This is a genomic window from Flavobacterium sp. N2038 (assembly GCF_025947185.1).
In the GTDB taxonomy this organism is placed as follows: domain Bacteria; phylum Bacteroidota; class Bacteroidia; order Flavobacteriales; family Flavobacteriaceae; genus Flavobacterium.
On the sequence record NZ_CP110001.1, the window covers coordinates 288,357 to 346,027 of the forward strand.

The 57,671-nt window shown below is 33.7% G+C and carries 51 protein-coding genes; 30 read left to right on the plus strand and 21 right to left on the minus strand.

All coding sequences use genetic code 11. The annotated features are described in order from the left end of the window. Window positions 1–27 precede the first annotated feature (27 nt). Together OLM51_RS01185 and OLM51_RS01190 are read left to right on the plus strand one after the other, a co-directional pair. Window positions 28–666, plus strand: coding sequence for a LysE family transporter (locus OLM51_RS01185; protein ID WP_264552604.1), 639 nt, complete (start codon window positions 28–30; stop codon window positions 664–666). 168 nt (window positions 667–834) lie between these two features. After that, window positions 835–1,161, plus strand: a complete 327-nt coding sequence (locus OLM51_RS01190) for an MGMT family protein (protein ID WP_264552605.1) — start codon at window positions 835–837, stop codon at window positions 1,159–1,161. A 181-nt stretch (window positions 1,162–1,342) separates the two neighbouring features. On the opposite strand, the gene OLM51_RS01195 is transcribed toward OLM51_RS01190, so the two are convergent. Together OLM51_RS01195 and OLM51_RS01200 are read right to left on the minus strand one after the other, a co-directional pair. After that, a complete protein-coding gene (locus tag OLM51_RS01195; protein ID WP_264552606.1) occupies window positions 1,343–2,668 on the minus strand; it encodes a sensor histidine kinase in 1,326 nt (441 codons plus the stop codon). 132 nt (window positions 2,669–2,800) lie between these two features. Then, window positions 2,801–4,144: a sigma-54-dependent transcriptional regulator gene (locus tag OLM51_RS01200; RefSeq protein WP_264552607.1), complete on the minus strand. Its 1,344-nt coding sequence runs from the start codon at window positions 4,142–4,144 to the stop codon at window positions 2,801–2,803. 156 nt (window positions 4,145–4,300) lie between these two features. Here OLM51_RS01200 and OLM51_RS01205 point away from each other — a divergent pair, with 156 nt between their 5' ends. From OLM51_RS01205 to OLM51_RS01235, 7 genes are all read left to right on the plus strand, one after another. Beyond that, the gene (locus tag OLM51_RS01205; RefSeq protein ID WP_264552608.1) at window positions 4,301–5,545 is read left to right on the plus strand and encodes an efflux RND transporter periplasmic adaptor subunit; all 1,245 of its coding nucleotides are present in this window, start codon (window positions 4,301–4,303) and stop codon (window positions 5,543–5,545) included. A gap of 144 nt (window positions 5,546–5,689) precedes the next feature. After that, the gene (locus OLM51_RS01210) at window positions 5,690–6,397 is read left to right on the plus strand and encodes an ABC transporter ATP-binding protein (RefSeq protein WP_264552609.1); all 708 of its coding nucleotides are present in this window, start codon (window positions 5,690–5,692) and stop codon (window positions 6,395–6,397) included. 125 nt (window positions 6,398–6,522) lie between these two features. Next, complete coding sequence (locus OLM51_RS01215) at window positions 6,523–8,955, plus strand: ABC transporter permease (RefSeq protein ID WP_264552610.1); 2,433 nt, start codon at window positions 6,523–6,525, stop codon at window positions 8,953–8,955. A 301-nt stretch (window positions 8,956–9,256) separates the two neighbouring features. Further along, the gene (locus tag OLM51_RS01220; RefSeq protein ID WP_264552611.1) at window positions 9,257–10,387 is read left to right on the plus strand and encodes an Mrp/NBP35 family ATP-binding protein; all 1,131 of its coding nucleotides are present in this window, start codon (window positions 9,257–9,259) and stop codon (window positions 10,385–10,387) included. A gap of 79 nt (window positions 10,388–10,466) precedes the next feature. Further along, complete coding sequence (locus tag OLM51_RS01225; protein ID WP_026727037.1) at window positions 10,467–10,706, plus strand: NifU family protein; 240 nt, start codon at window positions 10,467–10,469, stop codon at window positions 10,704–10,706. A 214-nt stretch (window positions 10,707–10,920) separates the two neighbouring features. Next, complete coding sequence (locus OLM51_RS01230; RefSeq protein WP_264552612.1) at window positions 10,921–11,403, plus strand: hypothetical protein; 483 nt, start codon at window positions 10,921–10,923, stop codon at window positions 11,401–11,403. Window positions 11,404–11,465: 62 nt separating this feature from the next. Beyond that, a complete protein-coding gene (locus OLM51_RS01235; protein ID WP_047777672.1) occupies window positions 11,466–11,783 on the plus strand; it encodes a 2Fe-2S iron-sulfur cluster-binding protein in 318 nt (105 codons plus the stop codon). A 109-nt stretch (window positions 11,784–11,892) separates the two neighbouring features. On the opposite strand, the gene OLM51_RS01240 is transcribed toward OLM51_RS01235, so the two are convergent. The 5 genes from OLM51_RS01240 to OLM51_RS01260 form a co-directional block, all read right to left on the minus strand. Continuing rightward, window positions 11,893–12,402, minus strand: coding sequence for an SMI1/KNR4 family protein (locus OLM51_RS01240; protein ID WP_264552613.1), 510 nt, complete (start codon window positions 12,400–12,402; stop codon window positions 11,893–11,895). Window positions 12,403–12,510: 108 nt separating this feature from the next. Further along, entirely contained in the window at window positions 12,511–13,500 is a 990-nt protein-coding gene (locus OLM51_RS01245) for an aspartate-semialdehyde dehydrogenase (RefSeq protein ID WP_264552614.1), read from the minus strand. A gap of 212 nt (window positions 13,501–13,712) precedes the next feature. After that, a complete protein-coding gene (locus tag OLM51_RS01250; RefSeq protein ID WP_264552615.1) occupies window positions 13,713–14,192 on the minus strand; it encodes a hypothetical protein in 480 nt (159 codons plus the stop codon). Window positions 14,193–14,287: 95 nt separating this feature from the next. After that, window positions 14,288–14,665 (minus strand): large conductance mechanosensitive channel protein MscL, encoded by a 378-nt coding sequence (gene mscL, locus OLM51_RS01255; protein WP_264552616.1) that lies wholly within the window; start codon window positions 14,663–14,665, stop codon window positions 14,288–14,290. A gap of 66 nt (window positions 14,666–14,731) precedes the next feature. Continuing rightward, on the minus strand, window positions 14,732–17,203 hold the full coding sequence (locus tag OLM51_RS01260) for a bifunctional UDP-N-acetylmuramoyl-tripeptide:D-alanyl-D-alanine ligase/alanine racemase (RefSeq protein ID WP_264552617.1): 2,472 nt from the start codon (window positions 17,201–17,203) through the stop codon (window positions 14,732–14,734). A gap of 219 nt (window positions 17,204–17,422) precedes the next feature. Here OLM51_RS01260 and OLM51_RS01265 point away from each other — a divergent pair, with 219 nt between their 5' ends. Continuing rightward, a complete protein-coding gene (locus OLM51_RS01265) occupies window positions 17,423–18,028 on the plus strand; it encodes a hypothetical protein (RefSeq protein ID WP_264552618.1) in 606 nt (201 codons plus the stop codon). Here the strand turns inward: OLM51_RS01265 and OLM51_RS01270 are convergent. Beyond that, window positions 18,023–18,757, minus strand: a complete 735-nt coding sequence (locus tag OLM51_RS01270; RefSeq protein ID WP_319799965.1) for a porin family protein — start codon at window positions 18,755–18,757, stop codon at window positions 18,023–18,025. The two genes, OLM51_RS01265 and OLM51_RS01270, sit on opposite strands and share 6 nt — an antisense overlap. 224 nt (window positions 18,758–18,981) lie before the next feature. Between OLM51_RS01270 and OLM51_RS01275 the strand changes: the two genes are divergently transcribed. The 4 genes from OLM51_RS01275 to OLM51_RS01290 all read left to right on the plus strand — a co-directional run bounded on the left by OLM51_RS01275 (window position 18,982) and on the right by OLM51_RS01290 (window position 25,311). Next, on the plus strand, window positions 18,982–19,302 hold the full coding sequence (locus tag OLM51_RS01275; RefSeq protein ID WP_264552619.1) for a hypothetical protein: 321 nt from the start codon (window positions 18,982–18,984) through the stop codon (window positions 19,300–19,302). 158 nt (window positions 19,303–19,460) lie between these two features. Next, on the plus strand, window positions 19,461–21,668 hold the full coding sequence (locus OLM51_RS01280; RefSeq protein WP_264552620.1) for a TonB-dependent receptor: 2,208 nt from the start codon (window positions 19,461–19,463) through the stop codon (window positions 21,666–21,668). A 258-nt stretch (window positions 21,669–21,926) separates the two neighbouring features. Continuing rightward, window positions 21,927–24,035: a prolyl oligopeptidase family serine peptidase gene (locus OLM51_RS01285; RefSeq protein ID WP_264552621.1), complete on the plus strand. Its 2,109-nt coding sequence runs from the start codon at window positions 21,927–21,929 to the stop codon at window positions 24,033–24,035. A gap of 283 nt (window positions 24,036–24,318) precedes the next feature. After that, window positions 24,319–25,311 (plus strand): Gfo/Idh/MocA family protein, encoded by a 993-nt coding sequence (locus OLM51_RS01290; protein ID WP_264552622.1) that lies wholly within the window; start codon window positions 24,319–24,321, stop codon window positions 25,309–25,311. A gap of 198 nt (window positions 25,312–25,509) precedes the next feature. Here the strand turns inward: OLM51_RS01290 and OLM51_RS01295 are convergent, their stop codons facing one another. Next, window positions 25,510–26,439 carry a porin family protein gene (locus OLM51_RS01295; RefSeq protein WP_264552623.1) on the minus strand — a complete coding sequence of 310 codons (930 nt, stop codon included), beginning with the start codon at window positions 26,437–26,439 and terminating at the stop codon, window positions 25,510–25,512. 177 nt (window positions 26,440–26,616) lie between these two features. Continuing rightward, window positions 26,617–31,146, minus strand: coding sequence for a DNA polymerase III subunit alpha (dnaE, locus tag OLM51_RS01300; protein WP_264552624.1), 4,530 nt, complete (start codon window positions 31,144–31,146; stop codon window positions 26,617–26,619). A 666-nt stretch (window positions 31,147–31,812) separates the two neighbouring features. On the opposite strand from dnaE, the gene leuC reads away from it, so the two are divergent. From leuC to leuB, 5 genes are all read left to right on the plus strand, one after another. Beyond that, window positions 31,813–33,207: a 3-isopropylmalate dehydratase large subunit gene (leuC, locus tag OLM51_RS01305; protein ID WP_264552625.1), complete on the plus strand. Its 1,395-nt coding sequence runs from the start codon at window positions 31,813–31,815 to the stop codon at window positions 33,205–33,207. A gap of 110 nt (window positions 33,208–33,317) precedes the next feature. Next, entirely contained in the window at window positions 33,318–33,914 is a 597-nt protein-coding gene (leuD, locus tag OLM51_RS01310) for a 3-isopropylmalate dehydratase small subunit (RefSeq protein WP_264552626.1), read from the plus strand. 125 nt (window positions 33,915–34,039) lie between these two features. Then, the gene (locus tag OLM51_RS01315; RefSeq protein WP_264552627.1) at window positions 34,040–34,612 is read left to right on the plus strand and encodes an O-methyltransferase; all 573 of its coding nucleotides are present in this window, start codon (window positions 34,040–34,042) and stop codon (window positions 34,610–34,612) included. A 42-nt stretch (window positions 34,613–34,654) separates the two neighbouring features. Beyond that, window positions 34,655–36,178: an alpha-isopropylmalate synthase regulatory domain-containing protein gene (locus tag OLM51_RS01320; protein WP_264552628.1), complete on the plus strand. Its 1,524-nt coding sequence runs from the start codon at window positions 34,655–34,657 to the stop codon at window positions 36,176–36,178. Window positions 36,179–36,282: 104 nt separating this feature from the next. Further along, a complete protein-coding gene (leuB, locus tag OLM51_RS01325) occupies window positions 36,283–37,344 on the plus strand; it encodes a 3-isopropylmalate dehydrogenase (RefSeq protein WP_264552629.1) in 1,062 nt (353 codons plus the stop codon). 124 nt (window positions 37,345–37,468) lie between these two features. Here leuB and OLM51_RS01330 read toward each other — a convergent pair whose 3' ends face one another. Together OLM51_RS01330 and OLM51_RS01335 are read right to left on the minus strand one after the other, a co-directional pair. Then, on the minus strand, window positions 37,469–37,819 hold the full coding sequence (locus OLM51_RS01330) for an RNA recognition motif domain-containing protein (RefSeq protein WP_035646091.1): 351 nt from the start codon (window positions 37,817–37,819) through the stop codon (window positions 37,469–37,471). Between the two features lie 128 nt (window positions 37,820–37,947). Beyond that, window positions 37,948–38,430, minus strand: a complete 483-nt coding sequence (locus OLM51_RS01335) for a DUF6252 family protein (protein WP_264552630.1) — start codon at window positions 38,428–38,430, stop codon at window positions 37,948–37,950. Between the two features lie 197 nt (window positions 38,431–38,627). Here OLM51_RS01335 and OLM51_RS01340 point away from each other — a divergent pair, with 197 nt between their 5' ends. From OLM51_RS01340 to OLM51_RS01355, 4 genes are all read left to right on the plus strand, one after another. Beyond that, the gene (locus tag OLM51_RS01340) at window positions 38,628–39,188 is read left to right on the plus strand and encodes a 30S ribosomal protein S16 (RefSeq protein WP_264552631.1); all 561 of its coding nucleotides are present in this window, start codon (window positions 38,628–38,630) and stop codon (window positions 39,186–39,188) included. Between the two features lie 15 nt (window positions 39,189–39,203). After that, window positions 39,204–39,728 (plus strand): ribosome maturation factor RimM, encoded by a 525-nt coding sequence (gene rimM / locus OLM51_RS01345; protein ID WP_264552632.1) that lies wholly within the window; start codon window positions 39,204–39,206, stop codon window positions 39,726–39,728. Window positions 39,729–40,054: 326 nt separating this feature from the next. After that, window positions 40,055–40,405: a four helix bundle protein gene (locus OLM51_RS01350; protein WP_264552633.1), complete on the plus strand. Its 351-nt coding sequence runs from the start codon at window positions 40,055–40,057 to the stop codon at window positions 40,403–40,405. Window positions 40,406–40,546: 141 nt separating this feature from the next. Continuing rightward, window positions 40,547–41,254, plus strand: coding sequence for a tRNA1(Val) (adenine(37)-N6)-methyltransferase (locus tag OLM51_RS01355; RefSeq protein ID WP_264552634.1), 708 nt, complete (start codon window positions 40,547–40,549; stop codon window positions 41,252–41,254). A 48-nt stretch (window positions 41,255–41,302) separates the two neighbouring features. Here OLM51_RS01355 and OLM51_RS01360 read toward each other — a convergent pair whose 3' ends face one another. The 8 genes from OLM51_RS01360 to OLM51_RS01395 all read right to left on the minus strand — a co-directional run bounded on the left by OLM51_RS01360 (window position 41,303) and on the right by OLM51_RS01395 (window position 49,742). Beyond that, on the minus strand, window positions 41,303–42,955 hold the full coding sequence (locus OLM51_RS01360) for a S41 family peptidase (RefSeq protein WP_264552635.1): 1,653 nt from the start codon (window positions 42,953–42,955) through the stop codon (window positions 41,303–41,305). A gap of 46 nt (window positions 42,956–43,001) precedes the next feature. Next, on the minus strand, window positions 43,002–44,297 hold the full coding sequence (locus tag OLM51_RS01365; protein WP_264552636.1) for an HlyD family secretion protein: 1,296 nt from the start codon (window positions 44,295–44,297) through the stop codon (window positions 43,002–43,004). A gap of 3 nt (window positions 44,298–44,300) precedes the next feature. Next, window positions 44,301–46,493: a peptidase domain-containing ABC transporter gene (locus OLM51_RS01370; RefSeq protein ID WP_264552637.1), complete on the minus strand. Its 2,193-nt coding sequence runs from the start codon at window positions 46,491–46,493 to the stop codon at window positions 44,301–44,303. Between the two features lie 185 nt (window positions 46,494–46,678). Further along, on the minus strand, window positions 46,679–46,867 hold the full coding sequence (locus OLM51_RS01375) for a hypothetical protein (protein WP_264552638.1): 189 nt from the start codon (window positions 46,865–46,867) through the stop codon (window positions 46,679–46,681). Between the two features lie 205 nt (window positions 46,868–47,072). Then, on the minus strand, window positions 47,073–47,255 hold the full coding sequence (locus tag OLM51_RS01380; RefSeq protein WP_264552639.1) for a hypothetical protein: 183 nt from the start codon (window positions 47,253–47,255) through the stop codon (window positions 47,073–47,075). A 371-nt stretch (window positions 47,256–47,626) separates the two neighbouring features. Next, window positions 47,627–47,818 carry a hypothetical protein gene (locus OLM51_RS01385; RefSeq protein ID WP_264552640.1) on the minus strand — a complete coding sequence of 64 codons (192 nt, stop codon included), beginning with the start codon at window positions 47,816–47,818 and terminating at the stop codon, window positions 47,627–47,629. 117 nt (window positions 47,819–47,935) lie between these two features. Next, complete coding sequence (locus OLM51_RS01390; RefSeq protein ID WP_264552641.1) at window positions 47,936–48,106, minus strand: hypothetical protein; 171 nt, start codon at window positions 48,104–48,106, stop codon at window positions 47,936–47,938. 76 nt (window positions 48,107–48,182) lie between these two features. After that, window positions 48,183–49,742, minus strand: coding sequence for a vitamin K epoxide reductase family protein (locus tag OLM51_RS01395; RefSeq protein WP_264552642.1), 1,560 nt, complete (start codon window positions 49,740–49,742; stop codon window positions 48,183–48,185). Window positions 49,743–50,348: 606 nt separating this feature from the next. Between OLM51_RS01395 and OLM51_RS01400 the strand changes: the two genes are divergently transcribed. Further along, entirely contained in the window at window positions 50,349–50,501 is a 153-nt protein-coding gene (locus tag OLM51_RS01400; RefSeq protein ID WP_264552643.1) for an rSAM-modified peptide, read from the plus strand. 91 nt (window positions 50,502–50,592) lie between these two features. Here OLM51_RS01400 and OLM51_RS01405 read toward each other — a convergent pair whose 3' ends face one another. Further along, a complete protein-coding gene (locus tag OLM51_RS01405; RefSeq protein ID WP_264552644.1) occupies window positions 50,593–52,341 on the minus strand; it encodes a helix-turn-helix domain-containing protein in 1,749 nt (582 codons plus the stop codon). Between the two features lie 165 nt (window positions 52,342–52,506). Here OLM51_RS01405 and OLM51_RS01410 point away from each other — a divergent pair, with 165 nt between their 5' ends. The 6 genes from OLM51_RS01410 to OLM51_RS01435 all read left to right on the plus strand — a co-directional run bounded on the left by OLM51_RS01410 (window position 52,507) and on the right by OLM51_RS01435 (window position 57,607). After that, window positions 52,507–53,688 carry an acyl-CoA dehydrogenase family protein gene (locus tag OLM51_RS01410; protein ID WP_264552645.1) on the plus strand — a complete coding sequence of 394 codons (1,182 nt, stop codon included), beginning with the start codon at window positions 52,507–52,509 and terminating at the stop codon, window positions 53,686–53,688. A gap of 86 nt (window positions 53,689–53,774) precedes the next feature. Next, the gene (locus tag OLM51_RS01415) at window positions 53,775–54,557 is read left to right on the plus strand and encodes a DUF3050 domain-containing protein (protein WP_264552646.1); all 783 of its coding nucleotides are present in this window, start codon (window positions 53,775–53,777) and stop codon (window positions 54,555–54,557) included. 101 nt (window positions 54,558–54,658) lie between these two features. Next, window positions 54,659–55,432, plus strand: a complete 774-nt coding sequence (locus OLM51_RS01420) for a helix-turn-helix transcriptional regulator (protein ID WP_264552647.1) — start codon at window positions 54,659–54,661, stop codon at window positions 55,430–55,432. Window positions 55,433–55,500: 68 nt separating this feature from the next. Next, window positions 55,501–55,929, plus strand: a complete 429-nt coding sequence (locus OLM51_RS01425; protein ID WP_264552648.1) for a hypothetical protein — start codon at window positions 55,501–55,503, stop codon at window positions 55,927–55,929. Between the two features lie 58 nt (window positions 55,930–55,987). Beyond that, a complete protein-coding gene (locus OLM51_RS01430) occupies window positions 55,988–56,734 on the plus strand; it encodes an SGNH/GDSL hydrolase family protein (RefSeq protein ID WP_264552649.1) in 747 nt (248 codons plus the stop codon). 48 nt (window positions 56,735–56,782) lie between these two features. Beyond that, window positions 56,783–57,607, plus strand: a complete 825-nt coding sequence (locus OLM51_RS01435; protein WP_264552650.1) for a helix-turn-helix domain-containing protein — start codon at window positions 56,783–56,785, stop codon at window positions 57,605–57,607. The last annotated feature ends 64 nt before the right edge of the window (window positions 57,608–57,671 follow it).

A 57,671-nucleotide genomic window follows, 5' to 3' on the forward strand; every position in this document is an offset into this window, starting at 1 on the left:
TTTTTCATAATTCATTATACAACTTTAATGGCATTACTTACTCCATTACTTTCTGGTTTTATTGCTGCTGCGATTGGGATTATTCCTCCGGGTTTAATCAACATGACGGCAGCCAAAATAAACCTTAAAGAGGGAAAAAAGAATGCGCTGTGGTTTGTAATTGGAGCCGTTTTGGTTATTTTCTTTCAGGTATCGGTAGCGGTTTTATTTGCACGTGTGATCGATAATCGTCCGGATGTGGTAACCTTACTTCGTGAAGTTGGTTTTGTTATTTTCTCTATTCTTACCATTTACTTTTTGTTTATTGCTAAAGAACCGCAAACCAAAAAGAAATCTAAAATCAAAAAAAGCAGTAAAAAAAGCCGTTTCTTTCTGGGAATGCTTCTTTCTGGTTTAAACTTCTTTCCTATTCCATATTATGTTGTTGTAAGTGTTACATTGGCTTCATACCACCTTTTTGTATTTGAAAACAATATTATTTTTACTTTTGTTATTGGTTCGGTTTTAGGCTCATTTGCTGCTTTATACAGCTACATTGCTTTCTTTGGAAGAATCGAAAAGAAAACAGATTATTTAATGCGCAACATGAATACTATTATTGGTAGTATTACCGGTTTAGTTGCTCTTGCGACACTTTTTAATATTTTGAATTACTATTTCAGGTAATTTTATAGCCACTGATTTCACAGGTTAAAATGATTTTTTTTTTACTTTGTGATAAATATTTTTCTCGCAGTCCCGATTGCTATCGGGAGCAGATTAATTATTCTTATTTTTATCTGTGTGATCTGCAAAATCCTTTAATCTCTTAATCTGTGGCAAAAAAACAAAACTATGGCTGAAGAAAATTTTTTCGAGAGAGTGTATACAGTTGCCCGACAAATTCCTTACGGAAAAGTGACTTCTTACGGCGCAATTGCAAAAGCCTTAGGCGCCGCACGTTCTGCCAGAATGGTTGGCTGGGCCATGAATGCGTGTCATAATATGGATGATGTTCCGGCACACAGAGTTGTAAACCAAAAAGGACTTTTGACAGGGAAACATCATTTTGACGGAACCAATTTAATGCAGCAGCTTTTAGAAAGTGAAGGTATTAAAGTAGTCAATAATCAAATTGTAGACTTAGAAAAACACTTTTGGAAACCTGAAGTGCAGTATTAAATGTTTTTCACCATATAAGTTATATAAGATCATATTAAGCATTGCGCAAAAATCTCTCGCAAAGTCGCGAAGTCGCAAAGAAAATTGAAAAAAGCGTTGCGACTTCGCGACTTTGCGAGATTAAATCATTAAGTAAAAAAACTTTAAATGAACTTATATAACTTATATGGTTCAGAAAAAACTAAATCAAACAAATCACAAAACTCGTTTTATCTTCATCGGTCTGATAGCTTAAATAGCCGCCGTGTGCCTCGATAATATTCTTAGAAAGCGTTAATCCAATTCCGGCACCATCTTTTCTGGTGGTAAAAAACGGAAGAAATACTTTATCCTGAATTTCTTTATCAATTCCTTTTCCATTGTCTGAAATGGTAATAAAAAAGCGGTTATTTTCAGTATAACTGGAGACAAACATTTTCTTCTCGCTTTTCTCTTTTAATGCATAAATACTGTTTGTAATCAAATTTATAATCACCTGCTCCATTTGGTTTTTATCAATCAAAATAGAACGAGAACTGTGCAGATCATTTACCAACTCAATGTTTTCCGATTTTAAAATCGGGCTCATAACTCTAAAACAATCATCAAACAAATCGTTTATAGGTGTCATTACTTTTGTTGGTGTTGGCAGCATGGCCAGTTTTCGGTAATTATCAACAAAAACCTGCAAATGATCACTTCTGTTTATAATGGTCGAAATACTGCTTTTAATATCCTCAAAATCATCATCTTCCAGTTTATCCTGATCTACAATATGAAGTAAATTCTGCGAAAGCGCACGAATTGGCGTTAAGGAATTCATTAATTCATGCGATATAATCTTCATTAAATTAATCCAGGCTTCTTTTTCTTTCTTCTCAATAACCCGCTGAATACTATCCAGTAAAACAATAAAATATTCTTTATTATACGTTCGGGTTCTTGAAGTCTGCAACATAAAAGTCTGCAAATCCTGTTCTTCAATTTTTATAGAAATTGCCGATTTTAATTCACTGAAATCCGTCTTTTCAATTTCAAAACAAAGAGAGGGCAAATAATTTTTAAGATATTTCCAATGATTTACTTTGGGCACTTTAAACAAGTCTGAAAAACAATCATTCATTAAAAAAATATTCCAGTCTTCATTGTCTTTTTCCAGAATTAAAGCTGCAGTATCAATATTATTTAAAAGAGAACGATAAATTAGCTCTTTAGAAATTTGTTCCTGCTGCCGATCTTTTAAAGTTTCATACAGAAGATATAAACTTTTAAAATTATCTTTTTTGTTCTCTTCGGGGAAATTGGTCGAAAAGTCATTTTGCAAAATCGAAAGCATCGTTCTGTCATAAAACTGCAATCGGTTTTTTACATAAAAATACATTTCGGCCATCATTATAAAAACAAATGAGCCCACCAAAAGCGCATTATAGTAAAACATTTTATAAAGTAGAAAAACGCAAAGGAAAAAGAGCAGCATCACAAACAAAACTCTCACGAACAAAGCATTATAAAATTTCCAGTTTTTCATTTAGTTTTAATTTTAGCCACAGATTACACAGATTAAAAGATTTTTCCTTTGTCTTAAGTTTTAGTTATACACAGATTCCTCAGATAAAACTAAATCTCTATTCTTTTCTCTTTATTCTTTTCTCTTTATCTTCTAATTCTTCAAATCATATTTCTCAATTCTTCTATACAGCGCCGCTCTTGACAATCCTAATTCTTCGGCAGTTTTTGATATATTTCCGTGATGTTTAAAAAGTGCTTTTTCGATGGCGGTTTTTTCCAGTTCAGATAACGGATTATCATCGTTTTCCTGAATATCTTCAAAATCCAGAATATCTAAATCGTTTATAGAAATAGTATTATTATCGGCCAAAATCAAAGCGCGCTCGATCTTGTTTTCCATTTCTCTTACGTTTCCTTTCCACGGGTATCGCTCTAGATAGGGCGCAACATTCTCCTCAAAACGCCAATTCTCCTGATTGTACTTTTCGGCTACCTGATCCAGAACAAAATGTGCCATCGGAACAATATCTTCTTTTCGCTCACGCAAAGGCGGCAAATTAATTTCCATTGTATTGATTCGGTAAAGCAAATCTTCTCTGAATACTTTATTTTTTACCTCGGCCTTAATATCATTATTGGTTGCCGAGATGATGCGGACATTTAAAGGTCTTGCTTTGCTTTCACCCAAACGTGTTACCGTTTTAGTCTGCAAAACGTGCAATAATTTAGATTGTAAATGAAGCGGAATATTTCCTATTTCATCCAGAAAAATAGTTCCGTTTTGAGCCGATTCAAATCTTCCCGGAGTATCTGCTTTTGCATCGGTAAAAGCGCCTTTTGCATAACCAAAAAGTTCGCTTTCGAACAAATTATCGCTCAAAGAACCTAAATCGACATGTACAAAAGGTTCTTTTTTTCTTTCTGAATTCTGATGTATAAATTCGGCAAAAACAAACTTCCCGGTTCCGTTTTCTCCCAAAACCAAAACATTGGCATCTGTTTTAGCTACTTTTTCGGCAATAGAATAGGCTTGCTTTATTTTTTGAGAAGTTCCGGTAAAATATCTTTTTTCTACTTTTTCAACAATTGTTTTTTTACTGTGCTTTCGGCTTTCGGCAACAGCTTTATCAATTATTTCGAGCAGTTTTTCATTATTCCAGGGTTTTAAAACATAATCAAAAGCTCCCATTTTAATTCCTTCAACTGCAGTATCGATTTTACCAAAAGCGGTCATCAAAATCACAATTGTATTTGGAGAAAGTGTTTTGATTTCTTTTAGCCAATGAATTCCTTCGCGTCCATCTTCAAAACCAATACGGTAATTCATATCTAATAAAACCACATTTATGTCATTTTCGCTTAAAGTCGAAATGATTTTTTTGGGACTATTTTCAGTAAAAATGGTTTCAAAATGTTTTTTAAGAATCATTTTTGCCGAAAACAAAATTTCTTCCTGATCGTCAACAATTAATATTTGAGCTTGCTTCTTTCTCATGTTGTGTTTTTTTGTCCGATTTTGAACGGTCAACTGTTCATTATCGAACACTCTTTTTTTGGGTCGTTTTTAGAGTCTCTTTAAAATCAAGGCCTTACAAAAAATAAATTTTATGGCACAATATTTACCTATTGGTAATCAGTAAATTATTATAAAATGGACAAGGTAATTCCTCGTAAAAATAGAAAATTTAGATATCTCACAATAGCAATTGGAGTTTTTTTAGCTTTGGCAACAATCGTCTTTTTGTCGTTTAACACCAAAAGAAGTCTAAATGTAAAAACCGAAGAACTTTCAATCCAGAAAGTCGAAAAAGCTTTTTTTGAAGATTTTGTTGTTTTTCAGGCAAAAGTTGAGCCGCTTAACGTAATGCTTGTAAACGTTACAGAAGGAGGATCTGTAAAAGAAATTTTTGTAGAAAACGGTGCAATGGTTACCAAAGGACAGTCGCTGGCTCGTTTATACAACCCAAACACAGAGTTAAACTATCTGACTCAGGAAACAGCCATTATTGAGCAGATCAACAACCTGAATACCGGAAAACTAAATATCAGAAATCAGGAATTAAATTTAAACAAAGATTTGGTTTTGATCGAGCACGATTATAATGATGCCAAACGTCTTTATGATATGAACTCAAAATTGTATGACAAAGATGTGATTTCAAAAAATGACTGGAATACTTTTAAGGAAAGTCTTCGTTTTCAGGAAGAGCGCAAAAGAACGATTCAGCAAAGTATTCAGAAAGAAAAACAATCCAATCAACTGCAGATTTCTCAAATCAACCGTTCGATTCAGACTATGGAGAAAAGTTTGGATATTTTGAGAAACAACAAAAAGAACTTCCTGATTACGGCACCGGAAACCGGACGATTGACTTCTTTTGAACCTGTTTTAGGAAAAACATTTCAGGCTGGAGCAAGCATTGGAAAAATCGATTCAAAACGCGGTTACAAACTTACTGCAGAAGTAGATGAATTTTACCTGGAAAAAGTTCGCGAAGGCTTAAAAGGTCAGGTAGAATTTAAAGGTAAAGCTCTTGAAGTTTTGGTTACCAAAGTAATTCCGGAAGTAAAAAGTGGTCATTTTACTGTAGAACTGGCTTTTACATCTAAAGAAAATATCGCTTTACAAGACGGATTAAGTTTTGGTGTAAAACTGATTTTATCTGAAAGAAATAAAATATTAGTATTACCAAAAGGAAGTTTTAATCAGGAAACAGCAGGAAAATGGATCTTTGTTGTAAAAGGAAATAAAGCCGAAAGAAGAACTATAAAATTAGGAAGAGAAAATCCGTCTTACTATGAAGTTCTGGAAGGATTAAAAGAAGGCGAATCGGTAGTTACCTCATCTTACTCAGATTATAAAGATGTTGAGGAACTGTCACTTAATAAAGAATAGTTTATTTTGTTTCAAGTTTCAGGTTTCAGGTTAATGCACCGAAACTTGAAACCTGAAACTTGAAACGTCAAAGAATAAGAACAAAATCATCATTTCAATCATCAATCAAAAAACGTAATTAACAACATTTAACACCTTTACAAAATGATAACAATTCAAAATTTAACCAAAGTTTTTAGAACAGAAGAAGTAGAAACATCAGCATTGAGCGGTATTTCTTTACACATTAAAAAAGGTGATTTTTTAACTATCATGGGACCTTCAGGTTGTGGAAAATCTACTTTATTAAATATCATTGGTCTTCTGGACAGTGCAACTGACGGAAGTTATAAATTATTAGATCAGGAAATGATTGGTCTAAAAGAAAAAGGAAGATCTCAGGTTCGTAAAGAAAATATCGGTTTCATTTTTCAGAATTTCAACTTAATCGATGAACTTTCTGTTTATGATAATATCGAATTGCCTTTGCTTTATAATAATGTTAAAGCATCAGAAAGAAAACAAAAAATTGAAGCTATTGCAGAGAAATTAAATATCTCACATCGTTTAAAACATTTTCCGCAACAGCTTTCGGGAGGTCAGCAACAAAGAGTTGCCGTTGCAAGAGCTTTGGTAAATGACCCAAAAATTATTCTTGCCGATGAGCCAACAGGAAACTTAGACAGTAAAAACGGTAATGAAGTAATGGAACTTTTGACCGACTTACATGCAAAAGGTGCTACAATTTTGATGGTAACCCACTCTGATTATGATGCTTCGTTCTCGCAAAGGACCATTCATATGAAAGACGGTGTAATATTCTCTGAGAAATTAAATCAACGAAATGTTGATGTTTTTATGGACGCTAAATAACGAAAAAATGATAAAATTTATCGTAACTGCAATTGTAATTCTGGTAGAATTTGTTTGCAGAATATTCGCAATTATTTAAAACAATCAGTTAATAATAACTGAATTAACTATAAAAAACATACACCATGATTTCTAATTGGTTTAAAATATTTATTTATCATTTAAAGCAAAACAAACTGTTTTCGTTTTTAAATGTCTTAGGATTAAGCATCGGGATTGCCAGCGTAATCTTTGCTATTTTGTATTGGAACAATGAACAGGCATATGATCAATGGAATCCGGAAAAAGAAAACATTTATGTTGTTCTAAATAAAATTGGCACAACGGGCGATATATGGGCAACCAGTTCAATTCCTTTTGGAGAAACCTGCAAAGCCACAATTCCTGAAATCGACAAAATTTGTTTTCTATATAACTGGTACGATGACGGAGTCGTAAAATTTAAGAATCAAATCATACTGGATAAAAAGATCACGCTTACTGATGAAAACTTTTTTGATTTCTTTCCTTTTGAAATTATAAAAGGTAACAAAAATGACGTTTTGAAAGATAAGAATAGCGCTGCCGTATCTGAAGATCAGGTAAAAATTCTTTTCAAAAATGAAGACCCAATTGGAAAATCAATCTCATACGACAATAAAACTTACACCGTAAAAGCCGTTTATCGAATTACCAAATCATCTTCGGTTGAGCCAAATTATATCTTTAATGGTGTAAAGCGAGATGGTGACAAAGATCAATGGGGAAATTTTAATTATGCCTTAATGATTAAAACCAAAAATGGTACTGATGCTTCAGCTCTTTTAAAGAAAATGCAAAATGTAACCTTTGTAAACAGGACAGTAAAGGATGCAAAAGCAAGCGGTATGACCGTAGAACAATATTTAAAAGAGAATGGCGAGATAAAGGTTATGCTGGATCAATTGAAAACATCTCGTTTGCATGGAACAAAAAGTTCCGGAGGACAAGATCTGCCTGAAGGAGCCGGTAATTTGAAACTACTCTATATCATGGGTGGTTTATCTGTCCTTATTTTGGTTTTATCACTGGTAAACTATATCAATTTAGCCACTGCATCGGCCATTAAACGTGCAAAAGAAGTTGGCGTGCGTAAAATTGTAGGGGCATCAAAAAACCAAATCATAACGCAATTTATCTTTGAAACTGCCATAATTGTAACGATGTCTATTTTGTTTGCTCTTGCTATTGTAGAGCTTTCATTACCTTATTACAATATCTTTTTGAGAAAAACTTTGACAATGAATGGCAGTGAATTTTATCTGCAGCTCATATTTATTTTTGGATTAGTAATTCTTCTTGCGGGTATCTTTCCAGCCATTTATATTTCAAATTTTGAAACCCTAAAAGTTTTAAAAGGCAATTTTTCAAGAAGTAAAAGCGGAATCTGGATTCGTAATTCTATGCTTATTTTTCAGTTTGGTATTGCAGCATTCTTTATCATTGGCGCCCTGATTGTTAATTCGCAGGTTGATTATATGATGAATAAAGATTTGGGCTTTAGCGGTGACCAGGTAATTTCAGTTACTTATAACACAAAAGACCGCTTAAAGAGAACAGAGGAATACCTAACCGACAAGCAAGAAATCAAAAAAATCCCCGGCGTTGTAGGCGTTTCAACATTTGCGGGTACATTTGGAGGTAACGCAGGCTCAAGTTCCGGATTTAAACACAATGGTATTTTTGTACAACCCAAAAATATAGAAATGGATTTTGGCTTTCTTGAAATGATGAAAATTAAAGTAATTCAGGGACGCGATTTATCTCCGCAATTTGCTTCAGATACAGTGAGCAGTATGCTTATAAACGAAACACTGGCAAAGACCTTAAATCTTAAAAACCCAATCAATACGATGATTACATCTGGCTGGAGCATAGGCGATGGTGACAATTTGAAGTTTAAAATTGTTGGGGTTGTAAAAGATTTTAACTTAGTTAATTTACAGAATAAGGTTTCGCCAATGATTTTTATCAATCTTAAAACACTGAAATGGAATAATTTTAATAAGATCCTTGTAAAAGTATCAACAGATAATTTACCTGAGACTCTGGCGGGATTAAAAAACTACATGGAGAAAAATGTAAATCCGGATTATCCTTTTGATTATGATTTTGTAAACAAAGAATTTGCAAAAACTTACGAGGAACAGGTCAAACAAAAAAATCTGTTCTTTATACTAAACCTTGTCGTAATTATTATTGCTGTTTTTGGATTGTTTGCTTTAGCATCTTTTTCTATGGAAAGAAGACTCAAAGAAATCGCAATTAGAAAAACACTTGGAGCAGAAACAGATATTTTACTAAAAGAATTATCGAAACAGTATATCATCTTTTGTTTAATGGGATTTGCCGTTGGAATTGTCCCTGCCTATATATTATTGCAAAAATGGCTGGAGGATTTTGCTTTCAGAATAAACATTTCTCCGGTTCCATTTAGCGTTGCACTTGTTTCACTGTTAGTTCTTACTTTGCTAATTGTTTTAACAAAAGCATATCAGGTTACTAAAATTGATATTTTGAAATACTTAAAATACGAATAAACTTGTAGACCATTTTTTTAAAGAAACCCGTCAAATAATAGATTTGGCGGGTTTCTTTTTTTAGTATTTATGATTACAATTTCTGTCTGTAATTTTAAAATTAGGGACTAACTATTTTCCTTTTTGAATCTAACTTTGCAAAAAAATGCAACAGTATCATTTTGAATAATTTCAATATCGATAAATACGATTTAAAAACAGTACGAATCCGAACATAAACTGTTATCTTTGCAGTCTGAAATGAGTTTAAATTAATATAGTTCTTAAGCAAATTTCATCAATAGAAAACCCTACATTAAAAATGAAATTAGACAGAAAAGAAATTCTTAAAGCTCTGGAAACTATCACTGTAGCTGGAGAAGGAAAAAATATGGTTGAAAGCGGCGCTGTTGCCAACGTGATTACATTTGGCGATGAAGTTGTTGTAGATTTAGTTTTACATACACCAGCAATGCACATAAAAAAAAGAGCCGAAGATGATATTAAAAAAACAATTCACGAATTAATATCGGCAGACGCAAAAATTAAAGTAAACATAAAAGTAGAAACTCCGGAGAAAAACGAAATCAAAGGTCGTGCAATTCCTGGAATCAAAAATATCATTGCCGTTGCTTCTGGTAAAGGTGGTGTAGGAAAATCTACTGTTACGGCTAATCTTGCTGTAACACTTGCTAAAATGGGATTCAAGGTTGGTGTTTTAGATGCTGATATCTACGGACCTTCTATGCCAATTATGTTTGACGTTGAAAACGAAAAACCAGTTTCGACTACAGTAGACGGAAAATCAAAAATGAAACCAATTGAAAGTTATGAAATTAAAATACTTTCTATTGGCTTTTTTACAGCTCCAAGCCAGGCAGTAATCTGGAGAGGACCAATGGCTGCAAAGGCATTAAACCAAATGATTTTTGATGCTGATTGGGGAGAATTAGACTTCATGTTAATCGATTTACCTCCGGGAACAGGAGATATTCACCTTTCTATTATGCAATCATTGCCAATTACCGGCGCAGTTGTAGTAAGTACTCCACAGGCTGTTGCACTTGCCGATGCTAAAAAAGGAGTGGCTATGTTTATGCAGGATAATATAAATGTCCCTGTTTTGGGAATTATAGAAAACATGGCCTATTTTACACCAGAAGAATTACCTGACAATAAATACTATATCTTTGGACAAGAGGGTGCTAAAAACCTTGCAGAAGATTTAGGCGTTCCTTTCTTAGGAGAAGTTCCAATTGTACAGTCTATTCGTGAAGCAGGAGATTACGGTCGCCCGGCAGCTTTACAAACTGCGTCTGCAATTGAAACGGTTTTTGAAGAAATCACCAGAAACGTTGTACAGGAAACAGTAAACAGAAACGAAAGCTTACCAGTAACAGAAGCCATAAAAATTACCACAATGGCAGGCTGTTCAGCAGTGAAAAAGAATTAGATAATTGAGATAATGAGATAATTAGATCATTTTTTTTAGTTTTCTAATTGACACATTTTCTAATTGACACATTAATATTATGACAACAGAAGAATTAACAAATAACGTATTATTGGCTTTAGATGAAATAAGGCCATTTTTGAAATCCGATGGCGGAGATATTACGCTAATCTCTATAGATGAGGACAAACATGTAAAAGTACGTCTGGAAGGTGCTTGCATTAGCTGCAGCGTAAACCAAATGACTTTAAAAGCAGGAGTTGAAACAACAATAAAAAAGTACGCTCCACAGATCGAAACTGTCGTTAATATAATGTAGAAAAAAAATGCTTTTTGTGCTTTTGCAAGACCAAAGTATTAACAAGAATAATAGTTCTTTTGATTGTTTAATATCAATGTTTTCATAAAAACAATCAAAATAATACGCGTTTTTGCGAATTTAACAAAAAACAATATAAAGTTTTAAGAGTTTTGGTTAATGAATTAATACAGATTTAACTTAAATTTGTAACATAACCCTAAATCTTATAACTATGAAGAATTTTTACGCTCTATTTTTATTTTTGTTTTTCGCTTCTGCAAATTATGCACAGCAAACGCAATCTCTTATTGTTGACAAAGCCTGGGTAAATGAATCTGAAGAATGGTCGGATTTTCAATATGCAGGTCAAATTATTTTTTCTACCAATACACTTGCCGGAGAAGGCAGTCTAAGAATTGGAAATTATGATTTCTTATATGATATTGCCGAAGGCAAAGCAAAGTTTGCAAACAAAGCAACCTATAGCACTGCTGAATTTTCACGTCCGAGAAAAATTTCTGTTACAACAGATAAACAAGGAGTAGTTAATTCAACTTATGAAGGAACATTGGTGTTTCAGGCAGACAAAGATTATTATGCTATCCTGGTTTCGGTAACATTACTTGAAAAAGGAGGTAATATGATTGGTGTAAAAATGCATCTTAAAGATAACGCAAGAAAAGAGTACGCGTTCAGCTTAAAACCAGCAAGTTAATATTAAACCCGGGATTTTTTCACGTTTATTAAATCCTCACAATAAAATTCCAAAATTTAAAAATGGATGTATTAATAAAGATTAAAGATCGAGAAGGAGTTATACACGAATTACAGGCTCCGACTGATATGGCAATGAATATAATGGAATTATGCAAAGCATACGAACTTCCTGTCGAAGGAACCTGCGGAGGAATGGCAATGTGTGCTTCCTGCCAGTGTTATGTTCTTAATGATGTTGCATTACCAGAAATGGGAGATGAAGAAGAAGCTATGCTTTCGGAAGCGTTTTATGTTAAATCTAATAGTCGTTTAGGCTGTCAGATCCCAATTACTACAGATTTAGAAGGGCTGGAATTAGAACTTGCCCCGGAATATTAAAAACAAAAAAGCGAGAATTTATTGATTCTCGCTTTTTTATAATTCAAACCCGACAGGTTTTTAAAACCTGTCGGGTTTCTTTTAACTATATAATTCTCTTCTATATATTTTAATTCTCTTTTAGAAAATCTGCAGGATCAAAAGGTTCAAACTCTCTTTCAGAAAACGCTTCTGTTAAAATTCCTGCTGAACACAACCAGGCAATTGTTTCTTCCAACGTATTTCCAGCTTTATAAATCATTTCACTATATCTTGGCAGAATATAATATTGATTGTTTAGAAGAATGATTTCATCTCCATCAAAAGTATCTCCAATTCTAATAGACTTTAACACCTCATCTTTGGTTAAAACTTCTTTTCCTTCATCCCAAAACCAATATTCGGTTATACGGTTTTTCCATTCTTCAAGAGTCAGCACAATTGTTTCCGGAAGATAAATCCTTACATATGTTCCGCCCAAAATTCCGCTTCCGTATTCCTGAACATACTCTTTATAATCTTCATCAAACGAAATGTTCAACGTTTTTTCACACGCCAGAACATCTTCTTCATCGGCGGTAAATAAGTCCGTTTTATGCGTATTATAGTTTGGAATAATTTTGTAGTTCTCAAAATTCATAACGCTTCAATTTTAACCGCTAAGTTAAAACTATTTCTCACAAAAAAACCGTAATTACATTACTGCAATTACGGTTTTCTCTTTATAACAATTTAATCTAATCTCTAATTATACTAAACCAGCCTGAATTAAGTATTCAGCAATTTGAATGGTGTTTGTTGCTGCTCCTTTTCTTAAGTTATCGGCAACAATCCACATGTTTAATGTATTTGGCTGGCTCTCGTCACGACGGATTCTTCCAACAAATACATCATTTTTACCTTCAGCATATAACGGCATTGGGTACGTAAATGTATCTAAATTATCCTGTACAGTTACTCCGTCTGTATGATGTAAGATTTCACGAACTTCATTTACATCAAAATCATTTGTAAACTCAACGTTCACTGCTTCGCTATGTCCGCCTACAACTGGTACACGAACTGCAGTAGCTGTAACTCTAATGGTATTATCACCAATAATTTTTTGAGTTTCACGAACTAGTTTCATTTCTTCTTTAGTGTATCCGTTTTCTTCAAAACTATCACAGTGAGGAATTGCATTTCGGTGAATTGGATATTTGTAAGCCATATCTCCCTGAATTCCTGCGTATTCGTTTTCTAATTGTTTAACCGCTTTTACACCAGTTCCGGTAATAGATTGGTAAGTAGAAACAATAATTCTTTTAATGTTGTATTTTCTATGCAAAGGAGCCAAAGCCAACACCATCTGAATTGTAGAACAGTTTGGGTTTGCAATAATTTTATCCTCTTTGGTTAAAACTGAAGCATTGATTTCAGGAACAACCAATTTTTTAGTTGGATCCATTCTCCATGCTGATGAGTTGTCAATAACAGTTGTTCCTGCAGCAGCAAATTTAGGAGCCCATTCTAATGAAGTATCTCCACCTGCAGAGAAAACCGCAATATCTGCTTTCATGTCTACAGCTGTTTGTAAGCCAACAACTTTATATTTGGTTCCTTTATATTCAATCTCTTTACCTACTGATCTTTCAGATGCAACAGGGATTAATTCTGTAACAGGAAAATTTCTTTCTGCTAAAACTTTAAGCATTACTTCGCCAACCATTCCGGTAGCACCTACAACTGCTATTCTCATTTTTATATCTTTAAATAATTCTATAATCAAATTTGTACCGCAAAAATAAGTATAATAAAAGTCTCCGCAAGGCGATTCACAAAAAATAACAAAATGTTATAAATTAAACAAACATTAAAAATATTAAAACTCATACACTTTAAAATTTTCTCTACAGATTTATTTTCTTTCAATATCTGCAATCAAATATGACTTTAAATAATCTTAATCTATTATTCTAAAATCACGGGATATTTAAAATTTTCAAGTTCAAAAATTTCCTCTTCTTGTAGATCGGATTCTAAAGTTCCCCATCTGCTTCTATTTCCAAAACCAAAAAACCATTCTTCTACTTCTATAAGTTTTTCATTCTCTTTGAAATCATTTCGTCCATATTTTTTTGATTTCCAAAAGAAATTATAAGTTCCCATTATTTCTGTTTCCAATTGAATTTTAGCAGTGTCGAAATCAAATTGTCGCAATAAATTTTCAAACTTTAGAATAAATTCAGCCCAATGATATTCAATCTGTTTATAAGTTGCACCAAATGAAATTACAGGGTCTTCATAATAAGTAACCCTAGAAACGCCCTGTCCAAACATTTCAGTTCTCAATATCCATTCGTCATTTCCTAAAGACTCTATTATTCTTCTTGCATCAATAAGGTCATTGTTAATTACAATTCTTCCGTGAACTATTGACTGAAATCCCATGCTTGTAAGTTTTTGTTGTTAAAATTTTTCTTTAAAAAAAAACCGCCCCAATTAAGAAGCGGTTAAGTTAGACTTAGTGTAGCGGTATTATATTTTTATTTATTTTTTAATAAATCTCTAATTTGTGTAAGCAATTCTTCCTGAGTTGGTCCCGCTGGTGGTGGTGGCGCAACATCTTTCTTTTTAGCATGATTTATCCCTTTAATTATTAGAAACAAAACAAAAGCAACGATTACAAAGTTAATTACGGCCGAAAGAAACAATCCGTACTTAACACCTCCAAAAGCAGTTAATTCTTCTATAGTTGATAAATGAGCAGCATCTAGCGCAGGCTTCAACAACAAAGGAGTAATTACATCCTCTATAAATGAGCTTACAATTTTACCAAAAGCAGCACCAATGATCACACCGACAGCTAAATCAACTACGTTGCCTTTCATTGCAAATTCTTTAAATTCTGAAAAAAATCCCATAATTGTTAGGTTTAAGTTTATAAATATTGATATCGAAAATACGCAATTTTATTCAATTTTCTAAAATTATCTAAAAAACACGCGCTTCACGCGTTGCGAAATACTCGTCATGATCTCATAAGGAATCGTTTTTAATGCCTCAGCCATTTCCACCACAGTTGGGCTTTCGCCAAAAATTATCACCGAATCACCTTCCTTACAATCGATATGACTTACATCAACCATAAGCATATCCATGCAGACACTTCCTACGATTTTAGCTTTTTGATTTTTGATGGTAACAAAACCAACTTCATTTCCCCATAATCTCGAAATACCGTCTGCATAACCAATTGGTATTGTAGCAATTTTTGTTTCTTTTTGGGCCATAAAACGACGTCCGTAACCTACGCTGTCCCCGCACGGAATAACACGAACCTGCGAAATAATCGATTTTAAGGTTCCTACATTCTCCAGATATTTCTGCTCTGCGGGATCATTTGAAACACCATACAAACCAATTCCTAAACGAACCATATTGAATTGCGCATTCGGGAAATTGCTAATTCCGGATGTATTCAAAATATGACGAATTGGGTTTATGTTTAATTCTAATATTAATTTTGAAGATAACTGTTCGAATAAACTTATTTGCTTTTCTACAAATTCAAAATGTCTTGGTTCATCGCTTGTCGCTAAATGTGATAAAACACTTTGAACACGTACGCTCGAATTGTTTTTCAAGGTTTCTATTAATTCTTCAATTGTATTTTCTTCAAAACCTAAACGATGCATTCCTGTATCAAGTTTAATGTGAATTGGAAAATCTTTCAAATTCTTTTCTCGTGCAATTTTCAAAAAAGCATTCAGTCCTTTTAAACTATAGATCTCCGGCTCTAACTGATATTGAATAATTGAAGGAAAACTAGTCGATTCAGGATTTAAAACCATAATAGGTAATTTTACTCCGCCATTTTTCAATGAAATTCCTTCATCGGCAAAAGCCACACCCAGATAATCTACTTTATGATGTTCGAGTAATTTGGCAATTTCCAAACCTCCATTTCCGTAACCAAAGGCTTTGACCATGACCATGATTTTTACATCATTGGCCAGCTTTGATTTATAGTAATTTAAATTATGACTTATAGAATCCAGATTGATTTCGAGTACCGTTTCATGTGTTTTTTCTTCGAGAAGCGAAACAATTTCTTCAAATCGAAATGATCTTGCTCCTTTTATCAAAATCGTCTCATTATTGAAGTTTAGATTTTCAATTTCCGCTATAAACTCCGTTGTATTCTCAAACATTATGCTGTTTGGGAATTTATTTTTAAAGGAAGAAATTGTTGGTCCAATCCCAATCATGCGACTTATTTTATTATTTGAAACCAGTTGCGCCAGTTTAGAATACAATTCTTCATTTGAAAATCCGCTCTGGAAAATATCTGATAAAATAATGGTTTTGGTGGCGTTCTTTTTTTGCTGACTTTCTAAGAAATCCAAAGCAATTTTGAGCGATTGAAAATCAGAGCTATAACTATCATCAATTATACTGCAATTATTAATTCCGTTTTTAACCTCCAGACGCATATGCACCGGATACAGCATTTCTACTCTGCTCTGTATAGTATTAAAATCGTACTTAAAATAAAGCAAAACCAGTAAACAAGAAATGGTATTTTCTACCGAAGCTGAATCATTAAATGGAATTTCTAAATCGAAAATTTCATTCTGATACTGATACTGAATGAATACATTGTCATTTTTAGTTTCTTTTTTCAGAATAAAAACATCAGCAGCATTATCTGTAAAACTCCAGGAAAACAGCGCTCTTTCTTTTACTTCATATTGATTACAAAAAGTTTTCAGACTTTGGTCAACCAACGGATCCTTTTGATAAATAATCACATTCGATTCTTTAAAAAGCAATAATTTCTCGTTGATTTTTTGCTCAAGGTCATCAAAACCTTCATCATGTGCAGAACCAATGCTGGTTAATACTCCAATAGTTGGTTTAATAATTTTTTCGAGATTGTCCATTTCCTTAACCGTCGAAATTCCGGCCTCAAAAATTCCTAAATTATGTTTTTCATTGATGGCAAGAACAGACAACGGGACTCCGACCTGAGAGTTATAACTTTTAGGACTTCTTATAATATTATAATCCGGGCTCAATAAAAAATTAAGCCATTCTTTTACTATTGTTTTTCCATTGCTTCCCGTTAAACCAATAACAGGGAAATGATATAAATTACGGTAAAAACCAGCCAACTGCTGAAATGCTTTTAAAGTATTTTTTACCACCAAAAAATGGGCTTTATCTTTTACATTTTCAGGAATATATTGCACTACAAAATTCTGAACCCCTTTTTCAATAAGTTCAGCAATGTATAAATGAGCATCATTATTGGCACCAGACAACGCAATGAACAAGGTTTGTGATCCGTTTTGCAACGAACGACTGTCGATTGAAATGTGATCTACAAAAATATCAGTATCATTACCTAACCATTTGGCATCAAGCACCGGGACAAGGTTTTTAAGATTTATGCTCATTTAGAATTTCTTTTTGTCAAATTTAAAAAAAGGTTTGCCACCAATTACACCAATTTCCACTAATTTTTTTGTTTAAATTGAACGTCTCTCTCAAAATTTTCAGGCTGGCATAAATGAATCATACGTTAATTAACAGAATGAAATTCGGGAAAATTGGTGTAATTCGTAGCAAAAACCATTATTTGATTATATTTGTTGAACACCATTAATCAGATTGTTTTGAAAAGAATCCTGCCATTATTCTCCTATATCTTACATCCTATTTTTATTTCGATGTATGCTACCTTATTTTACCTTTTTTGTAAAGATGATGCTTTTACCAATCAGGAAAAATACTTTGTTTTATTTCAAATTCTGATTATTACGATTTTGGTTCCTGTTTTATTTTTCCTGTTGTTAAAGTCAACCGGACATGTAAGTTCAGTTATGGTACATGAAACTTCGCAACGTAAAATTCCGCTAATATTACAATGCTTTTTGTATATTTTATTGGTTAAAAGAAGTATTATAATATCTCGTTATCCGGAATTACATTTCTTTTTTCTGGGTGCTTTATTCAGTACTATTCTGGCCTTAGTCTGTGCTTTATTCAAAATTAAAGCGAGTTTGCATACCGTTGCCATTAGTGGCTTTGCGATCTTTGTAATTGGTTTAAATATGCATTTACAAATGCAAAATCCGTATTGGCCTGCATTATTGGTTCTTCTAACAGGAGTTGTAGCTTCATCCAGATTAGAAATGAATGCCCATACACCCAAAGAAATCATTATTGGCCTTGCAATTGGGGTTTTTCCGCAGCTTTTATTTTTGTTTTTGTGGCTATAGAATATAGAATATCAATCCGGCATTCAGCGTTTTTAAATTAATCTTTTCACCACTTAAGGTGGTCGCTGATTTATATAAAGGATTTAACCCATAATAAACATAAATATTCCAGGTATTAAACCCTGCCGAAAGATAGGGGCCATATTGAAATTTATTGATATCTGTATTGTTCTTTATTTTGTATTTCACTTCACCATCATCCAAAAGAGAAGAACTTGAGAACACATAACTTAATTTTACGCCCAAATATACCCTCCAAAATTTAGTGCTTTCAAAAGTTGAAGTACGCCATCTAAATTCTATAGGAACATCTACACTATATTGTTTGTATCGATTAGAAACAAACTCTCCATAATTTGAAACACTATAAACTATCGCATCCGACCCGTCTCTGGACACGGTAAGATTTTGGTAATAATTTTGATAACTCAAACCTATACCTGCAGCAATTGCATATGTACGGGCTTTATTGATAGGCATATCACGCAAAAAACCACCCGAAAGTCCGGCAGAGAATTTGTTTTGCTTAAAATTATCCGGTAAATCTGTAAACATATTGTAGGTTACAGTAAAATAAAACTGATCTTCACGATACAAAGAATCGATTTTAACGACTGGTTTTACTTCGGTTTTTACTTCTTCCTGAGAAAAAGCATTGAAAAACGAAACTAAAAACAAACAACTAAAAAGAATTCGCATATCGTATTTTGGTTTAATGGAAGTTTTCAAGTAAACGTTTTTTGGGGTTGATTTATTTTACATACAAATATAATATAATGCCAGTTCAAGATGAGATTTGAAAGCAATAATTCTCTTTTTCACGACGAAGAAAATCTTTTGTTGCGTTTTTTTCAATAAATCGGCAACAGAATCAAAAAAATGACCCACTTTTTCATTGCTCTTTTATACCTTTGTCCTGTATGAAGAAAAAGCAGCTCATAATAAGTCTTTCTATGGCGCTGACAATATTGTTCTCAATATTGTTTCAGTCTTTACATAGTTATGAGCATATTATAAAGCAGCTATCAGAAAAACAGTGTCATCACGATTACAATGATCCAAGCGGAGAAATAACGCATCAGCACCATAATTATGATCTTTGTTACATTTGTAATTTTGCTTTTGGAAGTTATATAGTTCCGGAAAATTTTTCATTTCAGTTCCATACTTTTCATAAAGAAATCCCTTATTTCTTTGCTTTTTCAGAAAATATAAATTCATTTTCAGAAAGTGCTTATTTCTTACGTGGTCCTCCTACTGCTATAATTTCTTAAATTTTCGGTACATCCGAATAAAACAACCTCTTTAAATCTGAATTTAAAATCACGTTAAGTTTCCTCATCCTATTTACTAATTAGGATCAGAATGCTTTGCCGTCTGTTTTATATTCTTTTTGAAAGAAGAAATCAATTAACTATAGCATCATTTTCAAATGAAAAAAATAATATTAGCCCTTATTCTGGGGTTTTCGAGCCTTTTATCTGCTCAAAATTCTGTAACAGGAATTGTTACCGACGCTCAAAATAAACCTGTACCGGGTGTTTCTGTTTATGCTCCGGAATTACATAAAGGAACTACAACAGACGAAAACGGAAAATACGAAATGAAAAATCTGCCAAACGGAAGTTTGCGTCTTGCTTTTTCTTTCGTTGGATTTGCCCCTCAAAACAAAACTATTGCAAAATTACTAAAGCAAAACACCTTAGATATAACACTTTTAGAGTCTATTCTGGAAATGGACGAAGTTGTGGTCTCGACTCCTTTTAACAAATTACAATCGCAAAACGTAATGAAAATTGAGCACGAAAGTATCAAAACACTACAGCAAAAAGGAACTTCAACTTTAATAGAAGGTTTAGCTACAATTCCGGGAGTTTCTCAGATTTCGACAGGAACTTCTATAGGAAAACCAGTTATTCGAGGACTTAGCGGAAATCGTGTTTTAGTTTATTCTCAGGGTGTTCGTATCGAAAACCAACAGTTTGGAGACGAACATGGTTTAGGTTTAAACGATGCCGGAATAGAAAGTGTTGAAGTAATAAAAGGCCCTGCATCTTTATTGTATGGTTCTGATGCCTTGGGTGGTGTTTTATATTTCAATCCTGAAAAATTTGCTGATGCCGGAACTTTTAAAGCTAATTTCAGTCAAAAATATTTTACCAATACACAGGGAAGTAATTCTTCTATCGGATTAAAAACATCTACAGATAACTGGAAATTTTTAGCACGTGGAAGTTACAACACGCATTCTGATTATAAAATTGCAGATGGAGACCGTGTAACGAATTCACGTTACAATGAAACCGATTTTAAAACAGGAATCGGTTACAGTAATTCAAGTTTTTCAAGTGTTTTACGCTACAATTACAACAAACTGGATATTGGAATTCCGGAAGATGGAATTGCAGAACAATCTTCAAGTAAAGATACGCAGTTTCCAAGACAAGGAATTTTCAATCATTTATTGAGTTTGAATAATGTTATCTTTTTTGAAAACTCAAAACTGGATGTCGATTTAGGTTATATTGCAAACGACAGAAGTGAATTTGAAGACAGCAACGACGCTTCACTTCACATGAAACTGAACACTTTCAATTACAATGCAAAATACCATTTCCCTAAATTTGGAAAAATTGAAACTATTTTAGGAGTTCAGGGAATGCATCAAACCAATAAAAACTCGGGTGAAGAATATTTAATTCCCGATGCCACTACAAATGATTTTGGTGTTTTTGGAACAGCAAATTACGAATGGAACAGCAGCGTTATCCAGGCAGGATTACGTTTTGACAACCGAAATGTTAATTCTATTGCACATGGAACAGCCGGTGAAGAAGGATATTTTGAAGCTCTGGACCGATCTTTTGACAGTTTTAATGCTTCTTTGGGATACAAAACTAAACTGGCTGAACCTTTAACGCTTCGTCTAAATGTAGCAACAGGCTTTAGAGCACCAAACTTGGCTGAATTAACTTCGAATGGTGTTCATGAAGGAACAAATCGATATGAAATTGGAAACGCTGATTTAAAAACAGAACAAAACGTTCAAACCGATCTAAACTTAGAATATAAAAACTCTCACTTCGAGTTCTTCGTTAACGGGTTTTACAACCATGTAAACAATTATATTTACACTTCGCCAACCGGGGAAACTTTAGATAATAATGATGTTTTTGCTTATGTTCAGGATAACGCAAAATTATTTGGAGGAGAAGTTGGTTTACACTTTCACCCTCATCCGTTAGATTGGTTACATTTTGAAACTAGTTTTGAAACTGTTACGGGTAAAAAAGACAATGATGATTATTTGCCTTTAATTCCTGCTAATAACTGGAATAATACACTTAGAACTGAATTCAACATCAAAAACTGGTTAAGCGAAGGTTTTGCTTCATTAAACGTTTCTTCAACTTTCAATCAAGATAATGTAAGTGGTTTCGAAACCGCTTCAAAAGGCTATACTTTAGTTAATTTAGGTTTTGGAGGAACAGTAAAACTAGGTAAAACAGCTTTTGATGTAAACTTAAACGGAAACAATTTATTCGACAAAAAATATATTGCACACCTTTCGAGATTAAAAACAGACGGTATCCCAAATATTGGAAGAAATATCGTTTTGGGAGTTAATTTTAATTTATAATTTTTACTTAACCGCAAAGAGCGCAATCCCGATAGCTATCGGGATACGCAAGGTTCGCTAAGTTTTATTTTATAAAATAACGATTAAAAGAATCTCGCAAAGACACCAAGTCGCAAAGAAATTTTAAAACTTTGCGCCTCCGCGTCTTTGCGAGATTAATTTTGCGTGCTTTGCGTAAACTCTTTGCGTTCTTTGCGGCTAATAACACAACAATCTCACAGAAAGTGCTATTTTTGTTACAACAGATAAAAACTAACTATGAAAAAAACATTTTTATTAATGGCCATTACAACTGCAGGAATTTCATTTGGACAAAATAAAATTCAATATCCGGAAACCAAAAAAGGGGAAACTGTCGATGTGTATTTTGATACTAAAGTAAGCGATCCTTACCGCTGGCTGGAAGATGATAAATCTGATGAAACAGGAGCCTGGGTTAAAGCCGAAAACAAAGTAACATATGGTTATTTAGATCAAATTCCGTTTCGCGAAGAACTTAAAAAGCGAATGGAAAAGCTTTGGAATTATGAAAAAATTGGGGCTCCACATACAGAAGGAAAGTTCACTTATTATTCTAAAAATAACGGACTTCAGAATCAATCTGTTGTTTACCGAAAAGATAAAAGCGGCAAAGAGGAAGTTTTTCTTGACCCAAATACATTTTCTAAAGACGGAACAACCTCTCTTGGTGGTTTAGATTTCTGCAAAGATGGCAGCAAAGCAGCTTACTCTATTTCTGAAGGAGGAAGTGACTGGAGAAAAGTGATTCTTATTGATGTTGTCTCTAAGAAAGTTTTAGAAGACACTTTGGTTGATATCAAATTCAGTGGCGTTTCATGGCACGGAAATGAAGGTTTTTACTATTCTAGTTACGATAAACCAAAAGGAAGCGAATTATCTGCAAAGACAGATCAGCACAAATTATATTTTCATAAGTTAGGAACTTCTCAAAAAGAAGATAAAGTTATTTTTGGTGCCGATCAGAAGAGAAGATATGTTGGCGGCTATGTTACCGAAGACAGTCATTATTTAGTAATTACAGCAGCCAATTCTACTTACGGAAACGAATTGTACATTAAAGATCTAACTAAACCAAATAGTCCAATTGTTACCATCGTAGACAACTTTAACAGTTCAAATTCAATTATTGAAACCGAAGGAACAAAATTATTTATCGAAACTGATTTTAATGCCCCAAACGGACGTGTTGTTTCTGTTGACGCAAACAATCCTAAACCTGAAAACTGGAAAGATTTTATTGCTGAAACACAAAATATTTTATCTCCTTCTACCGGTGCCGGCTATTTCTTTGCCAATTATACCAAAGATGCTGTTTCGTTTGTTCAGCAATATGATTACAACGGAAAATTAGTTCGAGAAATCAAACTTCCTGCTGTTGGTACTGCAGGTGGGTTTGCCGGGAAAAAAGCCGAAAAGATTCTATACTACAGCTTTGCAAATTATACAACTCCGGGAAGCATTTACTCTCTTGAGCCAAAATCAGGTAAATCTGAAGTGTACCAAAAACCAAAAGTTGATTTCAAAAGTGAGGATTATGAGTCTAAACAAGTATTCTACACCTCAAAAGATGGTACTAAAATCCCGATGATTATTACCTATAAAAAAGGAACAAAATTAGACGGTAAAAATCCAACTATACTTTATGGTTATGGCGGATTCAATATTAGTTTAACACCAACTTTCAGTATTGCAAATGCGGTTTGGATGGAAAACGGAGGTGTTTATGCGGTTGCCAATTTGAGAGGTGGCGGTGAATACGGAAAAAAATGGCATGATGCAGGAACTAAACTTCAAAAACAAAATGTATTTGATGATTTTATCGCTGCAGCGGAATATTTAATTGCACAAAAATATACGTCTTCTGATTACCTGGCTATTCGTGGAGGATCTAACGGAGGATTATTAGTTGGTGCAACAATGACACAACGCCCTGATTTAATGAAAGTAGCTTTGCCTGCTGTTGGTGTTATGGACATGCTTCGTTACCACACTTTTACTGCTGGTGCAGGATGGGCATACGATTACGGAACAGCTCAGGACAACAAAGAAATGTTTGAATATTTAAAAGGATATTCTCCAGTTCAAAATGTGAAAAAAGGAGCTCATTATCCTGCAACTATGGTTACAACCGGAGATCATGATGATCGTGTTGTTCCGGCTCACAGTTTTAAATTTGCTGCCGAATTGCAAGATAAACAAACGGGAGAAAACCCTGTTTTAATTAGAATTGATGTTAAAGCCGGTCATGGCGCAGGAAAATCTGTTGCTGCTACAATTCAGGAAAATGTAGACATTCAGGCATTCACACTTTATAATATGGGTTATAAAGCTTTGCCTAGTAAGTAAGACTTTAAACTGATTTTTTTTTTAGCCACGAATTCACGAATTATTTTCTGAATATCGTGGCTTTTATTTTGCCACGAATTACACGAATTTCCACTAATTAAAATTTTGAAAAATATGCAATAGCAATTGTTGCTGTTTTTACAGATTACAAAGTAAAAGCACAGGGGCTAAAATCATTTTTTATCCTTTTAATCTGTGGCAAACCCTCAAAAAAATAATTCGTGAAAATTCGTGTAATTCGTGGCCAACCTTTTTTAAATTTGAAAAACTTAAAACTTAAACCATGAAAATTATAAAATGGGGAATTATAGGCTGTGGCAACGTAACCGAAGTTAAAAGCGGACCAGCATTTCAGAAAGCTCCCAATTCTGCTTTGGTTGCCGTAATGCGACGTGATGCAGCACTTGCCGAAGATTACGCCAAACGCCATAATGTTCCCAAATGGTATTCGGACGCACAGGATTTGATAAATGATCCTGAGGTTGATGCCGTATATATTGCGACTCCGCCTTCTTCCCATAAAGAATACACTATTTTATGCGCCAAAGCAGGAAAACCTGTGTACGTAGAAAAACCTATGGCCTTGACTTTTGAAGAATGCAACGAAATGATTAGCGCATGTAAAGAGCACAATGTGCCGCTATTTGTAGCATATTACAGAAGAAGTTTGCCAAGATTTTTAAAGATTAAAGAAATAATTGATCAGGGAAAATTAGGAAACATCAGACATGTAAATTGTGTTTTATACCATCCTTTTGAAGAACGTTACGATGACGAAATCAATCTTCCGTGGACTGTTTTGCCACATATTTCAGGAGGAGGAATATTTGTTGATCTGGCCTGCCATACTTTAGATTTTCTGGATTTTGTTTTAGGACCGATTAAATCTGTTCGAGGACATGCAAGTTCTCAGCTTCTGGCCTATCCGGCGGAAGATTCGGTTTCAATGTCCTTTTTATTTGAAAATGGAATTCACGGTTCAGGCCTATGGAATTTTGCCAGTTTTGAGCGTTATGATAATACCGAAATTGTGGGCGATAAAGGAAAAATTTCTTTTTCAACATTTGGAAATGACCCGATACATATTCAGTATACCAATGGAGAAAAGGAAAGCATTACGATAGAAAATCCGCTTCATATCCAACAACCATGTATTGAAGCTATTGTTACTGAACTTTTGAGCAATGGAATTTCTCCATCAAAAGGAACTTCCGGAGCCAGAACAACCTGGGTTATTGATCAGGTTTTGAAGGAATTTAGAGAAGCTTCAAAATAATATTTAATTGAATTGCCTCCCACTTTAGCTGGAGGGATACATAAAAAATCTTTGACAAAGTTTAAAACTTTGACAAAGATAAGACCAAACAGTTTGTCATAGAAATCGAAATGACAAAAAATGGCCTAAAAAAAAAGAGGATATCCCTTCGAATATCCTCTTTTGTATAAACTATAAACTATAAAAAAAATCGGAAAATTATAGGCTGTACTTAAGACCTAAAGTTAATCCTAAACCAGAAATTCCAACATAAGAACTTAATTCGTCCATTGGTTTATCTTTATTTACACCATTAGGATTTGTAGCAGCGTTATTTGAATTAACATCTATACCATCTCTATAATTTGTGTGAATTTGAGCAGTTGATCTGGTAGCTAAAGCATCATTACCATTAACTGTAAAGTCAGTAGTTTCTTTAGTTTTTCCGTGTACTGTGAAGTTACGGTATTCTAATTCAGCAAAAGCAGAAATGTGTTTTCCTAATTTATAAGATGTACCTAAAGCAGCAGAAAATCCTAAAGTTGGATTAGGCTTTACTTTATCAACACTATGAACATTTCCAAAAACCGGAGCTCCTGTACCTGGATTAACTCCTACTGGTGCAACTGCATCTGTAGTGATTTCTAAATCTCCGTGAATTGGAACTAAAACACCAACTTTAGTATAAGGTTCAAAACCATGAGATTCTCCTAAAAACATAACAAGCGATGGAGCGATATCAAAAGCAGTGATTTCACCAACTGATTTAAAGTTATAAGTTCCTGATGCTGGAATGTAAGGTACATCTGTTGTTGTTTGCGCCATAGTTTTAGTATTACTAGAGTAGTAATTTGCTCCTAATTCAACTCCTAAACGAGTAGAAAAACGGTAACCAGCTGTAATTCCAGTTCTAAATCCTTGTCCAAAAGAACCTGTTATACTTTTTTCAGAAACTAGTTTACCTCCAACATAAGTTCTGTTCATTGCATCATGTCCTCCAACAGTTGGAAACTCAGTTGAAGCAGTTTGGTTGAAATAAGATCCACCTAATTTAAAATACCAGCTTTCTGGTTTATCTGCTTTTTCTGTTTGCGCCATTGTGGCCATAGAGCAAACTAATAATCCTAATAAAAATAGGTTCTTTTTCATAATTCTGATTTAATTAATTTATGCAAACATAAAATATTTTAACATATTCTTAAGGTCTGCAAAGTTAGACTTGGTACGAAAACGTTGTAATTTCGGGCAATATTACTAAAAAACTATTATGCATGCATAATTTTAACATAAAAATTTTCAATAATTCTAAAATTTAACTGTTAAAATTTAATTCAGCTTAAAGTTAATCTGCATTTTCTCCAATTCCTGTAATAGCTCAGCCGAAATCCTGACTTTTAATCTACGACTTGGCATTGTTAATTTGGTCACCACTTTTATTTCTTCAACTTCATTTACCTCCTGAATCTTAGTGTCTTCCATTGCACTATCTTCATTTTCACCATCAAAAACAGCATCTTCAGCTTCAAAATCTGTTGGAGTCTCTACCTCAACCAAACGTTTTATTTTTTCCAATTCCATGATTTCAAACGTCACAGAATTCTCTCCTTTGTTTTCAGCAAATAAATGACTCAATTTATGAATGAACTCCGGATGCAAATCTTTTATATTCAATAAAACGATTAGCTTTTTAGCGAAAGCTTCCAGAATATCCTGCAATTGGCGAATCTCGACAAACTGCATCCTTGGATCGGTTTTTTTACCTGTATCATGATTTACCCAGCCATCTTTTATCATTATTTTTAAGAAGGCAAAATTGTTCTGAATTAAGAAGTGACGGAATTTTAAATATTCTTCACCAAAAATCTTAAACTCATAACTTTCATCATAGCCCTCTAAATTGAATGCCGCCCAGCCTTTTCCGTTTTTAGCAACACGGTGCTGAACGTTATTAATAATTCCAGCAAAGTGTAAATTCTTTCCAACATATTCATTCATACTTTTCAAGGCTTCCAAACGGGCGTTGCAGAAGTATTTCATCTCAAACCTAAAATCATCAAGCGGATGCCCAGAAATGTAGATTCCGACAACTTCTTTTTCTTTTGCCAGTTTTTCCATTGTACTCCAATCTTCACATGCAGGAATAATTGGCTCTGCAATCTGCACTTCGCTTGCCTCTCCAAACAAACTTACTTGAGATGAATTTTCATTTTCCTGAAACTTTGATCCATACCGAATTGCTTTTTCATAAAATGTAATTCCGTCGCCATCATCATGAAAATATTGTGCTCTGGTTGTTCCTTCAAAAGAGTCGAAACCACCAGCAAGTACTAAGTTTTCAATCGCTTTTTTATTGGCTGCACGCAAATCAATTCGCTGTGCCAAATCAAAAATCGATTTATATCTTCCGTCTTTTCTATTTTCCACAATAGTTTCTACTGCTCCCGAACCAACTCCTTTAATTGCCCCCATTCCAAAACGAACGGCATAATCATCGTTTACGGTAAATTTATAATAAGATTCATTTACGTCTGGTCCAAGAACCTGCAATCCCATACGTTTACATTCTTCCATAAAGAACGAAACCTGTTTGATATCGTTCATGTTATTTGAAAGTACCGCCGCCATATATTCAGCAGGATAATGCGCTTTCAAATAAGCAGTCTGATACGCAATCCAAGCATAACAAGTCGAGTGCGATTTATTGAAGGCGTAACTCGCAAAAGCTTCCCAGTCTTTCCAGATTTTCTCCAGAACCTTGGCATCATGACCTTTTGCAGCCGCTTGTTCAACAAACTTCGGCTTCATTTTATCCAGTACATCTTTTTGTTTCTTACCCATCGCTTTACGCAAAACGTCGGCCTCACCCTTTGTAAATCCTGCCAAAGACTGAGACAAAAGCATTACCTGCTCTTGGTAAACGGTAATTCCGTACGTTTCAGACAAATATTCGGCACAGGCATCTAAGTCGTATTTGATTTCCTCGTCACCGTTTTTTCTTCGAACGAAAGACGGAATATACTCCAAAGGTCCCGGACGATAAAGTGCATTCATGGCAATTAAATCTCCAAAAACCGTTGGTTTCAGGTCTTTCATGTATTTCTGCATCCCGGGTGACTCATATTGGAAGATTCCAACGGTTTCACCTCTTTGGAAAAGTGCATACGTTTCTTCATCATCGATTGGGAAAGTATCAGGATCCAGATCAATATTTGTTCTGTATTTTACCAGTTTTACGGTGTCTTTTATCAGTGTAAGGGTCTTCAGACCCAAGAAATCCATTTTTAGCAATCCCGCACTTTCAGCAACCGAGTTATCAAACTGTGTTACATATAAATCAGAATCTTTTGCAGTCGTTACAGGAACATAATTCGTAATGTCTGATGGCGTAATAATTACACCACAGGCATGAATCCCTGTATTTCGCATTGATCCTTCAAGAATTTTTGCCTGCTGAATGGTTTCTCCTGCCAAATCATCTTCATTGGCAATCGCGATTAGTTCTTTTACATTATCAAATTCGTCAGAACGAAGTGCTTTTTTAACCTCCTCTTCGCTTTCAGAAATAAAACGCGCCAAATTCCATTTTGACGGCATCATTCCCGGAATCAATTTTGCAATTCTATCGGCTTCAAATAGAGGTAAATCCAGTACACGAGCTGTATCACGAATTGCTGATTTGGTTGCCATTTTACCATACGTGATAATCTGAGCCACCTGTTTTTGACCGTATTTATTGATTACATAATCCATTACTCGTCCACGACCCTCGTCATCAAAGTCAATATCAATATCGGGCATCGATACACGGTCAGGATTTAGGAAACGCTCAAAAAGTAAGTCGTATTTAATCGGGTCAATATTGGTAATTCCGAGACAATATGCAACGGCAGAACCAGCTGCAGATCCACGTCCTGGCCCTACCGATACATCCATTTTTCTAGCCTCGGCAATGAAATCCTGTACAATCAAGAAATAACCCGGATATCCTGAATTCGAAATCGTTAATAATTCAAAATCCAAACGTTCCTGAATCGATTCGGTTATTACGCCATATCTTCTTTCAGCTCCTCGCATTGTAAGGTCTCGTAAATAAGCATTTTCACCGCGAACACCATTATCCTTTTCATCTTCCGGATCAACAAATTCTTCTGGAATATCAAACTTCGGAAGTAATACATCACGGTAAAGCGAATATCCTTCAACTTTATCTATAATTTCCTGAATGTTAATAATCGCTTCGGGCAAATCGGCAAAGAGTTTTTTCATCTCTGCTTCCGACTTGAAATAGTATTCCTGATTCGGAAGTCCGTAGCGGTAACCACGTCCACGTCCGATAGGTGTTGCCTGTTTTTCACCGTCTTTTACACAAAGTAAAATATCGTGCGCATTGGCATCTTCTTTATTTAAATAATAAGTATTATTAGTCGCAATTAATTTGACATTGTGTTTTTGAGCAAATTCAATCAGAGTTTTATTCACACGATTTTCATCTTCCTGATTGTGGCGCATTACTTCCAGATAGAAATCTTCGCCAAATTGTTCCTTCCACCAAACCAGAGCTTCTTCGGCTTGGTTTTCACCAATATTCAGGATTTTACTCGGAATCTCTCCGTATAAATTCCCAGACAGAACCATGATATCGCCTTTGTATTTTTCGACGATATTTTTGTCAATTCTCGGCACATAATAAAATCCTTCGGTATACGCAATCGAAGCCATTTTAGCCAAATTATGATACCCTGCTTTATTTTTGGCCATTAAAACAACCTGATAACCGTTGTCTTTTTTGCTTTTATCTAAGTGATTTTCACAGATGTTAAATTCACAGCCAACAATTGGTTTTACTTCGGTTTCAGTTGGTTCTTCCCCAGCTTCAACCAAAGCTTTATTTTTTCCAGAAGCCGCTTTATTGTGGTTCATAACGGCGCTCACAAAATGGAAAGCTCCCATCATGTTTCCGGTATCGGTCATGGCAACGGCTGGCATTCCGTTTTTAGCGGCAGCGGCAACTATATTTCCAATTCCGATAGTCGATTGAAGAACCGAAAACTGTGTATGATTGTGTAAATGCGCAAATTTTGCTGCTTTAAAATCAGCTTTATCTTCTTCTGAAACAACATTTTGCTGTCCTTCTCCAGCTAAAGCTTTAAGCTGCTCTCTGATTTTATCCGAAGCTGCTTTTAAATTGATGTGTTTTAAACCAATAAGCTTAAACGGTTCCGGATTTCTTCCTTGAAATTCTTTGAAATATTCCTTAGGAACGTCCAGTTCTTCTTTGGTAAAAACCTCTCTTCTAACCAATTCAAGAAAACAACGCGTAGTTGCCTCAACGTCGGCAGTTGCGTTGTGCGCTTCCGCGAAAGGCTTGTCGAATAAATAACTGTGTAATTCTGTTAATGTTGGAAGTTTGAATTTCCCTCCACGACCTCCGGGAAGCTGTAATAACGAAGCCGTAACTTCTGTACAGGTATCCAAAACAGGCATCGAACTCATCTGAGACTCCACTCCCATTCTATGAAACTCGGCCCCCATAATATTAACGTCGAAACCTAGATTCTGACCTACAATAAATTTGGTTTTACTTAATGCAATATTAAATTTTTCCAGAACTTCAGCCAGCGTAATTCCGTCGGCTTCAGCCAATTCTGTCGAAATTCCGTGAATACGTTCTGCATCATACGGAATATTAAATCCCTCTGGTTTTACCAAATAATCCTGATGCTCTATAAGCTGCCCCATTTCGTCATGAAGCTGCCATGCAATCTGAATACAGCGAGGCCAGTTATCAGAATCTGTAATTGGTGCATCCCAACGTTTTGGTAATCCGGTTGTTTCGGTATCGAATATTAAATACATAGAGTTCTAAAAAAACAAGTTTAAAAATTCCAAATCTCAAGCTTTTCATGCCGCAAAACACTGACAACATGAAACATAATAAAATGCGAACTAGAAAATGGAAGAAGTTCAAATTTACGTTTTTTTTGGAGATAGAAAATGGATAATTTCTTAAAACGCCATTCTTATTTATTCATCAGTTTTTATCATAAAAAACATAAAATTTCATAAAAATACACTTCTTGGATGTCGTAGTATTTTGATCATTTATTGAATCTAAATAACCGTCTAAAAACGCTATTAAAAGGTTAAAAAAACCAAAAAAGCAACTGTTTTACCCAGAATTCAAAATTGATAATTATTACTATCTTTATTTAATTTGTTACATTTTTTTAAACAAAACAACACATCTGATGATTATTTTAAGATAAATTTGCCAACTATTAAAATTAAAACCAGTGTAACAAATTTTAAATTGAAAAAGAAAATCAAAATCAATTTACGTTTTATTTTTTGATCAAAATTCAATATACAAAACTGTATTCACAATTTGTATTTTAGTTTGGGTATCGTATATAATGAAATATTGAAATTGACGCTTTTGCATCTTTTTTTACTTTTGTTTTGCTATTATAATGAACAGGAAATTGCTGTGATTATAGAAATTACAATTAAAAAAAAATAAAAATGAGTAAGACATTATTTGACAAAGTATGGGATTCACATGTTGTGCGTAAAATTGAAGATGGACCAGATGTGTTTTTTATTGATCGCCATTTCATTCATGAAGTTACGAGTCCTGTTGCTTTTTTAGGATTAAAAGCCCGAGGCGTTAAGGTTTTATACCCTGAGCGTACTTTTGCAACTGCAGATCACAATACCCCAACTATAAACCAACATTTACCAGTTCAGGATGCTTTATCGGCAAACCAGCTTAAAGCTCTTGAGGACAATGCAACTGAATACGGAATTTCGCACTGGGGATTAGGTCATCAAAAAAATGGAATTGTACACGTAGTAGGTCCTGAAAACGGAATTACTTTACCAGGCGCTACAATTGTATGTGGTGATTCGCATACGTCTACTCACGGTGCTTTTGGAGCAATTGCTTTTGGTATCGGAACTTCTGAGGTTGAAATGGTGCTTTCTACACAATGTATCATGCAGCCTAAACCAAAGAAAATGCGTATTAACGTAAATGGTCAATTAAGCAAAGGTGTTGGTCCAAAAGACGTCGCACTTTATATTATTGCTCAGTTAACTACTTCTGGAGGAACAGGTTATTTTGTTGAATATGCCGGTGATGTTTTCGAAAACATGACTATGGAAGGACGTATGACAGTTTGTAATTTAAGTATCGAAATGGGTGCGCGTGGAGGAATGATCGCTCCTGACCAAACTACTTTCGATTTCCTTGAAGGAAGATTATACGCTCCAAAAGGAGAAGCCTGGACAAAAGCTATTGAATACTGGAAAACGCTAAAAACGGATGCTGATGCTGTTTTTGATGCTGAATTAAACATCAAAGCTTCAGACATTGAACCAATGATTACTTATGGTACTAACCCAGGAATGGGAATTGGTATTACAAAACATATCCCAAGTGCAAAAGAAGTTGAAGGTGGTGAGGAAACTTACAAAAAATCTTTGGCTTACATGGGCTTCCACGAAGACGACGTAATGATTGGAAAACAAATCGATTATGTTTTCTTGGGAAGTTGTACAAACGGACGTATTGAAGATTTTAGAGCTTTCGCCGAAATTGTAAAAGGAAGAAAAAAAGCAGATAATGTTACCGCTTGGTTAGTTCCGGGTTCTCACGTTGTTGAAGCTCAGATTAAAGAAGAAGGCATCTTGGATATTTTAACTGAAGCTGGTTTCGTATTACGTCAGCCGGGTTGTTCTGCTTGTTTAGCTATGAACGATGATAAAGTCCCTGCTGGAAAATACGCAGTAAGTACTTCAAACAGAAACTTTGAAGGTCGTCAGGGCCCTGGTTCAAGAACGCTTTTAGCAAGTCCAATTATGGCTGCGGCTGCGGCTGTTACCGGAAAACTAACAGATCCTAGAGAATTATTCTAATTCTCGCTGTAAGCTTTAAGCAATAGGCTTTAAGCTAAAAATTCAATACAAAAACAATGCTGTAGAAAAAAGCCTAAAGCTTAAAGCCTACAGCCTAAAGCAAAACAAAAATGGCATACGATAAATTTAATATACTTACCAGCAGTGCAGTGCCACTGCCAATCGAGAACGTCGATACAGATCAAATCATTCCGGCTCGTTTCTTAAAAGCTACAAAACGTGAAGGTTTTGGAGACAATCTTTTTAGAGATTGGAGATACAATGGAGACGATACTCCAAAAGCAGATTTCGTTTTAAACAATTCGACTTACTCTGGAAAAATCCTTGTTGGAGGAAAAAACTTTGGTTCAGGATCTTCAAGAGAGCATGCAGCATGGGCGGTTTATGATTACGGATTCCGCGCCGTAGTTTCTAGTTTCTTTGCAGATATCTTCAAAGGAAACTGTTTAAATATTGGAGTTTTACCAGTTCAGGTAAGTCCTGAATTTGCTGATACTATTTTCAAGGCAATTGAAGCTGATCCAAAAACAGAATTAGAAATCAATTTGCCAGAACAAACGATTACTTTATTGTCTACCGGACAGCAAGAATCCTTTGCCATTAATGGATACAAAAAGAACAATATGATTAATGGCTTTGATGACATTGATTATTTACAAAATATTAAAGAAGATATTGTGGCTTTTGCCGATAAGCTTCCTTACTAACTACCAACCTAAAAAAAAGCAGTTACTCAAGCTTCAACTTTAAAGGTTGATTCTGGTAACTGCTTTTATAATTTAAAAGTGAATTCCATCGAAAATTAATACAATCAATTAAGCACTTACTAAAAATGGATGACAATCGTATTGAATTACCTAAATCTTACTCAGACATCAAAATTGATTCTGAAAAAATTTCATTTTCAATGCCTTCAGATCTACAAACAGGAAGTCTTCTTAGAACATTGGCTACAACAAAAAAAGATGGCAATTTTTTAGAATTAGGAACCGGAACTGGTTTATCACTTTCATGGATAGCTGATGGAATGTGTAAAAACTCAAAATTGATTTCGATTGATAATTTATTAGAATATCAAAACATTGCAAAAAAACACATTCAAAATCCAAACATTTCATTTGTTTGTGAAGATGCTGAAAGATGGATTTTAAATTATACAGATTTAAAGTTTGATTTGATTTTTGCCGATGCATGGCCCGGAAAATATGTGGTTCTGGAAGAAACTTTAGATCTTCTGAATCCTGGTGGCATTTATTTGATCGACGATATGTTACCTCAATCAAACTGGCCAAAAAACCACGATAAAAATGTAGAAATTCTTATTCAGGATTTAGAAAAAAGAAATGACATTCAATTAACAAAAATGCGTTGGTCAACTGGTTTAATTCTGATCACTAAAAAATAAATATTAATGAACTGATGTATCATTAAAGCTTACAATATAATAATGGAAAAAAGAAAAATTGAAATAATGGATACGACGCTTCGTGATGGTGAACAAACCTCTGGAGTTTCATTTTCTGCTGCAGAAAAATTAACCATTGCGCAATTATTGTTGGAGGAATTAAATATTGATAGAATCGAAATTGCTTCGGCTCGTGTAAGCGAAGGAGAATTTCAAGCTGTAAAAGGCATTACATCCTGGGCTGAAGAGCGAGGATACATTAACAGAATTGAAGTCCTTTCGTTTGTAGACGGCGGTGTTTCAATTGAATGGATGAAAAAGGCCGGTGCCAAAGTGCAGAACTTATTGACCAAAGGCTCAATGAATCACTTAACGCATCAATTAAAAAAGACTCCCGAACAACATTTTTCCGAAATTGCCCAAATTATTGCATCTGCAAAAGAAAATGATATTGAAACCAATGTTTATCTGGAAGACTGGAGCAATGGAATGCGAAATTCTCCTGAATATGTTTTTCAATTTCTGGATTTCCTGGCCACACAACCCATAAAAAGAATTTTACTCCCGGATACTTTAGGCGTTTTAATTCCGTCTTTGGCTTTTGAATTTATTTCTAAAATCAGAGCCAAATATCCAAACATTCATTTTGACTTTCATGCACATAACGATTACGATTTAAGTGTTGCCAATGTCATGGAAGCTATAAAAGCCGGTATAAACGGACTTCACGTAACAGTTAACGGAATGGGAGAACGCGCCGGAAACGCACCGCTTGAAAGTACAGTTGCGGTAATTAATGACTATCTGCCAGAAGTAAGCATCAACATCAAAGAAACTTCTTTATACACTGTAAGCAAATTAGTTGAAACGTTTACCGGATACAGAATTCCTGCTAACAAACCTATTGTGGGCGATAATGTTTTTACACAAACAGCCGGAATCCATGCCGACGGAGACAACAAAAACAACTTATATTTTAATGATTTACTTCCGGAGCGTTTTGGAAGAAAAAGAAAATATGCCTTAGGAAAAACTTCTGGAAAGGCTAATATCGAGAAAAATCTTCAGGAATTAGGTTTAAAACTAAACAACGAAGATTTGAAATTGGTTACCCAGAGAATTATCGAATTGGGCGACAAAAAAGAAACCGTTACCAAGGAAGATCTTCCGTACATTATCTCAGATGTTCTGGACAGCCATACTTACCAGGATAAAATTACCATACAGTCTTACGTATTAATGCATTCAAAAGGAACGCGCCCATCATCAACATTAAGTTTAAATCTTAACGGAGAAATCATCGAAGAACATGCTCAAGGCGATGGTCAGTTTGATGCGTTTATGAATGCTTTATCCAAAATTTACAAAAGCAAAAAACTAACGCTTCCTAAATTGATTGATTACGCTGTGAGAATTCCTCCGGGAAGTAGTTCTGACGCTTTATGCGAAACGATCATCACCTGGACAAACAACGGAAAAGAATTTAAAACAAGAGGATTAGATTCAGATCAAACTGTTGCAGCGATTATTGCAACGCAGAAAATGTTGAATGTAATTACCGATTAGAGATACAAAGGTTCAAAGGTTTGGAACAGAGCTTAAAAAAACTTGTTCCAAACCTTTGAACCTTTGAACCTTTGCCACTTTGAACCTTAAATAACACACATAGAATGAAATTAAACATAGCCCTTTTAGCCGGAGACGGAATCGGACCAGAAGTAATAAATGAAGCTGTAAAAGTATCTGATGCTATTGCAAAAAAATTCAATCACGAAATAACCTGGACTCCTGCTTTGACTGGAGCTTGCGCAATTGACGCAGTTGGAGTTCCTTATCCAGATGAAACGCACGAAGTTTGTATGAAAGCCGATGCGGTTTTATTTGGAGCTATCGGACACCCAAAATATGATAATGACCCAAGCGCGCCAGTTCGTCCTGAACAAGGTTTATTACTGATGCGTAAAAAATTAGGATTGTTTGCTAACGTACGTCCAACTTTTACTTTCCCTTCTTTAATTGATAATTCTCCTTTAAAAAGAGAACGAATCGAAGGAACTGATTTAGTTTTCTTAAGAGAATTGACAGGCGGAATTTACTTTGGTGAAAAAGGAAGAAAAGACAACGGAGATACTGCTTTCGATAATTGTGTTTATACACGTGCAGAAGTTCAGCGTTTAGCTAAAAAAGGGTTTGAATTGGCCATGACTCGTAGCAAAAAATTATGTTGCGTTGACAAAGCAAACGTTTTGGAAACTTCACGTTTATGGAGAGAAACAGTTCAGGCTATGGAAAAGGATTATCCGGAAGTTACTGTTTCTTACGAATTTGTTGATGCCGTTGCAATGCGTTTGGTTCAATGGCCAAACTCTTATGATGTATTAATCACAGAAAATTTATTCGGAGATATCTTAACTGATGAGGCTTCTGTAATTTCAGGTTCAATGGGATTAATGCCTTCTGCTTCTGTTGGAGAGCACACTTCATTATACGAACCAATCCACGGATCTTATCCTCAGGCAACTGGATTAAACATCGCAAATCCATTAGCAACAATTTTATCTGCAGCCATGATGTTTGAAGATGCATTTGGACTAAAAGCTGAAGCTGAAGCTATTCGCGCTGTTGTAAACAAATCTTTAGAGCAAGGTATTGTTACCGAAGATTTAGCTCCAAAAGGATCAAAAGCATACAAAACAAGCGAAGTTGGAGATTGGCTTGTTACGAATTTATAATGGTTTATTTTGTTTCAAGTTTCAGGTTTCAGGTTGTTGGAACTTGAAACTTGAAACAAAAAAATCTGAAACAAAAAAAGGGATCAACTTTCGTTGATCCCTTTTATATATTTAGAAAAAAATATTAATATCCTCCTCTGTTACCACCACGGTCGTTTCCACCACGGTTGTTTCCGTAACCTCCGCGAGAATCACCTCCACGGTTGTTATTGAAGCTTCTTCTTTCACCTTCAGGTTTTGGTTCAGATTTATTAACTACAATTGAACGACCTTGAACAGTAGCTCCGTTCAATTCATCAATTGCTTTTTGAGCTTCAGCATCGTTTGGCATCTCAACAAAACCAAAACCTTTGCTTCTTCCAGTAAATTTATCAGTGATAATTTTAACTGAATCTACTGCTCCATAAGCCTCGAAAGACTCTCTTAAATCTGCTTCCTCAATACTGAATGGAAGGCTTCCAACAAAAATGTTCATATGTACTTATTTATAATAATGTAGCAAATGTAGTCTTATTTTTTTCTAATCTACTATATATTAGTTTATTTATGTTTTTATTTTGATTTTAAAAAACATAAATAAAACCCATTAATTATAACAAAAACTCAAAAATCTTCATTTGGAATAACCGGAATCTTATAAAACACACCTTCGGTAAAATTGCGTGTCTTTTTTTCAACATTATCCGGATCTTCATTTACAGCAGTAAATTTGAATGTTCCTGAAACAGTGTTTGTTTGCGTATTAAATTCTGTAATTATAATTTGCCCGCTTCCAGTATTTGTACCTGTCGAAAAATTTTCTTCCTGCTCTGGAAAAATATTAATATAAGATGCTTTTGAAACATCGTCAACTCCTAATAAATAGGTTTTTGGTTCCGGCGAAACCGTTTGCAAAACAATTTTCTCATATCCTAAAAAACCTTCAATAACCATATTACCATTTGTTGTCACATGAGCAGTATAACTTGTCGATCTCCAAAAAACATTATCTTTTAAAGTTTGAAATGCAGGATTATTAAACTTTATTTCATCAACACAGGAGACAACAACAAAAAAAAGGGGTAAAAAAAAGAAGTGTTTTTTCATAATAGTATGAATTTTAATGCAAAAGTACTGCATTTGAGATCATTAAGTAAAAAATTCAGTTTAAATCACCAAAAAAACGGTAAAAAGTTCTTTCGAAAAGATTTAATATGGTTTGGAACGTGTAATTGATAAAAAAATTATATCTTTGCGCCCTTAATTAACGGAGGTCGAGTACCTCAAAATTTAATCATAAGATTATGTCAGTAAAAATTAGATTACAAAGACACGGTAAAAAAGGAAAACCTTTTTACTGGGTTGTAGCTGCAGATGCACGCTCAAAAAGAGATGGTAAATACTTAGAGAAAATCGGTACTTACAATCCAAACACTAACCCAGCAACTGTTGAGTTAAACCTTGACAGCGCAGTTAAATGGTTACACAATGGTGCACAACCAACAGATACTGCTAGAGCAATTCTTTCTTACAAAGGTGCTTTATTGAAACACCACCTTGATGGAGGTATCCGTAAAGGAGCTTTAACTCAAGAACAAGCTGATGCAAAATTAGCTGCTTGGTTAGAGGCAAAAGCTGGAAAAGTTGATGCTAAAAAAGATGGTTTATCAAAAGCGCAAGCTGATGTTAAAGCTAAAGCTTTAAAAGCTGAAAAAGAAGTAAACGCTAAACGTGTAGCTGCTGCTGCTCAAGCTGAGGCTGAGGCAATTGCTGCTGCTACTGCTACTGAAGAAGTTGCTGAAGTTGAAGCTGCTACTGAAGAAGCACCTGCTGCTGAAGAGAATAACGAAACAACTGAAGCATAATTTTACTTAGCGAGAATGCGTAAAGAAGAATGTTTTTATTTAGGTAAAATCGCTAAAAAATTTAGTTTCAAAGGTGAAGTTCTGATCTATTTAGACACAGACGAACCTGAGTTATACGAAAACCTGGAATCAGTGTTTGTTGAGCACAACAAACACTTGGTTCCTTTTTTTATTGAAACAAGCTCCTTACACAAAAACGACTTTTTAAGAGTTCGTTTTGAAGATGTAAGCACAGAAGAAGATGCAGATGCCTTAGTGGGAAATGCTGTTTATCTTCCTTTAACCATGTTGCCAAAACTTTCCGGCAACAAATTTTATTTTCACGAAGTTATTGGTTTTGAAATCGAAGATCAGCGTTTAGGCGTTTTCGGAAAAATCACTTCTATTAATGACTCTTCTGCTCAACCTCTTTTTGAAGTTCTAAATGGTGACGTAGAAATTTTAGTTCCAATGATCGATCATTTCCTTGTGAAAATTGATCGTGAGAACAAAAAAGTTATCATGAATCTTCCTGAAGGTCTTGTGGAAATGTACCTTTAAAAAGAAATTCCAATCCCGAAGCCTCGGAATAAATTCCAAATTCCAAAGCTGAAAAGGTTAAATCCCAAATTTTAAAATTCCAAAGCCCAAATCTGGAGAGAAATTTCAATAAACAAAATTCCAAATTCCAAACCTGTAAAGGTTAAATTCCAAGTTTTAAATTCCAAATTCCAAAACTGGGGAGAAATTTCAATAAGAGAAATTCCAGCATGAATAATTATTTTTTAAAATAAATTTGAAAGAAAAAACCTATATTTTAATTATTTTCACTATTTTTAAAACCCAACAATTGGAATTTGGAATTTTAAAATTTTGGGATTTTATTTATGAGTAAACCATATAACCTAGAAGAAAGAACTTTTCTATTTGCTAAAGAATGTAGAATCTATATTCGAACATTACCAAAAACCATTTCTAATATTGAAGATGGAAAACAATTAGTTCGTTCCTCTGGATCTGTAGGAGCTAACTATATTGAAGCAAATGAAAAACTTGGAGATAAAGACTTATTGTTTCGCCTTAAAATTGCAAGGAAAGAAGCCAAAGAATCTAAATTTTGGCTTCAATTATTAAATGATTTAAACCCTGATCAAACTATTTTATCTGAGTCTTTATTGTATGAAGTAGAAGAACTTCGAAAAATTTTATCAGCAATAATTACCAAAACTTCAAACTAATAAATCAATATTTTAATCTTATTTTTGCAGCTTAATCGTATTTTTTTTGCCCAGTTTCACACTTGGAATTTGGAATTTCAGATTTGAAACTTCCTTACTAAAGTTGGAATTTGGAATTTAAAATATTGGAATTTTTAATTTATGTTTTCATTCAAGCAATTTTCTATTCAACAAGACAAAACCGCTATGAAAGTAGGCACTGATGGTGTTTTATTAGGTTCTTGGGCTCCAATTCATCACGATCCATTTAGTGTTTTAGATATTGGTGCAGGAACAGGAATTATTGCTTTGATGCTTGCTCAGCGAACTCATGCTGAACAAATTGATGCTCTGGAAATTGACGAAGAGGCCTATGAACAAGCAGTAGAAAATTTCGAAAATTCACCTTGGGGAGACCGTTTATTTTGTTTTCATGCTGGTTTAGACGAATTTATCGATGAACCGGAAGATGAATATGATTTGATTGTTTCAAACCCGCCTTTTTATGCTGAAGATTATAAAACAGAAAATGAACAGCGCGATTTAGCCCGTTTTCAAGATGCAATGCCTTTTGAAGAATTAGTTGAAGCTGCCGATTTATTACTTTCTGAAAAAGGAGTATTTGCTGTAATTCTTCCGTTCAAAGAAGAAGAAAAATTTATTGCTTTAGCCAAAGAAGCCGAATTATATCCGATAAAAATCACCCGTGTAAAAGGCACACCAAAATCTGAAATCAAACGCAGCTTATTGGCTTTTAGCCGAAATGAAAACCCTGACATTGAAATAGATGAATTAACTATTGAAATCGACAGACATGTTTATACTCCAGAGTATATTGCGTTGACTAAAGATTTTTATTTGAAGATGTAAAAAACATCTTTGTCAAAGTTAAGAACCTTGACAAAGATTTATAATTTATTATTTTCCGTTTTTTGCAAAAAGAACAGCTCTTTCTAAAATCTCGTCGTTTCCTTGCTGAATACCTAAAATAGTCGGTTTTACTTCAATATCAGGAACAATCCCAATACGTTGCACTTCTTTTTTGTTTGGATAAAAAACGCCATAACAAGTAAACGATGAAGAAAATCCTTTTATAATACCGAATCTATAATTTGCACCATCTGCGCCACCTGTCTGACTGCCAATAACAGTAGTTTTAGGAGCAGTTTGAAGCGCCATAACATTATGTTCTGCGTGGCTAATCGCATTTTCATCAATTAGAACAATTACTTTTCCTTTGTAATAATCCGGATTGGTTTTACCGCATTTATCCTTATCTGTCCTCCATACATAACGTCCCGGAAAACTAATATCCGGGTCAATATATTTAACATATTCAACTGATTCTGGATTAAGCCACTCTGCAAGTGCATACAATACATCATGAGGTCTTTTTCTATTGTCAAAAATAATTGCATTGGTATTTTTAAGTGCTTCAATTAAGTTTGGGATATCTATAACATCAAGTCCGCCAAAATTTACATAACCAATATTTCCTTCCAGAATTTTCCACTTTTCTTCTTTTGGAAATTGAATTTTTAAATCCTGATATTTATATCTGTTTATTGATTTTACAGCTGTTTTTCCGTCTCTGACAAATTCAATTTCAAAAGCTGACGTTTTTCCATTAAAGATTGTCCAATAGGCATTTTTTAAGACCGAAGGCTCGTTTGATCCTTCAACATATTTTAAATTTTCTTTTAGAAGTTCGTCAATTGTTTTCCCTTCTACTTTTGTAATAACATCTCCAATTTTAAGATCGCTGACTTTTGCCAGAGAATCATTTTTTAAACCTATAACAACGGCTTTCTGATTAATAATTTTAACCTCAACCGGAATAAATTTATCTCCAAAATAATCAAACAGCTGGGGCATGTGAGTAGAAGCGTGTGTATCATTTATTTTTATAGAAATTTCACGCATTGCTAAAGCAAAATCTTTTTCTGATTCTGGCGCACTAATTCTCGGAAGAAATTCAAGTAATGTCTTATCCCAGTTTTGATCCATTTGATATTTATACGGGAAAAAATATTCGATGTAATTCCAATATCTGAATAAGGCTAAAAGACGAAGGTTTTTGTCTGTCCATTTAAAATCCTGATATTTTACTTCATTCTTAAATTGTAATGGAGCATTACCACCACCAAACTCATAATCAACATAATACTGTTTTTCCTGAATTCTATTTTCTTCAATAAATTTCAGTTTTTTTGAAAGTGATTTAGAAAACAATTCATTTTTATTGATCCATGATAAATCGAAATTTTTATCAAAATACTCTTTTTTAGAAACAGGCTTTGCTGATTCATGAGCCTTAACTTCTCCTAGTGAAGCCAGCCAATTTTCGATTACTAATGAAAATGCTTCTGCAGTTTGCGCTCCTTCAACTTTTGGCAAAACTTGAAACAATTGTTCGTCCCAATTTTTACTTCCATCGGCGACATTTGGATGATAATATTTTAGAAATCCCCAAATTTTGCAGGTTGCGCTTAATTTTTGAGTTTCTGTAATGGGTTTTGAAAAAGAAAACTGAAATAGTAAAACAAGAACAATAAGTAACGTTTTTTTCATTCTAAGAGATGGTTATTTTTTTTGGTTTATTAGGTTTTGGTTTATTTTAAACTTGCTCAAAAATACTTTTAAACTGGTATAAAATTCTTTCGATCAAACGTAAATCTTCGGTTACGATCTCGGCACTTCCTTTCATTTCCTGTTGAAATATAATTTGTTTTTTATAAGAAGTTTCCAATCCGTTTGGCAATGCAACATCCAGCAATAAATTCCCGTCTTTATCGGGCACCAGTGAGATATTCTGAATCTTCCCTTTTAAAACACCAAACTCTCTGTCAGGAAAGTTAGCCAGGCGAATATTTACTCTTTGCCCTACTTTTATTTTTCCAGAATTTAAAGCTGGTGCTTTTACTTTGCCTATGAACCCATTTTTTGCATCCGGAATAATTGAAAAAACATTATCCCCTACATTTATGGTTTGATTTTCTGTCCAAACCTGCAAAAAAGTCACCACGCCACTTACAGAAGATTTTAGTGTATAAGCCATTTCCCAGTCTTTTATCACCTTTTTGAGCTGATAAAAAGATTGCGCCATGTTGCGACCAAGGTTAACTTCTTCTTTGGTGCTGTTTATGTGCGAATTCTGACTTGATTTTGTATTATCTATTAAAGAGGATCTCAATTGAGAAATTGATGACAAAAGGCTTCTATAATTCTTTTGCGCTTGTAAAAAACTCAACTTCTTAACCTCCATTTCCTGAGCTGAAATTATACCTTTATTGAATAAAACTTCAAAACGGGCAAGTTCATTTTTTTGAAGCTCCAATTCACCCTCGTTGATTGCTTTTTGCTGTTGTAAAATATCTAATCGCTCCTGTATCTGAATTTTTTCAGAATACTGCGCGCGGCTCTCTACTTCAAAAGGATGCAAATCCTCATTTAGTTTCTGTGCCTGATAATCTTTTTGAAAGACCGCATAAGCGCTTTCAATTTCTCCTAATTGCGCATTTTTCAGCTTCGAAAACGGAAAATCACTTTTAGGATCATTAATATTATAAGAATCTATTATTCTATTTAATAAAAAAACATCTTTGTAATTAGCTGTATTTTCTATAATTGCAAGTGTAGTATTTTTGGGTACTATCGCTTTATTTTTTACCAAAATTACTTCGATGCGCCCTGAAGATTTTGCTACGATTTTCTCTGGTGGAATATTCGTTGTAATTAGAATTTCGGTATTTACCACATCCGGATATTTTACAAACCAGGAAACAAAAAACAACATCAGTATAATGACAAATATTAAAATAGTCCCCCATCGAATCATCCAATGCGGTACTTTGGTGAGAATATCCTGAACCTCTTCACTTCTTAACTCAAATGTCGTGTTATCTTCAGCCATATATTAATTACCTAATTGTAGTTGGTTTTTCACCAGTTCAAAATAATTCCCTTTTTGGTTTACTAATGTCGAATGATTTCCTATTTCGATAATTTTCCCTTTATCCAAAACAACAATTTGATCTGCATTCATTACTGTACTTAATCGGTGTGCAATTACAACAACAGTTTTATTTTTAAAGAACACATCCAATTTTCTCATAATTTCTTTTTCGTTATTGGCATCCAGTGCCGATGTTGCTTCGTCAAAAAATAGTATTTCAGGATTTTTATAAACAGCTCTTGCGATTAACAATCGTTGTTTTTGCCCGGTACTCATTCCTACTCCTTCAGAACCAATCTTAGTATTATAACCGAGTGGCAAACCACTTATATACTCTTTTATATTCGCCACATCTGCAGCATACAATAATCGTTGTTTATCGACTTTATCTACACCAATTGCAATGTTATTGGCAATGGTATCACTAAAAATAAACCCTTCCTGCATGACGGCTCCAATAGTAGATCTCCACGCTTTTTGAGAGATATTTGACAGTTGTGCATTGCCAATGGTTATCTCCCCCTTATCAGGTTCATAAAATTTAAGAAGCAATTTCATTAAAGTCGTTTTTCCGCTTCCACTTACACCAACTATGGCTGTCACCTTATTTGCCGGAATTATCAGATTTAAATTTTTAAGAATAGGAATATCAGATCCCAAATAGCGATATGACAGGTTTTTTATTTCAATATCTGAATCATACAAAACATCATTTGTCTGATGAACTTCCTGCTGTGTTTCATCTTCTTTTTCATGAATTTCAGATAACCTCGCCAAAGAAATTTTTGCATCCTGAAGCTCTCTGACAAATTCGATAAGCTGAGTAACTGGTCCGTTTAAACTCCCAACAATAGAACTTATGGCAAGCATCATCCCCAATGTAATAGAACCGTCAATTACTAATTTGGCCGAAAGAAAAATGATAAAGATGTTCTTTAATTCATTAATAACCGACGAGCCAATGGTTTGTGTCTGCTCTAAAATCAATCCTTTTATCGAAACTCTAAAAAGCCTTGCCTGAACGTATTCCCATCCCCAGCGTTTTTGCTTTTCGGCATTATGGAGCTTGATTTCCTGCATTCCGTTTATAAGTTCCATAACCTTGCTCTGCTCGTGAGAGACTTCGGCAAATCGCTTATAATCCAGAATTTCTCTTCTTTTTAAAAACAAAGTAATCCAGCCAAAATAAAATAGGCTTCCGACAAAAAAGACAAAAAATATCTGAAGATTAAAATAGGCCAAAACAGCGCCCATTACAAACATGTTAATAACCGAAAAAAGAACATTTAGAGATGATGTGGTCAGGATTTTTTCGATTCTGCGATGGTCATTAATTCGCTGCATTATATCTCCTGTCATTCGCACATCAAAAAAGGATATAGGCAGATTCATTAATTTAATAAAGAAGTCTGAAATCAATGAAATATTTATCCTGGTAGAGAGATGGAGCAAAATCCAGCTTCTAATTAATTCCAGCCCGATTCTTCCTGCAAAAAGAAATAATTGTGCGAAGAGAATGAGATAAATAAAGTGGATGTTTTGATTTTGTATTCCAATATCAACTATACTTTGGGTCAAAAAAGGAAAAATCAACTGCAATAAACTGCTCGCCAGTAACCCTATACTTAATTGTATTAAAAATGATTTATATCGAAAAACGTATTGCGACAAAAGCCCAAAACCCAATGTCTTATTATCTTCTTTCTCAAAATCTGATTGAAAAAATTTTGGTGTAGCTTCGATTAATAATGCAATCCCTTCCTTAGTTTGATCATCTGCATTATTTCCAATCCAAAATTTTAAAAAATCTTGTTGGTTGTATTCTATTAAACCAAAAGCAGGGTCAGAAATATAATAGATTCCTTTTTTAATTTTATAAAGTACTACATAATGATTTTTATTCCAATGCAAAATACAGGGCAAAGGAGCTTCTTCCAGTCTTTCAGCGCTTAATTTTACTCCCAAAGTTCTAAAACCAATTTTCTCCGCAGCATCACTTAAAAAAAGCAAATTACTTCCTTCACGAGTTGTTTCGCTAATATCTCTTAACTCCTGAATATTGATTGTCTTACCGTAATGTTTTGCAATTATCTTTAAACATGTCGGGCCACAATCCTTATAATCTGCCTGTTTATAATTGGTGAATTTTTTCAACTCTTATTTGGTTTATCTTACAGCAATATTATACAAAAATTCTTAAAAAAATAATTCAATAACGAATTTAATTGGTTAAAAAATTAACTTTTCAACTGATTTAAGCACATTCTAAAAAGGAACCTGAAACAAAAAGGCTTTGTCAAAACAACAAAGCCCCTCTTTATTCAAACTTATCTAAGAAATTAGTGATCCAGTAAACAGCTCTCTTCAATAACAGACTGGCAACTTTCACCTTCGTTTACGTGTATAACGCCTGCAAAAGAACCATCAGGACAATAACATGCCTCAATACCGCCTCCACCTCCAAAAATATTTTTCTTTTCAACAACACCTAAAACTTCAACTCCAAATAAATCTTTTAATTTTTTCATAATTTGTTTTTTGATTTGTTATTGCTTCAATCCTTTTATGACAGTTGAAGCCTCTGTCTTATTATTTTATTATTGCTTATTTAATAAAAAATAGAGAGGAAAAAAATTCCTCTCTGAGATTTGTAAAACCCTGTCAAAAATTAAAAGTAATATCAAAAAAGATATCTCTATTTACAGATTAACCGGTTTATTGTATTTAAAATGTTTAGTCGCAAGCCTCACTAGGGTCTGATACACAAATCCAATAAGCTGGTGAGGTTGCAGTTCTTGGACATCTTTTAGCAATAGTATTGCCTTCGCAAATTGGTGCATTACCACCATTAATTTTTTGTTGCTCTTCTTTACTTAATTCAGCAACTCCATTTAATTCAAAAATTTTCTTTAACATAATTTGGTTCTTTTGGGTTTGTTAATGCTTCAATCCTTTTAAGACATTTGAAGCTTCTGTCTTTTCTGTTAAATCGTATTATAAGTTTAAAAATAAATTAAAAAAGCAGTAAGAAAAACATGCTACTTACTGCTTATAATTATTTCAATTATTTAATAACTTAATTTCTCTAGGATCTGCCACTGGTTAACCCTAACCAATTAAAATCAACGCAGCGGCTAACTTCCTGAGAATCCCGACACCAATCATCAATGTGGGGATATTTGCTCAATGTTCCACGATCGAGCGCCTACAAATTAAAAAAAACATGACTAAATTTTAATAAGGCTTAATATTGTACTTCAAATAAATTATTTCCGTTAAAAAAAAACTTAACAACAAAGACGGTTTGTTCCACATATCCCCGGGGTTGTCTCTACAGGACAAATTCCACCGGTTGGTATTAAAACACAGCCTGCCTCGATTGCAAAAACCCAGCATTCAGGAATTCCACCCGACATATTTTTTTGCTCAGCTTTTGTAACTTCCTGAGCGCTTTCCAGATTTAAGATCTTTTTTAACATTGTTATTTAATTAAATTTTAATCACATTTTGAGTGTTCTTTATTCTTTTAGTCTAAAATTCCTACCACCGAATAATCCAGAACAACCATTCATCATATTACTTATAATCATTCCCAATTAAACTGGTCTATAGTTAACCGGATAATTCAAACAAATAATTTCACTCGCATACCAAGTCATGTACCCACATACAGGTTCTTCAACAGGGTATTCTTCACTATTAATATTTTTTTTCTCATTTATTGTTAATTCATGAGATCCCTCAAGATTTAAAATGTTTTTCAGCATAATAATAGTTTTTTTATTGGGGTATACCTCAAACTTTTATAGACATCTGAGGCTTCTGTCTATTACTATTTATTCTTTATGCAATCTTTTCAAGAATAGTTTCTTTCTCGTCTGTCAAATCGTTCAGAAAATATTTTAATTCACTTAATTCATATTCGGCCGGAAACAATTTTTCATTTACAATCCTTACCGGGGTATAATTAAAATTATTCTTAGAACACCATTCATATTGTTTATTTATTTCCTGGCTCACCATCATGCTAATGTTCTCTACATGCCATTTCTTTAGCCACTTTTTCAGGTTCATTTTTTTAATATGCCAATCAGAAATTGCTTCGACTGTTTTTCCCGGAGTTGACCTGTTAATTGTCAACAATCTTTCTACCACAACCTTAAATGGATTTTCGGTATTATCGGGATTTATATTAAATAATATATTTAAACTTACTTTATCCGGAAATTTTAAAACCATATCAAAAGCTTCCTGAAATGTTTTATGACAATGTCCGCAGCTTGGGCTTATAATTATGGTTAATTTCACTGCTGCATTTCTATTACCAAAATTCAGTCCTCTTAAATTTTCAAATCCATTTGAGAATAAAACTTTTTTGGACAAAAAATTCATTAATGAATAATTCCTTTTAAATTTTTTCAAATCCTTTAAGCTATTTTCGGTCTCTAAAACTCCTTTTAGCATTGATTTTGCGACTAACCATGTTGGCAAGAGAATAGCAAATGAAAATACAAACGGAAAAATACTTTCAAAGCTAAATGTCAATGTAAAAAGATCAGATGCAAACCATACGATACTTTGCACTAAAATCAAGAACGAAACTGCCAAACACATCATACACCACTTTTGAATCTCAAACTTCTGAATCCAAATTGAAGATACAATTACAGGAATTGTCAATAAGCTCAAAAAACCAATAAAAACGGCAGATTCTAATGGCTGTATTAAAACTGCAATAACACTGGAAGCAAAAAACAATAATGGCAAATCTGAAAAGCTAAATAACCTGTTTTTATTTTCCTCTTTGTAATTTAAAACTGAATTACATGATGAATTTGAAGTTAGATTACAAAACTTTGTAATTATACTATTTTTAAAACCTAATTTTTCCTGTACTATAAATACGCTAACTATAAGTCCTGTTATTGATGTTGCTAAAAAAACAAGACTAAACAAATCAAACGGGTTGTAAAAAAAAGCCAAACCTACTATTAGGATAAAAGGAAAAGAATACTTCAACCAATTATATTCAACTTTAAAGTTCTCTTTTGCTATTGCGTTATTTGGTTCAATTGCCACAATAACTCCATTCCAGTCTAAAAGAAATTTTTCGTATGAAATTTTTTTACTTCCTTTTTTTATTGTTGTAATACGAACATCATTTTTAAACTTTTCAACCAACGTAAGTTCCTCTTTAAAATAGGCAAGGAAATTTGTTGGCAAATCAACTATCTGTTCTTTCGAAACTCTAACAGCTGCATTTTCTATTGCCAATAAATCTAACGAATCTGTTATCGCAAATAAACTTGGATAATTAGGATGAGAAAGAAATAAATCTTTAAACTCATTTTTAATTTCCGAGTATCTGTTTATTTGGAGAAATTTTTGAATAAGTTTTAACATCTTTTTCGAATCGTTTAATTCATAATTACACTGCAAAGATTGCTGTTTTTATTGACAAAAATCTCGTGATAGCAGACATTTTATCAATTATACTACATACAATTTATAAATTATACCTATCAAAACAAAGTGTTAATCATCTGAATTATAATACATTACATCGACAAAATCTTCAACAAAACCCGCAAAAGCCAATTCTCGACCAAGCGTTTTGCTTTTTATCTAGCTTTGACATATCAGTAATCCAAACAGGGAAAAAGAGGAAAAAATCTAAAATAAAATTGAGATTTCTTTTGATAAAAAAAGCCTTAGAAAGACAAAAAAATATTTACTGAAACAAGCTTTAGAACCCTGTTTTTTTTTGTAAAAGCTACATAAAAACAAAAGCTTTAAGCTCCAAAAAAATAAAAACTAACCCCTTTATATCTCAAATTAATAATTAATCAACATGAAAAATTTGAAAAATATGAGGAAAAAAGCAATCAAAACGTAGTTTAAAAAGGAAGCCTCGGAATTATACCATAGGCTAAAGCCCCCAAAATAGCATGAAAAAACTGCTATTCTATCTTACAATATAAATCAATACATAACTATAATCTATTTATCATGACAACTAACAAAATGAAATTCGACAATTTTCAAGCCGAAAAATTATCTAAAACTCAACAAAAAACCGTGCGCGGTGGAGATACCGTAGGTGTAGATCCAACAGATCCAAAATACGATCCAACAAAAGGTGGAGGCACTGGAAATGGATAAAAATAAGCTCCAGATTAAATTAAATATTTTCGCAAAAGAATTAGAAATCCCAATTCTTTTGCGAAATATTTTTTTTATTGATCTTTAAAAACTAAATATTACTTGCAAATTGAGCCGGAGACACACCGGTTCTTTTACGAAATGATTTTGCAAACGAAACTGCATTTTTAAATCCGACACTTTCTGCAATTGCCTGAGTCGAATATTTACGATACATATGATTCGTAATCATCTCATTGATTACGTAGTTAATTTTAAGCTCATTAGAATATTCTCCAAATGACTTCCCAAATCTTTTATTAACAACGTAGGACAAATAAGTAGTGTTTGTTTTTATTTTTTTGGCAACATAAGGCAAAGTAAAATCAGCATTTAGATATTCTAATTTACTCTCGAGTGCCAATAGTTTTTCGACAATTTTATTTTCTTTGGCTTCGTCAATACTTAAATTAACATTTTCTTTTTTAAGCTGAACATCTTCCAATTCTTCCTTTTCATGCACGACCTCTTCGATAACCTCGTTTTCCTTTTTCTCCAGATTGGCTTTAAATTCTTCAATTAGAGCATTCATTTTTTTATGCGCTTTATTTTTATCCCGTATGTTTTTTACAAGTAAAAATATTATCCCAACAACAAGCAGGACATAGAATACTCTAAGAGCCTTATTCAGTAAAACTTCATTTTTATATTTCTCCTGAATAGTAACCATTTCGGTTCCCAAATCTTCCAGACCTAATTTATAGTTTACCTCCAGGGCTTCATCTCTTAATTTTGTTTCAGACTTTTCGTAACTATCCAGGTAAATTTTCGAATGTTTATAGGCCTGCTCAGGCTCATTCATTAAATTATAAATCTTTGCCTGTAAATAATTTGATTTTAAATAGCTTACATCCAGAGTTTTATTCTTTAACGAAATAGAATCTACTTTTCCAAAACATACCAAAGCTTTATCATATTTCTTATTCCAAAAATACAAGTCGCCTAAATTATAATTTGCAGCCTGAAACAATTGTTCAGAATTATTTTGTTTCGATAAAAACAAGATGTCAAAATATGTTTTTTCGGCATTTACAAGATCATTCTTTATCAAATAAATATTCCCTAAGCTCATTTTTGCAGTAATCTTATTGTTTACAAAATTCTCTGAATAAGTAACTGCTTTTTTATAAAAGTATTCAGCAGAATCCAGCAAATACATCTTATCGCGATTCTTCATATAATAACTTTCATATGAAGTACCTAAATTAATATTGATGTTACTTTTGCTGTTTTGAAACTGCTCTTTTGTATAGACACTTTCGTTTTTATTAATAAAGTCATTGTTTTGTCTCAAATTCTTGATGGACAATTGGTAATTTCCAATCTCCTCATTAATTAAAGCAATATTACTTTTAAACTTTACCATTTGGATAACATCATTCACTTCGGTAGAAAATTTGATCCCTTTTTGGTAATTATCTAGTGCTTTACCCAGATTGCCTCTTTTCCACTCTATTAACCCCTTATAATTATAAAGATAGCCTGCAACTTTTGTTTTCTCAGAAGAAGGAGGCATTTTATCTAAATATTGAAGTGCTGTTTTGTAACTTTGATCAGATTTGGCAACATTACCTTTGAGTTGGTATAAATACGAAGCTGCGCCGTTGGCAAAAGCCAAATGCTTGTCATTAGTAGATTTCATCAATTCTTTAGTGTATGCAAGACCCTGATCGAAATTTGAATTCATACTGAATCGAATTTTGTCCTGCAACTCTAAATATTCCTGTTCATTAATTTGAGTTTTTTGTGCAAACCCAATACTGAGAACATGAAAAAGTAAAAAAGAGATGATTAGCCTCATTTATCTGTTTTTGGTATTCAAAAATAGTTCTTATATTTTCAATAAACTAAAATTAATTTGCTTATCCATTGTTAATTTTGTTACAAAATTAAAATAATATAACAATTTTGAATTGTTTTGTTATATTTATATTACGTAAATTTGTTTTGAAAAATCTTATACAAAATGAAACCAGACTTATTTCAATCTCCAGATTATTACAACCTTGACGATTTATTAACAGATGAGCACAAATTGGTTCGCGAGTCTGCACGTGCATGGGTAAAAAGAGAAGTTTCTCCTATTATTGAAGAATACGCTCAAAAAGCAGAATTCCCAAAACAGATCATAAAAGGTCTGGGAGAAATTGGTGGATTCGGACCTTATATCCCTGTTGAATATGGTGGTGCCGGTTTAGATCAAATTTCATATGGTCTAATCATGCAGGAAATTGAGCGTGGTGATTCTGGTGTAAGATCAACCTCATCTGTGCAATCTTCTTTGGTAATGTATCCTATCTGGAAATATGGAAACGAAGAACAACGCATGAAATATTTACCAAAACTTGCAACTGGCGAATTTATAGGTTGTTTTGGTTTAACAGAACCTGATCATGGGTCTGATCCCGGAAGTATGATTACCAATTTTAAAGATATGGGAGATCATTATCTTTTAAATGGTGCAAAAATGTGGATCTCTAATGCCCCTTTTGCTGATATTGCAGTAGTTTGGGCAAAAAATGAGGACGGCAGAATTCATGGTTTAATTGTTGAACGTGGCATGGAAGGTTTTACAACTCCGGAAACGCATAACAAATGGTCTCTTCGTGCATCTGCAACCGGAGAATTAATTTTCGACAATGTAAAAGTTCCCAAAGAGAACCTGTTACCAAATAAATCAGGATTAGGAGCGCCGCTGGGATGCTTAGATTCTGCCAGATATGGCATAGCCTGGGGAGCAATTGGAGCTGCAATGGACTGTTATGATACTGCTTTAAGATATGCAAAAGAGAGAATCCAGTTTGGAAAACCAATTGGAGGCACACAATTGCAACAAAAAAAATTGGCCGAAATGATTACCGAAATCACAAAAGCACAATTATTAACCTGGCGCTTGGGCGTATTAAGAAACGAAGGAAGAGCAACAACAGCTCAGATTTCGATGGCAAAACGTAATAATGTTGATATGGCCATACATATTGCACGTGAAGCAAGACAAATGTTGGGCGGAATGGGAATTACAGGCGAATATTCGATTATGCGTCATATGATGAATCTGGAAAGTGTAATTACTTACGAAGGAACTCATGATATCCATTTGTTAATCACAGGAATGGATGTAACTGGAATTCCAGCTTTTAAATCATAAATAACTATTAAAATATATACAAAATCAATCTAAAAAGCTTCTTCTAAACGAGAAGCTTTTTATCTTTGCACAAAAATTTCCATTTCATGAATATTGAAACTATACACAATAGCATTCAACCTCAAAAAGAGCAACTTTTAAAACATTCATTATACAACAAAATCCAAACTATTGACGATTTACATAGCTTTGTAGAAAATCACGTTTTTGCAGTTTGGGATTTTATGTCACTATTAAAAGCATTACAAGCTAAACTTACCTGCACAACAACACCATGGTTTGCAACTAAAAACCCTGAAACCAGATATTTAATTAATGAAATTGTTCTTGCCGAAGAAACCGATTTAAGTATTGACGGAAGAAGACAAAGTCATTATGAAATGTATCTTGAAGCCATGCAGGATTGTGGCGCCAATACAACAGAAATTGATAAATTCCTAAACGAAGTAAATTCTCTTCATAATATTTTTGTTGCCATAAAACAAAGCTCATTGCACCCTGAAATAAAAGCTTTTCTGGATTTCACTTTCAGAGTTATTGAAGAAGGAAAACCGCATCAGATTGCCGCTGCATTTACTTTTGGAAGAGAAGACCTGATTCCGAGTATGTTTACTGAAATTCTTAAAAACTTTCAAAAAAACCTGCCGGACGTCGATTTAAAAAAATTGCTTTATTATTTTGAAAGACATATCGAATTAGACGCAGATGAGCACGGCCCAATGGCAATGCGAATGATTACCGATTTATGTGAAGATGATGCGCAAAAATGGAAAGAAGTAGAAGAAGTTTCGATTCTTGCATTAGAAAAACGTATTGGACTCTGGAATGCCATTGAAGAAGAAATTCTTTTAAAAGCAGAAATGGTCTAAAAATGATAACGAGGTATTTTTTACCTCGTTTTTTATTTTAAAAACAAACAAAAATTCTTTTCCGTATCTTTGATATTCATTGATTGTAAACCAGATACAAAATGAAAATTGCAGATTTCAGTCCAACAGAACCATTAACACCTTTTATAAAGACTTACAGAATTATCGAAAGTCAGGACGAATTGGTTAACCGCGTTTTGCCTGGCACTTCCCTCTCGATCGCTTTTAGATGCAAAGGAGAAGTCAATTTTATTAAAGAGAATCACCACGATAAATTACCCGTTTCAACAATTTCAGGAATTCGTAAATCAGTACGTTTAATTCATTATTCTAAAAATACAACTACTATAGTTGTTTTGTTTAAAGAAGCCGGAGCAACAGCATTTTTTAAAGAACCTCTTCATGAGTTGTTTGAAGAAAGTGTTTCACTTGATAATTTTATTCCGCAGCAAAAAATAAACCTGATAGAAGAACTTTTAGCCGAGGCAAAAACAAACGATCAAAAAATTGCCATTATAGAACAATTTCTATTATCAAAATTGTACTCTTACAAACCCGATAAATTAATTTCGGCTGCTATCTCAATCATTCAGTCCAAAAAAGGAATTGTCAAAATAAAAGAACTTGCTGACGCTCTTTTTATCAGTCAGGATGCTTTCGAAAAGAGATTCAGAAAAACAATAGGATCATCGCCAAAACAATTCTGCAATGTTGTTAGAATAAAAGCAATTATCGATCAAAAACAGCATAATAAAAACCTCATCGATCTGGCAATTGATGCAGGTTATTTTGACCAGCCCCATTTTAATAAAGATTTTAAATTATTTACAGGACAAACTCCAACGGAGTTTTTCAGCTTTCCTTCTTTTTGGTAAATCAATGATTTTTTACAATGAATTAGTTTCTACAATTCTCAATTTTACTTCAACAAAAATGGAGAAATATGAAAACAAATTTTTTAATCGGAATCGTCTGCCTGACATTGTTTAGTTACAAAGCTAGTGCGCAGACAACAAGTACTAATTTACAAACAGAAACCCAAAAATCAGAAAGCATGAAACAAATCTTTATTGATAAATTTATCGTACCCGAAAAATCAAAACAAGAATTTCTAAAAAGAGTAAGCATTAACAGAAATATCATAAAACAACTAAACGGATTTGTAAAAGATGACGCTTACGAACGTACAGATGACAAAGGAAATTTAATTTATATGACTATTGCAGTTTGGGAAAACGAAACTGTTTTAAAAAAAGCAAAAGAAATAGTTCAGGCCAACTATAAAAAAGAAGGGTTTGATATTGCCGAAATGTTTGAAAGATTAAACATCACAATGGAAAGGAATGTTTACAACGAAGCCGGAAAACCATAACAAACTATTTAACGTAACTATTTATTTAAAATGACACCAAACTTAATTTCTTCAGATTATGAAACCGCATTTCAAACAAATCGTTACGTTAATTCTCTCTGTCTTTTTACTGAGCTGCAGTACAGACGACTCTAATTCAGAGACTTCTATTCCTCCTACAGTTGAGACTCCAACAATTCCTATTGCTAAATCTATAAACTATCTCGCTTTGGGCGATAGTTATACTATTGGTCAAAGTGTTTGCGAAACTTGCCGATTTCCGGAACAACTCAAAACCAAATTGAAAGGATTTTATCCTGAAACAGATTTTTCTTTAAAAATAATTGCAACAACAGGCTGGACAACCTCCGATTTAATTTCGGCAATCAATACCCAAAATCCGGAATCAAATTATGATTTGGTCACACTTTTAATTGGGGTTAATAATCAATACCAACATTTGGACTTTTCTGTATACAAAAAAGAGTTTCCACAGCTATTAAACAAAGCAATTGCTCTGGCAAAAGGTGAAAGCAAAAATGTAATTGTACTTTCGATTCCCGACTATACTTATACTCCATTTGCCTCAAATTACAGTGATGCAAACCGAATGAAAATATCAAATGAAATAAATAACTACAACTCTTTTGCAGAAAGTTACTGCTCCTCTAAAAACGTTACTTTTATTTCGATCACAGATATTACAAGGCAAGGCCTAAACAATTCAAGTTTAGTCGCATCAGACGGTCTTCATCCTTCTGAAACTGCTTACAGAATGTTTGTTGAACGTATGTTGCCAATAGTAAAAGTAGCTTTACAAGATTAATTTTTTTAAATTTGAATATCTCTTTTTAGATTAGCAACAAATCTCTTTATGCAAGTTTCACCTTCAAAAGAATTATTACCTTATATTAAACATTATCTGTTTTTAGATAATACAGAAACTGCTTTACAAAAATTTCGCCTCTTTTCTGATGGTAATACCGGTCTTGTATTTTCTATAAAAAGCAAACTCATTTCTGGAATTAATAAATATGAAATAAAAGAATATCTGCCCGCTTCCTTTTTATATGGACAGCTTAACGGCTTTAAAGATCTTTATTCAGAGAACGAAATTACCCTTATTATTGTCGTTTTTCAACCCAGCGGAATAAACCAATTATTAGGAATTCCTGCCAGTGAGTTTCACGATTCTATTATTCCTGTTGAGGATATATTTGACGAAAAAATTACGATGCTTCAGGAGAGGTTATTCGAACAAAATAATCAAATTCGTGTTGAACTGCTTAATTGTTTTTTCAGGTCATTAATCTCAAAAAAAACAGCTTCAAATCAGTTTATAATAGATCATTCTTTAAACTTTATCATTAGTAACAAAGGGCATTTCTCTATAAAACAATTAGTAGAATACACAGGTTATACCGAAAGACATCTGGAAAGAAAATTCAAAGAATGTGTGGGATTAAATCCTAAGAAATTTGGAAACGTTGTAAGACTACATCATTTTCTAAAATTATTAAAAGGCAGATCTGACGATACCAATCTAACCACCATTTGTTATGATGCCGGATTTTCTGACCAGTCGCACTTAATAAAAGAATTTAGAAAGCATACCGGAATAACTCCAACCGAATACATTTACAACAGCGGAAAGTTAACTAACAATCTTATCAAAAGATTTCCTCCTTTGTCATTCTAAAATGTCGGTTTTATACAATTTATAAAATGTTGCTGTTGCTATTTTTGACTAAAATTAATAGCAC

Bases quoted from the DNA above. Each gene is read 5' to 3' on its own strand.
- rimM (WP_264552632.1), top strand. From the start codon at position 39,204: ATGCGTAAAGAAGAATGTTTTTATTTAGGTAAAATCGCTAAAAAATTT.
- OLM51_RS01340 (WP_264552631.1), top strand. From the start codon at position 38,628: ATGTCAGTAAAAATTAGATTACAAAGACACGGTAAAAAAGGAAAACCT.
- OLM51_RS01315 (WP_264552627.1), top strand. From the start codon at position 34,040: ATGGATGACAATCGTATTGAATTACCTAAATCTTACTCAGACATCAAA.
- OLM51_RS01205 (WP_264552608.1), top strand. From the start codon at position 4,301: ATGGACAAGGTAATTCCTCGTAAAAATAGAAAATTTAGATATCTCACA.
- OLM51_RS01335 (WP_264552630.1), bottom strand. From the start codon at position 38,430: ATGAAAAAACACTTCTTTTTTTTACCCCTTTTTTTTGTTGTTGTCTCC.
- OLM51_RS01230 (WP_264552612.1), top strand. From the start codon at position 10,921: ATGAAGAATTTTTACGCTCTATTTTTATTTTTGTTTTTCGCTTCTGCA.
- OLM51_RS01410 (WP_264552645.1), top strand. From the start codon at position 52,507: ATGAAACCAGACTTATTTCAATCTCCAGATTATTACAACCTTGACGAT.
- dnaE (WP_264552624.1), bottom strand. From the start codon at position 31,146: ATGTATTTAATATTCGATACCGAAACAACCGGATTACCAAAACGTTGG.
- OLM51_RS01185 (WP_264552604.1), top strand. From the start codon at position 28: ATGGCATTACTTACTCCATTACTTTCTGGTTTTATTGCTGCTGCGATT.
- OLM51_RS01250 (WP_264552615.1), bottom strand. From the start codon at position 14,192: ATGGGATTTCAGTCAATAGTTCACGGAAGAATTGTAATTAACAATGAC.
- OLM51_RS01240 (WP_264552613.1), bottom strand. From the start codon at position 12,402: ATGAATTTTGAGAACTACAAAATTATTCCAAACTATAATACGCATAAA.
- OLM51_RS01380 (WP_264552639.1), bottom strand. From the start codon at position 47,255: ATGTTAAAGAAAATTTTTGAATTAAATGGAGTTGCTGAATTAAGTAAA.
- OLM51_RS01430 (WP_264552649.1), top strand. From the start codon at position 55,988: ATGAAACCGCATTTCAAACAAATCGTTACGTTAATTCTCTCTGTCTTT.
- OLM51_RS01385 (WP_264552640.1), bottom strand. From the start codon at position 47,818: ATGTTAAAAAAGATCTTAAATCTGGAAAGCGCTCAGGAAGTTACAAAA.
- OLM51_RS01225 (WP_026727037.1), top strand. From the start codon at position 10,467: ATGACAACAGAAGAATTAACAAATAACGTATTATTGGCTTTAGATGAA.
- OLM51_RS01320 (WP_264552628.1), top strand. From the start codon at position 34,655: ATGGAAAAAAGAAAAATTGAAATAATGGATACGACGCTTCGTGATGGT.
- OLM51_RS01275 (WP_264552619.1), top strand. From the start codon at position 18,982: ATGGCGCTGACAATATTGTTCTCAATATTGTTTCAGTCTTTACATAGT.
- leuB (WP_264552629.1), top strand. From the start codon at position 36,283: ATGAAATTAAACATAGCCCTTTTAGCCGGAGACGGAATCGGACCAGAA.
- OLM51_RS01245 (WP_264552614.1), bottom strand. From the start codon at position 13,500: ATGAGAATAGCAGTTGTAGGTGCTACCGGAATGGTTGGCGAAGTAATG.
- mscL (WP_264552616.1), bottom strand. From the start codon at position 14,665: ATGGGATTTTTTTCAGAATTTAAAGAATTTGCAATGAAAGGCAACGTA.
- OLM51_RS01195 (WP_264552606.1), bottom strand. From the start codon at position 2,668: ATGAAAAACTGGAAATTTTATAATGCTTTGTTCGTGAGAGTTTTGTTT.
- OLM51_RS01295 (WP_264552623.1), bottom strand. From the start codon at position 26,439: ATGAAAAAGAACCTATTTTTATTAGGATTATTAGTTTGCTCTATGGCC.
- OLM51_RS01405 (WP_264552644.1), bottom strand. From the start codon at position 52,341: ATGAGGCTAATCATCTCTTTTTTACTTTTTCATGTTCTCAGTATTGGG.
- OLM51_RS01355 (WP_264552634.1), top strand. From the start codon at position 40,547: ATGTTTTCATTCAAGCAATTTTCTATTCAACAAGACAAAACCGCTATG.
- OLM51_RS01235 (WP_047777672.1), top strand. From the start codon at position 11,466: ATGGATGTATTAATAAAGATTAAAGATCGAGAAGGAGTTATACACGAA.
- OLM51_RS01360 (WP_264552635.1), bottom strand. From the start codon at position 42,955: ATGAAAAAAACGTTACTTATTGTTCTTGTTTTACTATTTCAGTTTTCT.
- OLM51_RS01220 (WP_264552611.1), top strand. From the start codon at position 9,257: ATGAAATTAGACAGAAAAGAAATTCTTAAAGCTCTGGAAACTATCACT.
- leuC (WP_264552625.1), top strand. From the start codon at position 31,813: ATGAGTAAGACATTATTTGACAAAGTATGGGATTCACATGTTGTGCGT.
- OLM51_RS01415 (WP_264552646.1), top strand. From the start codon at position 53,775: ATGAATATTGAAACTATACACAATAGCATTCAACCTCAAAAAGAGCAA.
- OLM51_RS01330 (WP_035646091.1), bottom strand. From the start codon at position 37,819: ATGAACATTTTTGTTGGAAGCCTTCCATTCAGTATTGAGGAAGCAGAT.
- OLM51_RS01190 (WP_264552605.1), top strand. From the start codon at position 835: ATGGCTGAAGAAAATTTTTTCGAGAGAGTGTATACAGTTGCCCGACAA.
- OLM51_RS01390 (WP_264552641.1), bottom strand. From the start codon at position 48,106: ATGCTGAAAAACATTTTAAATCTTGAGGGATCTCATGAATTAACAATA.
- OLM51_RS01395 (WP_264552642.1), bottom strand. From the start codon at position 49,742: ATGTTAAAACTTATTCAAAAATTTCTCCAAATAAACAGATACTCGGAA.
- OLM51_RS01200 (WP_264552607.1), bottom strand. From the start codon at position 4,144: ATGAGAAAGAAGCAAGCTCAAATATTAATTGTTGACGATCAGGAAGAA.
- leuD (WP_264552626.1), top strand. From the start codon at position 33,318: ATGGCATACGATAAATTTAATATACTTACCAGCAGTGCAGTGCCACTG.
- OLM51_RS01365 (WP_264552636.1), bottom strand. From the start codon at position 44,297: ATGGCTGAAGATAACACGACATTTGAGTTAAGAAGTGAAGAGGTTCAG.
- OLM51_RS01375 (WP_264552638.1), bottom strand. From the start codon at position 46,867: ATGAAAAAATTAAAAGATTTATTTGGAGTTGAAGTTTTAGGTGTTGTT.
- OLM51_RS01215 (WP_264552610.1), top strand. From the start codon at position 6,523: ATGATTTCTAATTGGTTTAAAATATTTATTTATCATTTAAAGCAAAAC.
- OLM51_RS01260 (WP_264552617.1), bottom strand. From the start codon at position 17,203: ATGAGCATAAATCTTAAAAACCTTGTCCCGGTGCTTGATGCCAAATGG.
- OLM51_RS01285 (WP_264552621.1), top strand. From the start codon at position 21,927: ATGAAAAAAACATTTTTATTAATGGCCATTACAACTGCAGGAATTTCA.
- OLM51_RS01425 (WP_264552648.1), top strand. From the start codon at position 55,501: ATGAAAACAAATTTTTTAATCGGAATCGTCTGCCTGACATTGTTTAGT.
- OLM51_RS01400 (WP_264552643.1), top strand. From the start codon at position 50,349: ATGACAACTAACAAAATGAAATTCGACAATTTTCAAGCCGAAAAATTA.
- OLM51_RS01420 (WP_264552647.1), top strand. From the start codon at position 54,659: ATGAAAATTGCAGATTTCAGTCCAACAGAACCATTAACACCTTTTATA.
- OLM51_RS01280 (WP_264552620.1), top strand. From the start codon at position 19,461: ATGAAAAAAATAATATTAGCCCTTATTCTGGGGTTTTCGAGCCTTTTA.
- OLM51_RS01210 (WP_264552609.1), top strand. From the start codon at position 5,690: ATGATAACAATTCAAAATTTAACCAAAGTTTTTAGAACAGAAGAAGTA.
- OLM51_RS01435 (WP_264552650.1), top strand. From the start codon at position 56,783: ATGCAAGTTTCACCTTCAAAAGAATTATTACCTTATATTAAACATTAT.
- OLM51_RS01290 (WP_264552622.1), top strand. From the start codon at position 24,319: ATGAAAATTATAAAATGGGGAATTATAGGCTGTGGCAACGTAACCGAA.
- OLM51_RS01350 (WP_264552633.1), top strand. From the start codon at position 40,055: ATGAGTAAACCATATAACCTAGAAGAAAGAACTTTTCTATTTGCTAAA.